Origin of the sequence: Streptomyces exfoliatus (genome assembly GCF_000725545.1) — a bacterium.
GTDB lineage: Bacteria > Actinomycetota > Actinomycetes > Streptomycetales > Streptomycetaceae > Streptomyces > Streptomyces exfoliatus.
Genome location: NZ_JNZP01000033.1, coordinates 1 through 52642, shown reverse-complemented (window position 1 = coordinate 52642; position 52642 = coordinate 1). Strand labels below are relative to the sequence as shown.

At 70.3% G+C, this 52642-nt stretch carries 55 protein-coding genes and 1 pseudogene; 32 read left to right on the top strand and 24 right to left on the bottom strand.

All coding sequences use genetic code 11. From position 1 onward, the window contains the following. The 3 genes from IO20_RS0130440 to IO20_RS0130425 all read right to left on the bottom strand — a co-directional run. Positions 1 to 373, bottom strand: a 373-nt coding sequence (locus tag IO20_RS0130440; protein WP_037636628.1) for an IS5 family transposase, incomplete at its 3' end; no start/stop codon positions are given. Positions 374 to 773: 400 nt separating this feature from the next. After that, the gene (locus IO20_RS0130435; protein ID WP_030554231.1) at positions 774 to 3362 is read right to left on the bottom strand and encodes a hypothetical protein; all 2589 of its coding nucleotides are present in this window, start codon (positions 3360 to 3362) and stop codon (positions 774 to 776) included. Positions 3363 to 4351: 989 nt separating this feature from the next. Continuing rightward, positions 4352 to 4621 carry a helix-turn-helix transcriptional regulator gene (locus IO20_RS0130425; RefSeq protein WP_030554230.1) on the bottom strand — a complete coding sequence of 90 codons (270 nt, stop codon included), beginning with the start codon at positions 4619 to 4621 and terminating at the stop codon, positions 4352 to 4354. A gap of 153 nt (positions 4622 to 4774) precedes the next feature. Here IO20_RS0130425 and IO20_RS0130420 point away from each other — a divergent pair, with 153 nt between their 5' ends. Together IO20_RS0130420 and IO20_RS0130415 are read left to right on the top strand one after the other, a co-directional pair. Continuing rightward, positions 4775 to 5422 (top strand): HAD family hydrolase, encoded by a 648-nt coding sequence (locus IO20_RS0130420; RefSeq protein ID WP_030554228.1) that lies wholly within the window; start codon positions 4775 to 4777, stop codon positions 5420 to 5422. Positions 5423 to 5426: 4 nt separating this feature from the next. Then, a complete protein-coding gene (locus IO20_RS0130415; protein WP_030554227.1) occupies positions 5427 to 6266 on the top strand; it encodes a DUF1932 domain-containing protein in 840 nt (279 codons plus the stop codon). Between the two features lie 7 nt (positions 6267 to 6273). On the opposite strand, the gene IO20_RS0130410 is transcribed toward IO20_RS0130415, so the two are convergent. The 3 genes from IO20_RS0130410 to IO20_RS0130400 form a co-directional block, all read right to left on the bottom strand. Beyond that, the gene (locus tag IO20_RS0130410; RefSeq protein WP_030554225.1) at positions 6274 to 6843 is read right to left on the bottom strand and encodes a phosphotransferase-like protein; all 570 of its coding nucleotides are present in this window, start codon (positions 6841 to 6843) and stop codon (positions 6274 to 6276) included. Then, complete coding sequence (locus IO20_RS0130405; RefSeq protein ID WP_030554223.1) at positions 6840 to 7877, bottom strand: AAA family ATPase; 1038 nt, start codon at positions 7875 to 7877, stop codon at positions 6840 to 6842. Before IO20_RS0130405 ends, IO20_RS0130410 begins: the two co-directional genes overlap by 4 nt. Before the next feature lie 205 nt (positions 7878 to 8082). Then, positions 8083 to 8517: a GntR family transcriptional regulator gene (locus IO20_RS0130400; protein WP_051874679.1), complete on the bottom strand. Its 435-nt coding sequence runs from the start codon at positions 8515 to 8517 to the stop codon at positions 8083 to 8085. 299 nt (positions 8518 to 8816) lie between these two features. Between IO20_RS0130400 and IO20_RS0130395 the strand changes: the two genes are divergently transcribed. The 7 genes from IO20_RS0130395 to IO20_RS37030 all read left to right on the top strand — a co-directional run bounded on the left by IO20_RS0130395 (position 8817) and on the right by IO20_RS37030 (position 12179). After that, positions 8817 to 9386, top strand: a complete 570-nt coding sequence (locus tag IO20_RS0130395; RefSeq protein WP_051874678.1) for a hypothetical protein — start codon at positions 8817 to 8819, stop codon at positions 9384 to 9386. A 105-nt stretch (positions 9387 to 9491) separates the two neighbouring features. Beyond that, positions 9492 to 9923: a hypothetical protein gene (locus IO20_RS0130390; RefSeq protein WP_051874677.1), complete on the top strand. Its 432-nt coding sequence runs from the start codon at positions 9492 to 9494 to the stop codon at positions 9921 to 9923. A gap of 36 nt (positions 9924 to 9959) precedes the next feature. Beyond that, positions 9960 to 10268, top strand: a complete 309-nt coding sequence (locus tag IO20_RS0130385; RefSeq protein ID WP_030554216.1) for a hypothetical protein — start codon at positions 9960 to 9962, stop codon at positions 10266 to 10268. A gap of 237 nt (positions 10269 to 10505) precedes the next feature. Beyond that, positions 10506 to 10772: a WhiB family transcriptional regulator gene (locus IO20_RS0130375; protein WP_030554214.1), complete on the top strand. Its 267-nt coding sequence runs from the start codon at positions 10506 to 10508 to the stop codon at positions 10770 to 10772. Between the two features lie 106 nt (positions 10773 to 10878). Further along, positions 10879 to 11025, top strand: coding sequence for a hypothetical protein (locus IO20_RS38105; protein WP_245685112.1), 147 nt, complete (start codon positions 10879 to 10881; stop codon positions 11023 to 11025). A gap of 68 nt (positions 11026 to 11093) precedes the next feature. Further along, entirely contained in the window at positions 11094 to 11648 is a 555-nt protein-coding gene (locus tag IO20_RS0130365) for a DUF6197 family protein (RefSeq protein ID WP_030554211.1), read from the top strand. Positions 11649 to 11819: 171 nt separating this feature from the next. Beyond that, on the top strand, positions 11820 to 12179 hold the full coding sequence (locus IO20_RS37030; protein ID WP_051874676.1) for a hypothetical protein: 360 nt from the start codon (positions 11820 to 11822) through the stop codon (positions 12177 to 12179). A 142-nt stretch (positions 12180 to 12321) separates the two neighbouring features. On the opposite strand, the gene IO20_RS41670 is transcribed toward IO20_RS37030, so the two are convergent. Next, entirely contained in the window at positions 12322 to 12636 is a 315-nt protein-coding gene (locus IO20_RS41670) for a hypothetical protein (protein ID WP_245685111.1), read from the bottom strand. Here IO20_RS41670 and IO20_RS0130355 point away from each other — a divergent pair. The 7 genes from IO20_RS0130355 (at position 12626) to IO20_RS0130325 (ending at position 20474) form a co-directional block, all read left to right on the top strand. Then, the gene (locus IO20_RS0130355) at positions 12626 to 14290 is read left to right on the top strand and encodes a DUF2637 domain-containing protein (protein ID WP_245685110.1); all 1665 of its coding nucleotides are present in this window, start codon (positions 12626 to 12628) and stop codon (positions 14288 to 14290) included. The two genes, IO20_RS41670 and IO20_RS0130355, sit on opposite strands and share 11 nt — an antisense overlap. 114 nt (positions 14291 to 14404) lie before the next feature. Further along, a complete protein-coding gene (locus IO20_RS0130350) occupies positions 14405 to 14881 on the top strand; it encodes a hypothetical protein (RefSeq protein ID WP_030554208.1) in 477 nt (158 codons plus the stop codon). Continuing rightward, the gene (locus IO20_RS0130345) at positions 14878 to 15186 is read left to right on the top strand and encodes a hypothetical protein (protein ID WP_030554205.1); all 309 of its coding nucleotides are present in this window, start codon (positions 14878 to 14880) and stop codon (positions 15184 to 15186) included. The genes IO20_RS0130350 and IO20_RS0130345 overlap by 4 nt, the downstream gene beginning before the upstream one ends. Before the next feature lie 936 nt (positions 15187 to 16122). Beyond that, a complete protein-coding gene (locus IO20_RS0130340; protein WP_245685109.1) occupies positions 16123 to 17535 on the top strand; it encodes an ATP/GTP-binding protein in 1413 nt (470 codons plus the stop codon). Between the two features lie 23 nt (positions 17536 to 17558). Continuing rightward, complete coding sequence (locus IO20_RS0130335; RefSeq protein ID WP_030554203.1) at positions 17559 to 17975, top strand: hypothetical protein; 417 nt, start codon at positions 17559 to 17561, stop codon at positions 17973 to 17975. An 82-nt stretch (positions 17976 to 18057) separates the two neighbouring features. After that, positions 18058 to 20205, top strand: coding sequence for a hypothetical protein (locus IO20_RS0130330; protein WP_030554202.1), 2148 nt, complete (start codon positions 18058 to 18060; stop codon positions 20203 to 20205). An 80-nt stretch (positions 20206 to 20285) separates the two neighbouring features. Continuing rightward, positions 20286 to 20474 carry a hypothetical protein gene (locus tag IO20_RS0130325; RefSeq protein ID WP_030554201.1) on the top strand — a complete coding sequence of 63 codons (189 nt, stop codon included), beginning with the start codon at positions 20286 to 20288 and terminating at the stop codon, positions 20472 to 20474. On the opposite strand, the gene IO20_RS40865 is transcribed toward IO20_RS0130325, so the two are convergent. After that, positions 20475 to 20636: a hypothetical protein gene (locus tag IO20_RS40865; protein WP_169749545.1), complete on the bottom strand. Its 162-nt coding sequence runs from the start codon at positions 20634 to 20636 to the stop codon at positions 20475 to 20477. It lies immediately after the preceding gene. Between the two features lie 211 nt (positions 20637 to 20847). Here IO20_RS40865 and IO20_RS0130315 point away from each other — a divergent pair, with 211 nt between their 5' ends. The 3 genes from IO20_RS0130315 (at position 20848) to IO20_RS0130305 (ending at position 22816) form a co-directional block, all read left to right on the top strand. Further along, positions 20848 to 21348: a hypothetical protein gene (locus tag IO20_RS0130315; RefSeq protein ID WP_030554200.1), complete on the top strand. Its 501-nt coding sequence runs from the start codon at positions 20848 to 20850 to the stop codon at positions 21346 to 21348. Positions 21349 to 21474: 126 nt separating this feature from the next. After that, on the top strand, positions 21475 to 22248 hold the full coding sequence (locus IO20_RS0130310) for a hypothetical protein (protein WP_051874675.1): 774 nt from the start codon (positions 21475 to 21477) through the stop codon (positions 22246 to 22248). Between the two features lie 148 nt (positions 22249 to 22396). Then, positions 22397 to 22816, top strand: coding sequence for a hypothetical protein (locus tag IO20_RS0130305; RefSeq protein WP_051874674.1), 420 nt, complete (start codon positions 22397 to 22399; stop codon positions 22814 to 22816). Positions 22817 to 22955: 139 nt separating this feature from the next. Here the strand turns inward: IO20_RS0130305 and IO20_RS0130300 are convergent, their stop codons facing one another. Further along, on the bottom strand, positions 22956 to 23540 hold the full coding sequence (locus tag IO20_RS0130300; protein WP_030554195.1) for a YrhB domain-containing protein: 585 nt from the start codon (positions 23538 to 23540) through the stop codon (positions 22956 to 22958). A gap of 252 nt (positions 23541 to 23792) precedes the next feature. Here IO20_RS0130300 and IO20_RS0130290 point away from each other — a divergent pair, with 252 nt between their 5' ends. The 4 genes from IO20_RS0130290 (at position 23793) to IO20_RS0130275 (ending at position 26259) form a co-directional block, all read left to right on the top strand. Beyond that, positions 23793 to 24038 (top strand): hypothetical protein, encoded by a 246-nt coding sequence (locus tag IO20_RS0130290; protein ID WP_030554194.1) that lies wholly within the window; start codon positions 23793 to 23795, stop codon positions 24036 to 24038. Further along, positions 24035 to 24325: a hypothetical protein gene (locus tag IO20_RS0130285; protein WP_078946159.1), complete on the top strand. Its 291-nt coding sequence runs from the start codon at positions 24035 to 24037 to the stop codon at positions 24323 to 24325. Before IO20_RS0130290 ends, IO20_RS0130285 begins: the two co-directional genes overlap by 4 nt. Before the next feature lie 124 nt (positions 24326 to 24449). Further along, positions 24450 to 24728 carry a hypothetical protein gene (locus IO20_RS0130280; protein WP_245685108.1) on the top strand — a complete coding sequence of 93 codons (279 nt, stop codon included), beginning with the start codon at positions 24450 to 24452 and terminating at the stop codon, positions 24726 to 24728. Positions 24729 to 25326: 598 nt separating this feature from the next. Further along, a complete protein-coding gene (locus tag IO20_RS0130275; RefSeq protein ID WP_245685107.1) occupies positions 25327 to 26259 on the top strand; it encodes a hypothetical protein in 933 nt (310 codons plus the stop codon). An 82-nt stretch (positions 26260 to 26341) separates the two neighbouring features. On the opposite strand, the gene IO20_RS0130270 is transcribed toward IO20_RS0130275, so the two are convergent. The 3 genes from IO20_RS0130270 to IO20_RS0130260 all read right to left on the bottom strand — a co-directional run bounded on the left by IO20_RS0130270 (position 26342) and on the right by IO20_RS0130260 (position 30536). Continuing rightward, on the bottom strand, positions 26342 to 26887 hold the full coding sequence (locus IO20_RS0130270) for a DUF6262 family protein (protein ID WP_030554187.1): 546 nt from the start codon (positions 26885 to 26887) through the stop codon (positions 26342 to 26344). Continuing rightward, positions 26884 to 28746 (bottom strand): tyrosine-type recombinase/integrase, encoded by a 1863-nt coding sequence (locus IO20_RS40460; RefSeq protein ID WP_169749648.1) that lies wholly within the window; start codon positions 28744 to 28746, stop codon positions 26884 to 26886. The genes IO20_RS0130270 and IO20_RS40460 overlap by 4 nt, the downstream gene beginning before the upstream one ends. Before the next feature lie 617 nt (positions 28747 to 29363). Further along, complete coding sequence (locus IO20_RS0130260; protein ID WP_245685106.1) at positions 29364 to 30536, bottom strand: tyrosine-type recombinase/integrase; 1173 nt, start codon at positions 30534 to 30536, stop codon at positions 29364 to 29366. 135 nt (positions 30537 to 30671) lie between these two features. Here IO20_RS0130260 and IO20_RS0130255 point away from each other — a divergent pair, with 135 nt between their 5' ends. Next, positions 30672 to 31025, top strand: a complete 354-nt coding sequence (locus tag IO20_RS0130255) for a hypothetical protein (RefSeq protein ID WP_245685105.1) — start codon at positions 30672 to 30674, stop codon at positions 31023 to 31025. Between the two features lie 126 nt (positions 31026 to 31151). Next, positions 31152 to 32258 (top strand): hypothetical protein, encoded by a 1107-nt coding sequence (locus IO20_RS0130250; RefSeq protein WP_030554181.1) that lies wholly within the window; start codon positions 31152 to 31154, stop codon positions 32256 to 32258. 119 nt (positions 32259 to 32377) lie between these two features. Here IO20_RS0130250 and IO20_RS0130245 read toward each other — a convergent pair whose 3' ends face one another. The 4 genes from IO20_RS0130245 to IO20_RS0130230 all read right to left on the bottom strand — a co-directional run bounded on the left by IO20_RS0130245 (position 32378) and on the right by IO20_RS0130230 (position 36844). Continuing rightward, positions 32378 to 32677 (bottom strand): hypothetical protein, encoded by a 300-nt coding sequence (locus IO20_RS0130245; protein ID WP_030554179.1) that lies wholly within the window; start codon positions 32675 to 32677, stop codon positions 32378 to 32380. An 18-nt stretch (positions 32678 to 32695) separates the two neighbouring features. Next, entirely contained in the window at positions 32696 to 33307 is a 612-nt protein-coding gene (locus tag IO20_RS0130240) for a hypothetical protein (protein ID WP_037636633.1), read from the bottom strand. 47 nt (positions 33308 to 33354) lie between these two features. Beyond that, positions 33355 to 35625: a tyrosine-type recombinase/integrase gene (locus tag IO20_RS0130235; protein WP_245685104.1), complete on the bottom strand. Its 2271-nt coding sequence runs from the start codon at positions 35623 to 35625 to the stop codon at positions 33355 to 33357. Positions 35626 to 35794: 169 nt separating this feature from the next. Further along, on the bottom strand, positions 35795 to 36844 hold the full coding sequence (locus IO20_RS0130230) for a tyrosine-type recombinase/integrase (RefSeq protein ID WP_051874685.1): 1050 nt from the start codon (positions 36842 to 36844) through the stop codon (positions 35795 to 35797). A 305-nt stretch (positions 36845 to 37149) separates the two neighbouring features. Between IO20_RS0130230 and IO20_RS0130220 the strand changes: the two genes are divergently transcribed. Then, a complete protein-coding gene (locus tag IO20_RS0130220) occupies positions 37150 to 37404 on the top strand; it encodes a hypothetical protein (RefSeq protein WP_030554172.1) in 255 nt (84 codons plus the stop codon). A 514-nt stretch (positions 37405 to 37918) separates the two neighbouring features. Beyond that, positions 37919 to 39544 carry an eCIS core domain-containing protein gene (locus tag IO20_RS42430; protein ID WP_078946158.1) on the top strand — a complete coding sequence of 542 codons (1626 nt, stop codon included), beginning with the start codon at positions 37919 to 37921 and terminating at the stop codon, positions 39542 to 39544. Positions 39545 to 39612: 68 nt separating this feature from the next. On the opposite strand, the gene IO20_RS42055 is transcribed toward IO20_RS42430, so the two are convergent. Beyond that, complete coding sequence (locus IO20_RS42055; RefSeq protein ID WP_281181687.1) at positions 39613 to 39741, bottom strand: hypothetical protein; 129 nt, start codon at positions 39739 to 39741, stop codon at positions 39613 to 39615. A gap of 114 nt (positions 39742 to 39855) precedes the next feature. Between IO20_RS42055 and IO20_RS41660 the strand changes: the two genes are divergently transcribed. Then, positions 39856 to 40215 (top strand): hypothetical protein, encoded by a 360-nt coding sequence (locus IO20_RS41660; protein WP_051874673.1) that lies wholly within the window; start codon positions 39856 to 39858, stop codon positions 40213 to 40215. Positions 40216 to 40351: 136 nt separating this feature from the next. On the opposite strand, the gene IO20_RS0130200 is transcribed toward IO20_RS41660, so the two are convergent. After that, a complete protein-coding gene (locus tag IO20_RS0130200) occupies positions 40352 to 41305 on the bottom strand; it encodes an ADP-ribosylglycohydrolase family protein (protein WP_030554168.1) in 954 nt (317 codons plus the stop codon). 218 nt (positions 41306 to 41523) lie between these two features. Here IO20_RS0130200 and IO20_RS37025 point away from each other — a divergent pair, with 218 nt between their 5' ends. The 4 genes from IO20_RS37025 to IO20_RS0130180 all read left to right on the top strand — a co-directional run bounded on the left by IO20_RS37025 (position 41524) and on the right by IO20_RS0130180 (position 44082). Continuing rightward, positions 41524 to 41751: a hypothetical protein gene (locus IO20_RS37025; protein ID WP_425423758.1), complete on the top strand. Its 228-nt coding sequence runs from the start codon at positions 41524 to 41526 to the stop codon at positions 41749 to 41751. A gap of 91 nt (positions 41752 to 41842) precedes the next feature. Further along, positions 41843 to 42529: a GGDEF domain-containing protein gene (locus IO20_RS0130190; RefSeq protein WP_030554167.1), complete on the top strand. Its 687-nt coding sequence runs from the start codon at positions 41843 to 41845 to the stop codon at positions 42527 to 42529. A 624-nt stretch (positions 42530 to 43153) separates the two neighbouring features. After that, the gene (locus IO20_RS0130185) at positions 43154 to 43639 is read left to right on the top strand and encodes a hypothetical protein (protein WP_245685103.1); all 486 of its coding nucleotides are present in this window, start codon (positions 43154 to 43156) and stop codon (positions 43637 to 43639) included. Further along, complete coding sequence (locus tag IO20_RS0130180; RefSeq protein ID WP_030554165.1) at positions 43636 to 44082, top strand: hypothetical protein; 447 nt, start codon at positions 43636 to 43638, stop codon at positions 44080 to 44082. The genes IO20_RS0130185 and IO20_RS0130180 overlap by 4 nt, the downstream gene beginning before the upstream one ends. Positions 44083 to 44496: 414 nt before the next feature. Here IO20_RS0130180 and IO20_RS0130175 read toward each other — a convergent pair whose 3' ends face one another. From IO20_RS0130175 to IO20_RS41060, 6 genes and pseudogenes are all read right to left on the bottom strand, one after another. Continuing rightward, the gene (locus IO20_RS0130175; protein ID WP_030554164.1) at positions 44497 to 46488 is read right to left on the bottom strand and encodes a DUF11 domain-containing protein; all 1992 of its coding nucleotides are present in this window, start codon (positions 46486 to 46488) and stop codon (positions 44497 to 44499) included. Between the two features lie 266 nt (positions 46489 to 46754). After that, positions 46755 to 48221 carry a SulP family inorganic anion transporter gene (locus IO20_RS0130170; RefSeq protein ID WP_030554163.1) on the bottom strand — a complete coding sequence of 489 codons (1467 nt, stop codon included), beginning with the start codon at positions 48219 to 48221 and terminating at the stop codon, positions 46755 to 46757. An 8-nt stretch (positions 48222 to 48229) separates the two neighbouring features. Beyond that, positions 48230 to 48811 (bottom strand): carbonic anhydrase, encoded by a 582-nt coding sequence (locus IO20_RS0130165; RefSeq protein WP_030554162.1) that lies wholly within the window; start codon positions 48809 to 48811, stop codon positions 48230 to 48232. A 737-nt stretch (positions 48812 to 49548) separates the two neighbouring features. After that, entirely contained in the window at positions 49549 to 50466 is a 918-nt protein-coding gene (locus IO20_RS0130155) for an NADP-dependent oxidoreductase (protein ID WP_078946163.1), read from the bottom strand. Between the two features lie 141 nt (positions 50467 to 50607). After that, complete coding sequence (locus IO20_RS0130150; RefSeq protein ID WP_051874671.1) at positions 50608 to 52089, bottom strand: competence protein CoiA family protein; 1482 nt, start codon at positions 52087 to 52089, stop codon at positions 50608 to 50610. Positions 52090 to 52172: 83 nt separating this feature from the next. Beyond that, a pseudogene (locus IO20_RS41060) lies at positions 52173 to 52642 on the bottom strand (hypothetical protein); the annotation flags it as partial.

Sequence of the window (52642 nt, the reverse complement as noted above, 5' to 3'; positions counted from 1 at the left end):
CTGGACCGGCCGATGGCCGGGTCGCGGAGCCCCCTTTTCGAGCCCCCGCCGCATGCTGGTGGGCCCGGACGACCGTGGAATCGACCGACACCAGCCACTGGATGTCGCCCGCCGCGTCCGCCTTCGCCTGCGCGGCCCGAAGCATCCGGTCGAACGTCCCATCCGCCGCCCACCTGCGAAAACGCGTATGCAGCGTGGCCCACGGACCGTAACGCTCGGGCACATCCCGCCAGGCCGTCCCGGTCCGGAACTTCCACACGATCCCGTTCAGGACCCGGCGGTCGTCCAGACGCTTCCGCCCCCGCAACGACTCGGGCAGCAACGGCCGAACGAACTCCCACTCGGCATCGGACAGTTCATGGCGACGTATCACAACACCATGATCCACCAGCGGTGATCATTTGAAGACGCTGCCTAGGCCGTGAGGACCATCCCCGCGGGTGCGGGGAGCAGACCATGCCGCCCATGGCGGTCATCGCGGTGCGGGGACCATCCCCGCGGGTGCGGGGAGCAGAGGGAGGCGTGATCGGGGGTGGATGCCCGGTCGGGACCATCCCCGCGCGCGCGGGGATGGTCCCGCCCAGCTGGAGCGCTTCGCCTCTTCGCCAGTCTGCTCCCCGCACGCGCGGGGATGATCCCGGCGTCGCAGACAATGGTGGTGGTCCGCCCCTTCGGTCTCTGCCGGGCCTCGGTCTTGCTCGCCTTCGCCGCCTCGCGGGCGGCGAGGAGAGCCTGGCGGCCAAGGTCGACACCGCTTGTCTCCGGTGCGGAGCTCACGCGATCACCTCCCGGGTCTCGCCATGCAGCGAGTGGGCGGCGAGTTCGGGCAGACGCTGCGACCAGGGCGCGGGCCTCACCGGCTCGGGAAGGGCCTTGGCGCGCAGTTGCTCCAGCCGCACGGCGAGCAGGTACTCGGCAGTGCGGGCCTGGGCCTGCGCGGCGGCCCGGGTCGCGGCACGCAGGGCGTCGTCGCTGTCGGGCAGAGCCTGGAACCAGGGCTTGGCGCGCTCGGTGGCGTACGCCTTGCGGGCCTCGGCCTGGGCCTCCTCGCTGTGGCCGAGCAACACCAGCGCCTGGTGCCGATACTTCGCAACCGCGCTCTCGGCAGCCAGGAACGCGTTGTGCGCGGCGGTGTCTTCGACGACATCCGGGCCAGCCGCCTCCAGGTCGGCCAGGTCTGTCATCTGCAGGAACTGCTCCCACTCGGCGGCGATGTCGGCCTCGATGGCCGTGCGGACCTCGGCGGCGACGGCCGCGACGGCGGACGTGTTGCTCAGGTCGGCCGACCAGGTGGCGGCGAGGAGACCGGCCTCATGGATCAGAACCTTGACCTGCAGCCGGTGGTTGCATGCTTCGCACAGCGCGGCCGACCGCTCCCGGCCGCAGTTCTCGCACGCCACGGCCTGTCGGGCCGCCGCCTCGGCCGCCGCCCGCTCCCGCTCGACCGCGGCCTGTGCCTCGGCCTCGGCACCGGCCACCGCACGCTGGGTTGCCCGCTCCCGGGCGTCGGCCTGACGGGCCACGAAGTCAGCGGCCTCAGCCTCGGCGTGACGGCGCACCCGGGCCTCGATCTTTCGGTACCGGGCGCCCGTCTCCAGACCGGGCAGCTCCTGGTCGACCTCGGCCTCGATCCGGACCCGCCACGCCCTCCGGAAGTGGAGCACGTTGTCGCAGTTGTCGCAGTCGGCGCTGGTGTCGAGCCGGACGCCGTCGTCGCATCGCACGTCCGAGCACGACGGACGGCGCACCAGTCCACGGTGGGTGATCCATCCGAACGGGCTGGTGATCAGGGCCTCGCCACCGGTCTCCTCAAGCCGGGACGTCAGCCGGGCGGCCAGCACCAACGGGGCCTGCCCCGCCCACTCCAGCACCTGGCGCAGCTGGGCGAGCTCCGCCTTCACGGCCTTAACGACGCGGTCCTGCTGCCAGCGGCTCAGCCCCTGCCACAGCCAGGACACCGGCGCCAGAGCCACCCTCAGGTCAAGATCGGCAGGAAGGTCCGGCCGCCCCTGCTGCTGTGTCTTTCGCCCACCCACGACCGTCAGCCGGGCAGCAGCACCAGCGGTGACGCCGCTTGCCTGCTCTTGCTCGTCGACGTGTGACTTGGTGGGCTTTTCCCCGCGGAGCGGGCCGACCCCGGCCACCGGGCTCCCGGACCTGGCAACGTCGGTCTCGCCGTCGACGGCCTGGTCCTCGCGCACGCACGCGCGTCCCGGCTGACGGCCTTTACTCCCACGGCCTTCGCCGGAAAAGCCACCAGAGAGAGCGGAAGAAGAGACGGGAGTAACCGAGTGAGAGTGGTCAGTGTGAAGGGCTGCCGCAACGTCGGGCTCTGCAACACCAGCCTTATCCCCCACCAGCACGCTGCTGACCTGCGACTCCATCTCCAGGTCCAGCGCCTCACTAGGCCCTGCCGTAACGTCGGGGTCTGAAAAACCGGGCTCCAGGTCCTCCGCGCGGTCCTCCTGGGCGCCGTCGGCGACCGTACGCCCGTACGCGGCGGCGACCGCCGGCACCATCAGCCGCGACCGGTGCTCCATCTTCGACGCCGTCCGCAGCCGCACCCGCAGCACCAGCTGCCGGTCCTCCAGGCGCTCCAGTACCCGCTCCCCCGCCGATGCCGAGCAGCCCAGCAGCCGGGCCACCGTTGCTGCGGCCCGGCCGCGCTTGGTATCCACCGCGCCGCCGCACTGCCGCACCTGCCCGGACTCCCGCGCCTCCAGCACCAGCAGCAGCAGCGCCAGCCGGTCCGTCGCCGCACCCCGGCCGGTACGCGTGCCGATCAGCCCGGCCGGAGTCACCGAGCCGTCCCGGTGCGTCCAGCCCGGCGCCATCACGGCCTCCAGCAGCCGCAGCAGGGTCGCCAGTTCCTTCTTCGACAGCGCCAGCGGGTGCCCGACCATGCCCCGCGCCGCCCACAGCGGCAGCACCCGGCACGCCAGGCCGACGTCCTCGCCGTACTCGCCCTCCGCCGTCTCTACCGACACCACACCTGAGCGGCGCAGCCCCGGTACAACTGCGGACGCCGTGTACGACGCTGACAGCCCCAGCCATCGGCCCAGCTCCGGAGTACGGATCTCCACCACACCGTCCTCCGCTGGCGTCCGCGACGCCAGCACTAGCACCGCCAGCCGCACCGCGTCCGACGCACCGTCCAGGCCCGCCGCATCCAGGAGGGTGCGCATCGCACCACCCAGGCGCGCACGCGCGTCGCGACCGAGCGACAGCGGATGACCCGCGACGCGCTCCGGGACCGGCCCGGCTTGCGCCGGGACCGACCGAAGCCGGCGGCGCGATGCCCCGCCGGCGGACACCGTGCGGGAGCGCGGCAGCGCGGCGGCCGCCGCCGCCGCGGCGCTCATCGGGCACCTCCGACGAGCGTCATGGAGGAAGCGCGGACGTAGAAAGGTGCCAGGGCGGACAGGGCGGTGCAAGCGGTCATGGCCGTGGTGTACGGGCCAAACCGGACACCCCCCTCGGGGGTGAAGCGAGGGCTTGGTACAGCGACGCGAGAAGTGATCACCTCGGCAGCCTGGACCGGCCGCCCTGTGGACAGAGGCCACGAGGCCCCGATTGCCCCCAGCGCTCCCGCACGGCGGGCAGAAACTTCGGATCGCGTCCCGCCACACGGGACGCCCCCCTCGATGACGTCGCCGACGGAGTAGTTGCGGACGCGAGCGGACACCGACCGGACAGAACCGGCCGGGTTGTGGCTTCCTACAGGAAGACCCTCTTCCTGGCCAAAAGGCGCGAAGAGGCGGATCGCGGACGTCTGTTCCGTCACATGAAACGCGCGAACCGTGCGAATCGTATCGAAACGGACGGCGCTCGACTTTTCAGGGGACACCAGATCGGGCACTATGGCGAAGACACCAGCCTTCATATGGATCGCCCGCACCGCGACCAGACCCCTGCCAAGGGATCCGGCCACGGCCGAGCGCTCTGTATGGATGGACGCCAATGCGGAGCCCCGAGCCCGACGGCCTGCCAAGACCGCCGGAACCCGGGATGAAGCTGTGGTTCAACAGAAGCCCCCTGCCAAAGGGGCTCCTGGAGAGCCGGGAGTGGTCGCCTTGCCAAAGGACGACCGGGTGGAGCAACCCGCCTGCCAAAGCGGGGTAATGCAGTGAATGAGACCCAGCTCGATGAGCTGGAGCCCAGAACCGGGGCCAACCGGAGACTGGGCGGCCGACTTGGGTTGCGAAGCCCCTGTCGACGCGAAGGGCCGCGCGAGGTCAACGTGGATTGCGAGTCCACGTCTTGGCGCGCGCGGCCGATGACCTAGGTCATCCCGACCCCCTCGATCTCGAAGGTGGAGTCGGCGAGCCCGGAAACGGCCGGAACCGTGAAGTCACTCTCCATCAGACGCCCCCTCAGCGGCGGCGTCCGGGTGCTTCTCGGCCAGCTTCCGCAGGAGATGCGCGTACGCCCTCCGGTTCCCCCGGTGAGGCTGAGCTCGCCCGGCCTCCCACTGCGCGACAGAGAGCCGCTTGACGCCGATAGCCTCGGCGACTTCGGTCTGAGTGAGGCCGGCGGCGATCCGGAGCTGCCGACGCACGCGGGGAATGGGGAGGGTGTCCTCCTCCACCAGGGCGTCAATTCGCCTCAGCGGATCGGACATCGAGACCTCCACGGTAGAGAACCATCCACGAAAACATACATGATCCGAACGATCTTTGATAGCGAGGACGGTTGTGTTGCAGTGCAAGGGGGTAGCCAACTCCGCCCATCTTCGGATCGGGACCTCGCTCGACGGCCGATAGGGTTCGGACCCGTGTACCGACTCGCGCTTTTCGATCTGGACAACACGCTGGTCGACCGGCAGTCGGCTCTCAGCGACGCCGTGACCAGCCTGTGCCGGACCCACGCTCTTACTCCGGACGCTGAACAGTGGCTGCGCACCGAGCTGGTCAATCGGGCGAACGCCGTCGACTTCGCCCGCCTGCGGGAGGTCTTCGACCTGGAGGTGTCGGCCGTACAGCTCTGGCAGGAATACGTCAGCCTCATGGCAGATGCCGTGACTTGCCGACCCGAAGTCCTCGATGGCCTTGCCCGTCTGCGCGCAGCCGCGTGGACGATCGGCGTCATCACCAACGGGGCCAGCGACATCCAGCGCGCGAAACTTGCCGTAACCGGCCTGGCCGATCTGGTCGACGGCGTCGCAGTCTCGGGCGACCTGGAGCTCCGCAAGCCGGACCTGCGCCTCTTCGAACTTGCTGCCTCCCGCTGCGGGGGCAGCCTCGCGGACGGCGGCTGGATGGTCGGCGACAACCCGGCCGGGGACATCGGCGGCGCTCACGGGGCTGGCCTGCGCACTATCTGGCTGCGTGGCCGCTCTTGGCCGGACGGCCTCCCTGCCGCGCATCACGTCGTTGACGACGTCACCGACGCCATCACCATCCTGCTCGCAGAGACGGAGTAGCACCGTGGACCAGCCGACCGTCGGCATCCTCCACCCCGGCAGCATGGGCGCCGCCGTCGCTGCCTGCGCTGTGCCCAATGCGGCCGCGGTCCTGTGGTGTGAAGCCGGGCGGAGCTCCGCGTCCGCAGAGCGCGCCACAAAGTTCGGCCTGACGCCCGCGGCCACGCTGGCCGAGCTGCTGGACCGCAGCGACATCGTCATTAGCCTCTGCCCGCCAGCCGCTGCCGAGGACCTGGCCCACGATGTCGCCGGGCACCGCTTCGCCGGTGTGTACGTGGAGGCGAACGCCATCAATCCCACGCGCGTGCAGCGGATTACCGCGCTGCTCGAACGCGACGCGACCGTCGTGGACGGAGGGGTTGTCGGCTCCCCGCCGGTCGGCGGCAAGACGCCGACCCTGTACCTGTCCGGCCCGGCCGACGCGACCGAGCGCATCGAGAGGCTGTTCGCGGGCACCGCCGTCCGGACGGCGGTGCTGGGCACGGAGATAGGGAAGGCATCAGCGCTGAAGCTCGCGTACTCCAGCTTCCAGAAGGCGTCGCGTGTGCTGGTGGCGCTCGCGGTCGGCATGGCGCGCGAGCACGGCGTCGACCAGGAACTCATCGAGGTCGCCTCGCAACGCACCGACTCGTACCTGTCCGAACCGCAGTACGTCACCAAGACCGCGGCCCGCGCCTGGCGCTGGGGCCCGGAGCTGGAGGAAGCCGCCGACGCGCTTGCGGCCGCCGGCCTGCCGCCGGAGATGCTGTGCGCGGCCGCGTCCACGCTGTCACGGTGGAACGACGCCAAGGATGACAGCTCGCTCACGCTCACCGACGCCCTGGACCGACTCGCCCAGCCGTAACCCGCGCTCATGCCGCCGCCGCTCCCGCCCGCCGTTCCAGAAGCTGGTTGATGAGCCGCGCCGCGTCCTGTGGCGCCGACGCCGTGGTGTCTACGGCCAGGTCCCAGACCATGTCCGGGTGCGCGTCCAGGTCCTCGCGGGTCGCGTCCCACGCCGCCAGACGCGCTGCGGTGTCGCTGTCACCGCGCCCCGCCGACCGCTGCTCGGTCACCTCGCGCGGACACCACAGCAGCACCACCGACCAGCTTGCCGGGTAGCCGTCGACCAGTGCCCGGACGCCCTCGACCTGCCCGAGGTGCACTACGGGCACCCCGGCCGCGAAGGCGGCGTCGAGGCCGGGCGCGTCGATGACGTACGTGCTGCCGTACCGCGAGTTCGTGTACACGACGTCGCCCGCGGCCTCCAGCTCGCGCAGCTGCTCCGCCGTGCCCATCCGGTAGCTGGCGGACTTGCCAGTTCCGACCTTGAGCCGTGCGAACTGCGCGTACTTCGAGTGCAGCTCGGCGAGCGCAGTGGTGACGGTGTCCTTGCCCGACGCTGGCGGGCCATACAGGATTACGCCCTGCTTCGGGTTCACGCGTACATCGCCCCCATAGCTTGACGAGCCTGATCCGCGAGGCTCACGGCGGTGCCCAGCCGGTTGTCCACCACCAGGTGCGGCACCGCAGGGCGCAGGTCGAGGTCGATGGTCGCCATGTACTCGTCCCACCGCTGTAGCTTCCACGCGTCCCGGGCAGCAGAGCGGAAGGTGATGTACTCCCGCATCGACTCCTCATCACAGCGGACCCACACGGGGAAGACGTCCACGCCCATAGCCGCGGCCCTGTTGGTCAGGCGCTGCATCCAGGCCGCGTCAGTCAACTCCGCGATGAACGGAGCGGAGAGCACGGTGCTGATCCCACACTTGATGTTGGCCATGGCTGACTGCATGAGGCAGTCGTACTCCACAGACCGGACACGCTCCCTGTAGAGCTCGGTGTGCCGGTCGTTCGGGTCGCCGCCCAATGCAACCAGGAGGCGTTCCACCAGTGGCCGGGTGAGTGGATCCTTGTCGAGCAGCGGCCAACCGGTGAGCTGGACGAAGAACCTCGCCAGTTCGGTCTTGCCGCTGCCGGCATATCCGCCGACCAGGATCAGGACAGGGCGGTGCGGATCGCCGCCGGTGTGCCGACGCTTCCAGGCGTCGATGATGCGCTGCTGGAGGGTGAAGTGGCCGGCGTCCTCGCTGCCAGGGGAGATGCGATGGATAGCCCGTTCTACAGCCAGGACGTGTGCACCGTTGAGGCGATCGTCCATCGGCGTGAGCTTGAAGGACGTCTCCTCACCGGGCAGCGCGGTCCTGAAGCCGAGGTCGGGCTCGGTGGCCCGGTAGAGGAGACAGTAGGCGCGGCGGTAGTGCGGGCCCGGGTAGACCTCGCCCTGCTCGTGCTGCCACAGCGTCTGCGGATTCGCGGCGGGAATCCCCTTCAGCTTGGCTTGCTCAGCTACCTCGCGGAGCCTCTCGCCAGCCTTTTCCAAAGTCAGGCCGTGTGCCTCTCGCTGCTCACGCAGCCGGTCCGGCCGCCACCCCGCTCGCTGCTTCCCCACCCTCTGCCCCTCCGTCATCGTCATGCCTGCGAGCCTAGAGCTCGAGCCCGAAGTCCCATGTGTACGTGGATGTTGATAACCCGTGAACGAGCTCGTGCACGTGCTTCGACAGCGCGCTGTGATGTCCCCACCGGCGCGCTCGCGGTGTGATTGCCCCAGCAGCGCAGCCGGATGGTGGATGAGGAGGTGTCCTGTGCACAGTCGACCTGCTTCGCTTGGTGTGGCGCGATCAGGTCTTCCGCTCTCGCTCAAGTTCTTCGAGGCGGGTTGCCATTGCATCAAGCCTGGCCTCAAGCCTCTCGACTGTGGCGGCAAGTTCGGCCGTGGAAAGTTGTGCTGCGACACGCGTTGGCCGGGCACGAACGAATACGCCCTTCCCTGCCTGCCCGTACAGAAGGCCCTCGGCGGTCAGTTCTGTGACGGCGCGCCGGACCACGGTGCTGGAGACGTCGTACTGCGATCCCAGCTTGGCTGTCGAGGGAATCGGGTCTCCGACTGCAAGACGGCCATCGGCGATCTGTCGGCGGAGGTCCTCCATGACGCGCTGGTACTCCGGCTGACCGTTCCCCACCACTGCTCCTTCCTCATGTGACCGCTTGCTTGAGCTGCTCATAGTGCAGCACATGGGCTCCGTGAGCAGTGGGTGCAGGGTCTGGGTCGTCATTTGGGAGCACCTCCTTGACAACCTTATACACATAGTGCACCTTGTACGTAAAGTGTGTGGTCCTCCGGGAGCACCGAGCCGGCACCACCGCAAGACCGTAGGAAGTCGCCCGCCTTGTAAGAGGGGGCCGGGGTTGATAGCACCACCAAATCCCCCGGGTTCTCGACTCTCTACTGCACGTCGCAGCGCTATGCGCTGTCCGTCCGTCAGGACGCCGGGACCTCCCGCGCGGCCTGGCGGGCGGAGAGAGCACCGCGACGCACTCCCTTCCCCTCCCCTTTGCACATGAGGAGCTCCCCATGTCCATCACCGCCGCGATGCCCGTCGCCAAGAAGCGCCCCCGCAGGACCCGCACGAAGCAGCTCAGCGCCCTCCCCGCCATCCAGCTTTCCAAGCTCCTGCCCTCACACCTCGACCTCCGCAAGCCGCTCAAGGCGGTCCTGGTCTGCACGGACTGCGAGACCTGGGTACCCATCACCGGCATGCAGGGCAAGGTTCAGAAGTTGGTCCCGCACCACACCGGCAAGGCCGGCGCCGCCGCCGCGATCCGCTGCCGGAGCAGCAACCGCCTCGTCGATTTCGATCTGACGATCCCCGAGTGGCAGCACGCCCTGACCGACGCCACCAAGGAAGCGTCCAGCCGCCAGGCCACCACGGTGCTGCCCAAGGCGTTCAGCCCGCAGACCGACCGCATCCTGCGGGCCCGGGCGGAGCGCACACCGGCCGGACGCGCAGCCGACTGGGCCGCGGTGCTCCCCCACGTGGCCGACACCGACGAAGCCCGCCGGGCGGTGCCCGTCGGCGATGCCCCGGCCGAGGCCCGGAGCGTGGTGCGGAATCACCTGGCCGTCCAGCGCCCCGCCTGCTGACCCACCCTCGTACGACCCGCCACGGCCCTGGCCGCCCCGATCACGGGGTGGCCAGGGCCGTGGTCGCTCCCGCCCAGCCTGCCCCGACCTGACCTGGAGGACCTCATGCAGACCATCCTGGCCCTGACCGTCCGGCTGACCGCCGGGACCGAGCAGCGCGACGAGGATTTCGACGCCGAGACCCTCGCGCTCATGGACGAGCTCGACGTGCCGTTCCCCGACTTGGGCGACGACCTGGACCTGGACGTCGTGTTCGGTACGCCGCTGGAGATGTACGAGCCTGCGGGCACCGACCGGGAGATGCGCCGGTACGCCGCCGCGATCGCGGCTGCCCCGGCCGACCGCCGCTACGAGCTGGCCCTCGCGCACGGTGCCGAGATCGCCGCCCGCCTCGACGCTGGCCGCGACATCGTCGCCACGGACCCGACCGTCACCGCCCTCGTCCGCGAGCGCCTGCTCGACGTCCTCCTCCCCCACGCCGCCCGTCTGCGCCGGACGATTCGCCCCGGCCGCCGCGCCGAGCCCGCCGCCGCCTGACCGCCCGCTCGATCTGACCGAGAGGACCTGATCGCGATGCAGACCCCGGAGACCTTCCGCGCTGTGCACGGCGACACCACCACCTGGATCGCCGACGAGTTCGACGCCTACGAGCGCACGGTCGAGGCCGCGGACTCCACCATTGCCGCCGCCATCGACACCGGCCTGTGCGTCCTTGGCCGACACGTCGAGGACGGCCGGGTCGTCGTCGACCTCGCCAGCCCCGAGTACCTCGCGTGGCGCCGGGAGGCCAGCGGCCTGCACGCCCTCTTCGGCAGGACCACGCGCAGCGGCAAGACCGACCAGACGGCGCTCATCGAGCAGATGCGGCGCCTGACCAGCTAGCAAGCCGGACGGACGCCCACGATCACCGGTCCCCCACCACGCTGAGGGGTGGCCGACGGTCGTGGCCGGTCGTACGACCCGCCAAAACGACGACAACCCCCAGGGATAGCGCCCCCGAGGGTTGTCCAGGCCCTGACTGGAGGACCTGATGCAGGACAGCATCGCACAGCACCCGACCGACTCCGACACGGACATGGACGAGGCCCTGCGCCGCGTCCGCTCGGGGGAATGACCGCCATGGACTGGCGCCACAGCGCGGTCTGCCGCGAAGAGGACCCCGACCTGTTCTTCCCCATCGGCAGCACCGGCCCTGCCCTTCTGCAGATCAAGGAAGCCAAGGCCGTCTGCTGCCGCTGCTCCGTCATGGAGGCGTGCCTGCAGTGGGCGCTGGAGTTCGGTCAGGACGACGGCGTCTGGGGCGGGCTGTCGGAGGACGAGCGCCGCGCGATGAAGCGCCGCGCCGCCCGCAACCGGTCCCGGAAGGGACAGGTGGTGTCGGCATGACCGAGACCGAGCGCCAGGAGCTCTCCGACAAGGTCGCCGAAGCGAACCGCCGATCGGAGAACCACCAGAAGTGACCGCTCGCCAGAATCCGCTCTATACGCGGTACATGGCCGCCTTCAACGAGTGGACCACCCACGTTACCGGCTGCTCGTGCCGGGCCGAGGCGCCGTGCGAGGCCGGAGCGCCGCTGTTCGAGCGGTTCTCCCGCCTCCAGGACGCCTGGAACAACCACCTCAACCAGCAGCGTCGCTGACGCGCGACGGCCTCTCCCGCCCCCACCGCCCGGTGGGGGCGGTCCTTGTCTCTTAAGGAGAGAACCGCATGACCACCAGCACCATTACCGTCACCGTGTTCACCGACGAGGTCCTCGCCCGGGCCGCTGAGCTCGCGCGGGACTCCTACCTGCCGGGGTGGACCGGCGCCTCGGGTGAGGAGTCGACCGGCGAGTCGGTCGCCCGTCACCTGGAGTCGGCCGCCGTCCTGCTGGAGGCCGACGGCTGGACCCGCACCTACAACCACGGTCCGGACGTGAGCGCGGAGCTGCCCGCGATCGAGTCGATGAGCACGCAGGCCATGGTCCGTGAGGTACTCCTCGCGGTCCGCGAGGAGACCGCCGCCACCGCCCCGCGCACCCTGTCCATGGCGCTGGACCACGCGGCGCGCGGCGGGAACGGCGACGCCGACACCCGCGACGTTGCCTACGAGGTCCTGAACCGGGTGGTGCGCGCGCTGACCGGCCACGACCAGGCCCGCGCCACGGCGTGGGCGGAGCGCCTGCACCGTACCCGCAAGGACATCACCGACCTGCTGGACGCCGGCGCCCGCTTCGCCCGCACCCACGGGCCCGGTGCCGCCGAGGCGCCCCAGGCCATCTGACCGAGCGGCGGGGTGATGAAGCACCGCGCAGCCCGCCAGCGGGCCCGCAACGCCATCTGATCCGCTCTGACGGCTGTCTGATCCGCCCGTACCGACTGCTGCACCGCGGCGGCCGGGACGGGCGGTGAAGGGGAGCCGAACAACCCGGACCGACAGTCAAGGGAGGCCCTCATGGCGACGACGATGACCCCGCTCCAGCCCGGCACGGAAGCCGCCGCCCAGGCGACCGCTTTTGCGATCTTCGGCAGCGACATCCCGCTGATCGACCCCGACGACTACAGCGGCAGCTGGCGCACCACCCTCCACGTCATCACGGAGGAGTGGGTCGGCGAGGGCCGCTTCGAGCAGCACGCCGCCCGCACCGCGACCGCGCTCAACGAGCTGTTCGCCACGCAGCGTCGGTTCGGCGTCGGCTCGCCCGAGGCGCTCGCCGACGGCACCAGGCTCCAGCCGCTGATCGACCGGTGCCGCCACTTCGGCATCACCCCCGCCGACCTTCGCCGGCACGGCGTGCAGTTCCCCGAGCGCTGACGCTGACTTCGCGCCCGCCCGGCGGGAGCCGCACCCAGTTTCGAGCCCGCCCCGTGACGCTTCGAGAGACCGGCCGCCCGCCCCGCGGGCCGCCGGCCTTTTCGCGCGCGCGGAGCGGGTAGAGCCGGTGCCAGTTTCGTGCTCAACCGCCCGCACCGACCACCGCTTCGGGAACGCGCCGCCGCGTTTCGGGAGCAGCCCCCGCCGTTTCGCGCACGCCCTGAACGACCCCTCCGGAGGCCCTCATGACGATCACCGACTGGCCGCGCACCGCGGCCGATCCCGACCCCGATTCGGCTTCACCGGCCGCCGTTTCGGGAACGCCCACGCCGGTTTCACGGACGCCCGGCACCGTTTCGGACGCGCCGGGGTTCGTTTCGGAGACGGAAGGCGGAATCGGAACCAGCTCCTCCCCGGGAAGGCTGACCGTCAGCCAGAAGTGGATCGTGGCCGCCATCGTGGCCGCGGCGCTCGCCCTGGCCGCCATCGGCCTCTACCTCTCCTTCGCGCACGTCGCGAGCTTCGCCCACACCGAGCTGCGCTTCGGCACCCTCAACAAGGGCCGGCTCTTCGCGATCGGCGTCGACATCGGCATCATGGTGATGATCGCGGTCGACCTGGTGGTGGCCTGGCTCAAGCGCCCCATCAGCTGGATCCGCTACCCCGTGTGGCTGCTGACCGCCGCCACCGTCGTCCTCAACGCGGCCTCCGGCGCTCCCAAGGACCGGGCGTGGGAGCCGCTGGACTACGTCGCGGCCGGCGCCCACGGCGTCGTCCCGGTGCTGTTCATCATGGTGGTCGAGGTCGGCCGCGACTCCATCGACCGCATCGTCCGCCCTGACCTGGCCGAACGCGACTCCATCCCGCTCATCCGCTGGGTCCTGGCCCCGATCGCCACCTCCCGAATCTACCGGCGGATGCGGCTGTGGGGGATCACCTCCTACCCGGAGATGGTCCGCCGAGACCAGGAGCTCATCGCATACGAGCAGTGGCTCAAGCGCAAGCACAAGGGCGACCTGTCCCAGGCAAGCGAGGACGAGCTGCTGCCAATGACGATGGCCCCCTACGGCTACACCGTCGCCGAGGCGCTCGCCATGCCTGACCAGCAGGAACAGGCCGCCGCCGAACGCGACGAGGAGGCCGAGCGGAGCCGCCGCGACGCGGAGACCCGCAAAATCCTGGCCGAGAAGAAGGCCGAGGGGGAACGCGCCCGAGCCCAGGGCGCACTCGACGCCGAACTCGCGCAGATCGCGGGCGAGACCGGCCAGGCCAACGCCCACGCCCGCGCGCAGGTCAGCGCCGCAGAGCGGGCCGCTGAGCTGGAGCAGGCGGCGCTGGAGACAGCCGTCATCGCCGAAGCCCGTGCCCGTCAGGCGGAGGCCGAGCGCAAGGAGAGTGAGGAGCTCAAGGCGAGGGCGGCTGCCGACCTGGAGAAGGCCGGGCTGGAGCGCCAGGCCGCCGAGCAGCGCAGGGCGGCGGCGGAGGCGGACAAGGCCGCCGCCGCGGAGGCCAGCGCGATCGAGACCGAGCGGATCGCGCAGGCACGCAAGGCGACGGCCGCCGCCGACCTGGAGGCAGCCGAGCTGGAGCGCCAGGCGGCGCAGAAGCGGAAGGAAGCGGCGGAGGCCGACCGGGTCGCCGCGGCGGAGGCAGAGGCCCTCGAGACCCAGGCCATCGCCGAAGCCCGCCAGGCCGCTGCCGAAGCGGACCGGCGCGCTGCCGAAACGGAGAAGGCCGCTGCCGAAACCCGGCGGGCCGCTGCCGAAGCCGACCGCAAGAAGGCGGAGGAGGACCGCCGCCGGGAGGCCGCTCTCGCGGACATCGCGCGCTCCCAGAAGGAAGCCGCCGAAGCCGAGCGGGCCGCTGCCGAAACGCGGCGGGTTGCTGCCGAAATCGAGCGGCGCGCGGTCGAAGCCGAGGACGCCGCGAAGCTTTCCCGGCGCGAGCGGGCGGTCCGCAAGGTCGCCCGGATGATCCTCGGGAGCGCGGCCGGTGTCGCCGGCCAGCTGCCGCTCGCCGACATCCAGCGCGTGCTCGAAGTCTCGCCCGGCACGGCCTCGGAGTACCGCCAGGAGGCGGCCGAGCTGCTCGCCGGCGGCTACCGCCCCTGATCCACCGTCCGGCACACACCAGTGAGGGCCAGCCCATCGGAAGTGGGCTGGCCCTCGCTGCGACTGCCGGAAGCAGTCACAGCCCCATCAGTACACCAGGAGGGAATCCCCGCCGTGAACAGCAACAACGACCCAAACCACTCCCCTCTGCGCGACGTCGCGCAGAACCCGGAGGCAACCGCCCGGTACCTGGCCGACGTTCAGCGGGTCCTGCTGGACATCGGCAAGAACCTCGAGACCCTCGCCATCGAGACCCAGGTGCACCTGCGCGACACCCACGTGGAGGGCGACCGCTGGTACCACGCCAGGCTGCGCGCGATGCCCGTCGAAAGGGCCCTCGGAAACGTGCTCAAGAACCTCAAGAACCTCACCGACGGCCTGGAAAAGAGCGCCTATAAGCGCCGCGCCCACGACGAGGCCGTGGTGAATACGGCCAAGGAAAGGAAGGAAAAGGAGCTGGAAAGGCAGCGGAAGAAGAACCCGCAGCCGCTCCAGGCCGCACCGAATCCGCCGCAGGAGGGTGTGCAGAGCCGGAATCAGGGCTATGGTGGCCCCACGTCGATTTACGACATGGGTCGGGAGTCGGCATGACGCGCCCCCTCACCAGCGTCGAACGCTCCATTCAAGGGCGGAACGACTGGCTGAAGGAAGAAGAGCGCAGGGCGATCGAAAGTCGCGGCGAGATCGGCCGGATGGAATTCTGGCTCCGCGTTACTCGGTCCCGGATCTCCAAGGACGTCAAAGCCGGACGCAATGACGTCATCCCCGGATTCACCAGCGTGTGCCGCCTGTTCAAGCTCGCGATCGACAAGCGGGCCGAGGGCGACGCGAGGCTGTGGAACCACCTCATGCAGTACGCGCAGCAGGTGCTGGAGCAGCACGGCCCGCGTAACTGACCGACACCAACGAAGGCCCCGCCGGGTTCCGGCGGGGCCTCGCGCGCGTAAAGCGTGCACACGTGCACGTGCACGCGCGTGCACACGAGACCCCACTGTCTGTCAAGTCCCCCTGGAGGGAGGTGCACCGTGTCCGACGAGTCCGACGAGTCCGGCAGCGGGACCCTGGTCCGCGGCCCCTGGAGCGGTGATTCCTCGTACGCGCCGCCGCCGATCCCGGATTTCGCCGACACCATTCCGTCGCCGCGTGACATTCCGGAGGCTCCGCCGGAGTCCCCGGAGGAGACGACGATGGAGTTGCCGCCGATTCCGGCCGCCCCGGACCCGGCGCTGGCCATGCGGTCGGAAGGAATTGCGGCACCGGAAGCCGGTGAGGAATACGGCGAATACGAGGAAGGCGAATACGCCCAGCCTCGTTCTCTCGCCGATCGTCTCGGTGACTGGCTCGAATTCCGGCTGGAAAAGGCGAGGGCGCTTCATGAAAGCGAAGCGCCTTTCCGTGAGGCTGAGATCGCGCGGAAGGCCGCGCTGATCGAGGGCCGCACCGCGCAGGAAGTCGCGATGATGGAGCAAAACGGAAAGTTTCACGCTGCGCTGATGAAAGCGAAGGGCGACAAAGCGGCGGCGCGCGGAAAGGCCGACGCCGACCGCACGAAGGCGTCCAGTTCTGGCATGGGCGCGGACAAGGGCCGCTCGAAGGCCGGCGGCGGTGGCGGCGGGTCCTCGCGCGGCGGTGGCGGCACGGGGCCTTCCCGCTCCAACTCGAGCCCGGGGCCGAACAAGCCCGGGGCCTCGCGCGGCCCCAACTCCGGTGCGTCCGGGAGCCGTTCGGGGGCCGGATCGACCGGGAGCGGCGGAGGCGGCAAGGACCGCAAGAAGGGCCCTGAGCGGTCCTCTGGCGGCCATACAGCCGGTTCGGGGCGCAACGGGGCGTCCGTGGGGTCGAAAGGCTCCCAGGCGGGCTCTGGCGGCTCCGGCCGCAGCGGCAGCTCGAAGGGCGACGGCGGCGGCGGGGCAGAGCGCGGTCCGGCGTCCAGCGCCCGTGCCGAGCGGGTCCGCGGCCGCCAGGACCGCGCCGGGGTCCGGCAGTCCGGGCGACAGGAGCGGCGCAGCGCCGGTCACACCGCCGGCCTCGCCAACCGGACCAAGGACCGCGACCAGACCCGCGCCCAGCGGCAGCAGGCGTGGGAGGACCGCCGGGCGAAGCGGGCGGAGCGCGACGCGGCACGGAAGGCGAAGCGGGAAACCGCGGCGTCGACCGCACCGGGCCGCACCACCTTGGGCCAGGCCGTCGCGGAGGAGGCCCAGCGCCGCTGGGACAAGCGCCGCGCCGACGCAAAGGACGGCAAGGCAGGCACCGAGAAGGTCAGCCTGACCAAGGACAAGGACAAGGACACCGACGGCGCGGACAAGGGCGCATACGGCAAGAGTGAGAAGACCGCCAAGGACGGCTCTGACAGGGCCTCCAGCGCCGCGAAGGACAGCAAGGCGACCGATGATGAGCCGGACAAGGACTCCAAGACCGGTGACGGGGCGTCTGACGGCTCGAAGAAGCGGCGCCGGTTCCGGCGGCGGCGCACCGGAGCCGCCCGGGCCGGTGGGCGCGGACGCGCCCGCCGCACCAGCGGGACCGGCCGTGCGGGAAGCGGTCGTACGGGCCGGTCCCGGCGGCGCGGCCGCCCGGCTGACAGCCCGTTCGGCGAGGAGGACTCCACGCCGACGGTGGAGTGGCCCGACCGGCCCACCCACCCGCCGCGCACCGACACCAAGGGCAAGGGCGAGGACGACATCGTCGACGCGGACATCGTCCCCGACGGGCCCGCGGCCGTGACCACCGGCGTGAAGGGCCTGCCGCCCGCGCCGGAACCGCACACCGCACGGCCCGGCACCAGCCGGCCGACCAGCACGGAAGGGAGCAGCGTGAGCAGCTCGGAAGTCAGCAGGCCGTCCGGCGCGGGCGGACTGGCCGCCCAGCACCGCACGGACATCACGTTCGACGAGTACCTGATGGGAATGGCGAAGGTCGCCGTCAAGGCCGCCTCCGACCAGGAGCGTGCCGAGGCCCTGATGGAGGCGCTCAGCAAGCTCGCCGACGCGCTGCGGGAGATGGCCGCCGACCTGGTCGGCGACCACAACATCGACACCAAGGTCACCGACCTCATCGCGGACCTGGCCGACTCCGCGGCCCGCATGAAGGCGCAGGCCGAGCGGTGCGCCGAGCAGTGCGGCATCGCCAAGGAGGCCGCCCGGCTCGCCGCCAAGGAAGTCGCCCGCGTGTACGGCGAGGACATGGCCGCCAAGGAGGACGCCGGTCTCGCGCACGCGTCGGCCGCCGCCCACCACGACTAGAACGACCTGGAGGAATCCCGCTGATGAGTAGCGATCTCGCGCCCCGTAGCAGCACGGCACCCGTCGTCGCCGATGACGACAACCGGTACAAGGCCGTCCAGGCGAAGCTCGACAAGCTCGGTCAGGCCCTGGACGACGCCGGCCTCGAGCTGGAGGCGCTGCAGCGCAGTATGCAGAAGAACGCCAACGTCTCCGGTGACATGGCGCAGGACATCGGCAACGCCCACCTCGACCCGAAGTTCGTGTCGCTCACGAACAACGTGGAGACCGCGCTGGTCGGCGCCGCCCGCGAGGTCCGCACGCTGTGCGACACCGCCCAGGAGACCGCTGACCTCACCCATGAGACCCGGCGGACCCACGCGCAGCTCTACGGCGCGCTGGACGACATCCGCTCCAACCGGCGCGAGAGGACGCCCAGGCCCGGGTTCTTCAACCGCTGACCCCACTCCCCCACCCCTCCCCGCCACGGGCGGTCCCGCACACCGCGGGGCCGCCCGCGCTCGTTCCCGAAGGAGCCTCCCGGTGACCACGCCGCGCAGTGTCGCGCTCGAACGCCTCGCCTATACCCTCGCCGCGCCCGTGCTGGCCGTGGCCCCGAACCTCTACCCCGACAGCCCCGTCCACGAGATCGTGCAGCTGGCCGGCGCCGCCGGAATCGGCGGCATCTTCCTCGCGGCCAAGAGCGAGGAGACCGGCGCCGGACGCAAGATCCTGCGCTGGTCCCCGCTGGTCCTGGCCGCCGCCGTCGACGTCGCCGCCAAGACCACCCTCGGCTGGGGCCCGTACTGGCTGGACGGCCTGCTCGCCGCCGGATGGGCGGTGGCCGGCTACCTGGTGATGCCGTACTCCCGGCACGCCCGCCGACGCCACCGTCCCGCCCTCGCCGCCCCCTCCCCCGCCCCGCAGCTGGCGCCCGCCGAGGCCGCCCCCGAGCTCACGGCGGCGCTCCCGGACGACGGCGCGGACCTGCTCACCCGGGAGGCACGGATGCTGTGGGAGCGCGCCGGTATGCCCGCCCGCACTCACGTCGTCAAGGCCACCCGGCACCCTGGCATGCGGCACGACATCACCCTGCTGCTGAGGGCCTCGGAGACCGGACGGCCGATCACCGGCCTGTCCGCGGAGGCCGTCGGCGCGGCCTTCGGGGTGCCCGCGGCCGAAGTCACCCTCGCGGACGTCCCGCTCCAGCCCGGCCGCCAGGGCGGGCCCGGTTGGATGGAGGCCAGCATCACCCCCGAGGCCAACGTCCGGCGGCGCACCAAGCCGACCGACGCCGAGCGCTGGGTGGACCGGGTGGCCGGCCCCAAGGGCGGCGCCCCCGGCTCCGTCCTGGTCCACCGGACGAGGGACACCGAGCGGGGCGTGACGTTCTACCGGGCGAAGATGGCCGACTCCACCGAGACGCCGCGCATCGACCTGGCCAAGGTCTGCCGCGGCCTGGGCATGCCCGAGGACGACTCCTGCGTGTTCGTCCTCATCGACGGCGCGGAGTTCCTGATCAGCGCGTTCGACACGCCGCCGCTGTCGCAGATCTTCCCCGCGACCCGCGAGCTGCTGACCCCGGACGAGAAGGGCATGTTCGTCTGCGGGTTCACCATCACCGGCCAGCCGGTGAAGAACATGGTGTACCAGTACGACAAGAACGCCGCCGCCCACGGCCTGGTCCTCGGAGTCAGCCGGTCGGGCAAGACGCAGTTCTTCGCGATCGACATGGCGGCGGAGTCCCTGGCCGGTCAGGTGGTGTGGCTGTCCACCGTCCGCAAGGACGAGAAGACGACCACGCTCGGGCAGTACATCGACCGGCAGGGCTCGAACGCCCTGTGGATGGCGAGGCAGCTGCGGGCGGCGAAGGCGCTGTGCGAGATCAGGGCCGAGATGCCCTGGCCGCACGACGGCAAGCCGCACGACTACAAGCCGGGCGACCCGCGCTGCCCCTACCGGCAGCTGAACGTGTACGCGGACGAGTTCATGACCGCAGCCCAGGACGGGGACTTCGGCGAGTTCATCCAGTCGGACGGCGACGACCTCACCGTCACCGGCCTCAAGTACGGCATCGGCTTCAAGCCCGCCGGCCAGAGCCCCTTCGCGCACAACGGATTCAGCACGGAGATGAAGGACAATCTCCGGCAGAACTCCCGCCCGGTCATCTTCAACATGGGCTCGCCCGGCGCCACCCGCAAGGCGGCTGAGGGCACGATGGAGAACCCGCACGACGTGCCGACCATCCCGGCCCGATACTCCCGCAGCGAAGGCTCCGCGATCGAGCGGGCCATGCGCGGCGAGGCCGACCCGGAGAACGGCGTCTCCACCGGCGGCGTCGCCGTCATCGTCCTCGACAACGGCCGCGCCGTCCTCATGCGCAGCCTCTTCGCGGACTTCGACACCGACCTCGCGACCCTCTTCCCTGACGAGGTCGTCCGGCTCACCGACTACGAGATCAGCGAGCTGGAGAAGCGCGGCCTGTGGTTCGACTGGAACGAGCCCGTTCGTCCCGGCGAGTTCTGGCCCGAGCCCGAGGAAGGTGACGACGGCGAGGGCAAGTCCCGCCGACGCGGTGGTGGCGGTGGCGGCAAGGGCGGCGGCAAGCGCGGCAGCGGCCGCCGCCCGGAGCCGCAGGTCACCTCGCCCCGCCAGGCGCTGGAGGCCATCAAGAGCCTCACCGACGCCTGACCACACTCACCCATCCCCGGGGCCGGACCGCGCGAACGCGGCCGGCCCCACCCGACCCCTGCAAAGGAGCACCCCCCGCCGTGGCCCTCTCCCTCTCCACCGCCGTGCTGCTGGGCATTATCGTCCTCGTCCTGGTCAAAGGCGGCTACGTCCGCGTCGGCCCAGCGCTGGCCTGCACCCTGTTCGGCTTCACCCTCGCTACGACCGGCCTGGCGCCGGCCATCAACAGCGGCCTCGCCTCGTTCGCCGGATTCATCTCCAGCCTCTGACTACGCCTCGGTCCACGGCGGGTCGGGCGTTGAGTTGAGGCCGTCGCAGAAGCGGCAGTCCCACTCCGACGGGATCTCCCACTTGTCGACCCAGAAGCCGACCTGCCTGCCCACGAAGTAGTTGTCACCCCCGCACCACCCGCAGTCGAAGACGAACTCCACCCCAGCCCCCTCTCCCCCGCGCCTGATCGTCCGAGAATGCCCGGCGCGCTCGTGCGGTGACTACCCACCCGCCAGCCACACCTCCCCTGCCGCGCAACGCCGGAGGGCGCCGCCGGACACGCACTCCGGCGGCACCCCTCCCCCACGCGCCCTCCCAGCCCGCCACGGCCAGGAGGGCGCTCCCCTCTTCCCGCGTGATCGGAGACCACCGATGAACCCCCTGCACACCCAGCACGGCATGCCCGAGTCCGAGGCCGCAGCCGAAGCCCGCCGCCTGCTCGACAACTGGGCGAGCAAGCCCGCCTTCCACCCCACCTCGTTCCGCGACGACACCGCACTGCCGGCGTTCGGCACCACCCCGCCCGTGCCGCAGCCCGACCACCGCATCGTCCCGGCCTGGGCGGCCGGGATCGCGGTCGCGAGCATCGGCGTCGGCGCCGGGATCACCGGCATCGGCTGCGGTGCCTGGCTCGTCCTCCAGGGCCTGTCCTCCGTCACCCTCGCCGGAGTCCTCATGGTCACCCTGCCGTTCGCGGGCCTGGCCATGGCCGCCACCGCCATCGGCGGAGCGATCAGCAAGACCCGCGCGGCCATCACGCACAACGAGCACCACTACACCGGAACCGTCACCCAGCACGTCCAGCACGTCCAGCACGTCCAGCACACCCAGCAGACCGCACGCGGCCTGCTCGGCCGCATCACCAACCGCTGACCACCTGATCCCGGACGTTCCGCCCAGCTCTCGTCCCCTCCCCTGCGGCGGCCGGCAGGACGAGAGCGGGACAGGCCGCCCGGCCCCAGCACCACCACCATCCCCAACACGAAGGAGCACCCGGCCATGTCGACCGGACCGACCCCCACCCCCGAACTCCCCACCCCGAAGGCGCCCTCGAAAAGCAAGGCCCGGGCGCGGCTGGACGCCGCCGGCGCCTGGTGGAACCGCGCATGGAAGGAAGACGGCGTCCTGCACGGCGTGTGGGAGGACATTCGCAGTGCCCCCAAGGCCGACTGGCACGGCCTCGCCCACTGGATCAAGGCCCTCGCGCTGCTGGTCGCGACCGGAGCGCTGGTGATGCTGCTCGGTGCGGCCGCCAGCGTCCTGGGCGCCATCATCGAGGCCATCACCGGCACCGTGCCCCGCCCCCACGTGGACCTGGAGCGCGACACCAGCGGCATCTGGCCCACCCTCACCACCCCGATCCGCGCCTTCCTCGACGCGCAGGCCGCGCACCTGCCCGCCCTGTCCGGCGCGACCGTCTACACCCTGTGGCAGACCACCGGCCTGATCGGCCTGATCGGCGGGTTCCTGCGCATCACCGGCGCCCGCATTCTCTGGACGCTGTGGGGCATCGGCAGCATCTGGACCGTGTGGTCCGCCTCCCCGGCCGGCGGCCGCACCCTGGCCGCCGCACTGGCCGCCGCCGTATGGGCGCTCGCCAGCATCCCCGCCCTGCGCGGCCTGACCTTCCGCCCCGTCATCCACAACCACCCCGCGGCCGCTCCGGTGTTCCGCCCGGAGTTCCGCCCCGAGCTCCACCTCCACGCCACCCTGCCCGCACCCGGCACGCCCGGCGACAACAACCCGACCGTGATCCGTATCCCCAACCGCTGACCCGCCCCGGTCGCTCCGCCTGGCCCTCGCCCGCCTCTCCGGGGTGCGCGAGGACCGGACAGACTTCCTCAGGTGCTTAGCCCGTCAAGCTGAGGGCTTCAAGCCGCTGTGTAGCCTGATGGCCCGTTCAAATTGATGAGGGCTGAGGGTGGGCGACACAGGACGGCATGCGGGGATCCAGCTTCCCAAGGGGTCCTGGTGGGACTGGGACGTGCTTTCCTGGAACGCCGGGCAACTCCGGCTTGCTACTGGTCATGATCTGACTTACCACCATGGTCTGGAGCTGGTCTTCGACGATCCGCTCTTCGTCAGTTGCCCGTCGAGTTTTCAAGATCCGATGTTCCGGGACCCATCGCCTGACGAGCTGCTGAAGGTTGCCCGTCGACTCGGCAGAGAAGTGCCCGTCGTGGTCGCCTTCGAGGCTGATGCCGGCGGGCAGGAGCCTGTCCCATGCCTCATCGCCGCCGAGCGATTCGAGATCGTCCAGGAGACGGTCTTGAGGTATTGGCGCGAGGACGCTGCACCTGGCCAGCGCTTCGCTCCCTGGGTGCGGCCTCCAGGCCGATAGAGACCCCCGCCTATCCCGCAGCCCTGCGAATCTCGTCCGAGGAGGACGGGAAGGCAGTTTCCTCGTCGAATCGCTGACTCTGCTGGAGGCAGTGGTAGAGCTGCCGGATGCGCGATCGGCATGCCGAGTGGCTTTCCAGTCACCTGGCGGGTCTCTGACCGGCTCGGATCGCCGCCCCGCTCAGAATGGTCTCCACCGCAAGTACCGGGTTGAGAGGCTCCACGAGATCTTTGGTGGCGACGGCCACGAGGCGCGCGGGTGCATCACCCTCCAGCAACCCGCTCACGTACTCGATGGCCTCCGCGGGCGAGAGCACAGGCAGCCTATGGCGCAATGTCCGCACAGCATGCATGCGTCCGCGCGCAGGCGCGATTTCGCGGAGCACATCGTGTAGGTCGTCCACCGCGGTGCGCACCGGAAGGCCACGTATCCGAGCTCGGTAGTCGTCCTCCCATGCCCCGGTCAGCGCGGAGACGACGCCAACCTGATGCAGTCCCCCGTCGACACGGTCGACCAGGTACGGCCCGTTGCCTGCGAGCATGAACTCCGGCTTCTGAGTGCGCACGAACTCCTCGGACGTCCAGGAGACGATCCACACCAGTTCGTGCTCCTCGGCGTCCACCACAGCCATGCGCAGTGCCTCCGAACCCGCAGCCCGCCCCCTTTGATAGTCGCGTTCCAGTTGTTCCTCAACGGCCCGAACGGCGGCTTCTCGCGCGATCACGCCTGCAGCATTCCGCACGTGCCCGGGCCCGGCCAGTGATTTCCCGCGGCCTTTAGGACCACGCAGGGACTGCTGCCTGGGCTCCTTGCTCAGGGATACGGCAGCCGCGGAACAAGTGCTCTGCGCCAGTACAGCTGAAGACCTTGGGCTCCTGCCTGGAGTGCTGCGGCGGCACGCCCGCCGACCCCGCCTCCTACATCGCTCCCCCGGCCAAGCACCTGCTGGCCGCCTGACCCGAGAGGACACCAGCCCATGAGAACCGGCACCCTCACCGCCTTCACCGAGCCGGACCGCCCCAAGAACCTGCTGATCAGGTTCACCACGGTTGGCGGCTCGTACGTGGACGTCACCGGCCCCGGCCAGCACTCGGAGAAAAACCGCTGGGTTTGCCACGGCTGCGGAGACTCCTGCGAGTTGCCCGAGGGGGACTTCCTGTTCCGTATCCGGCCGGACGCCAACAGCCACGCCGCCACCTGCCGCGCCATCCCGCTGAAGTGACCGCCCGCCACCTGCGCGGCGCCCTGCTGCTCGCCGCCGCCGTCCCGCTCGCCGCGGCGACGGCCGCCGCCGCGCTCAGGGCCGGCCACCTCAAGCTCTACGCCGACCGGCACCGCATCGAGATCACCGCCCGGCCCCGGCCGGGCTGCCCGCGCTGCCACGGCGAGGGCGGCTGGTGGACCGGCGGCGCCTTCCCCGAGATGGAGGCGTGCGGCTGCTGGTACGACCGGCGCGAGCTGCGCATCCGACTCCTGCCCATCCCGGCCTGGAACGAGCCTCCGTTCTAAGCACCACCGCCCCCCGACCGGAGACCGGCCGGGGGGCGGTGGCATCGCGGGGCGTCCGCAGCATCGGCAAGAGGCCGGACGCCCCGCACCCCACCCCGAATCCGAGATGAGGAGCACCCCCAGCATGACCGATCGCCTCCGCGCCATCGAGGGCATCGCCCTGGTCGCCGCCCTGACCGCCGTCTTCGACGGAGTCCACGCGCTGGGGGACCAGTTCGTGCAGAACTCGCATGACGCGACGACCAAGGGAATGCACGGCTCCCACCTGGTCTACAAGAAAGACGGCTCCCCGGTGGAAGAGAACCCGTGGCGGCACGGCCCCGAGGGCCGAACCTGCACCGCCAGCGCCTACGGCCGTCGCTCGGTGAGCCGACACGTCCTTTCTGTTGGGCTGGTGACCTAGGAGCCCTCCCCTCGGTAGGCATCTGTGCTGGTCAAAGTCTCAAGGACCGGTGCAACGGTGGCCGACAGATGTCGTGCACGGCCTACGAGATCATGGGCGCGGACCGATCGGGGAAGACACAGGGGGTAGAGGAATCATGGTGGCGTTTCACGCATCCGCGCTGGACGGAGTGGCCCGAAATCCGGCGCTGCCGGAGTCGTTGCTGCTGCGCCTGCTCGCCTTCGGGGCAGACGGTGACCGTCCGCCCCGTGACGTTCTTCACCGGGCCGGACTCCCCGAGTCGGCCGTCGCGCTGATCCTGGCCCACCCGAACCCGGGGGCCCGGATCGATTTCGCCATGAGTGCCAGGGCGGAGCCTGCACAGCGGGCTCGGCTCGCGGACGATCCTTCTCCCAAGGTGCGGGCAGCTCTCGCATATGGACCCGAGGTGTACGGTCCGCGCGTAAAGGTCGCGCCGCTCCCGGATGCTGTGTGCGCCCGCCTGCTCGACGACCCGGATCATTCCGTACGCGCGGCCCTGCTGGAGTCGCCCCATCTGGCGCCATCGTTCGTGGCATCGATGGCCACTCATCACTGTGCGGCAGCGCGTCGGGAAGCGGTGCGTGCATGGGAGGCCCTGTCGGCGGGCGAGCGGTCGGCACTGCTGGCCGACCCCGACCTCGAGGTGCGGCGGGCCGCCGAGCTGCAGGAGTGCCGGCGGGACGCCCGCGTGACAGCCGACCTCCTCCGCGACCCGAAGTCCGCCGCCGAGGCGCTGCGCCGCGGACTCCTTGACCGTGCCCGCGCCGAGCGGTGCGTCGCCGAGCGGATGCACCTGACCTCCCTCGCCGAGAACCCGTCGCTGCCCGCCGACCTCGTAGAGAGGCTCGCCGTGGACCCCGAGGAGGACGTACGGCTGGCCGTCTCCCTTCGGCCCGAGCTGGACGAGACGCGGCGTATGGCCATCGACTTCACGGCCGGGGACCTCGACAGGGGCGACGACGTGTGGTGGGTACGGGACGGGCTCGCCGACCCCGAGGTAATGCGCCGGGCCGCGACCTCCGCTCACCCGCTGCTCCAGCGCGCCGCCGCCCGAAGCCCCCATCTGCCGCCTGAACTGCTGCGCCTGCTTGCACGCGTCGAGGACCCGGTGGTGGAGAACCTCCTGGGCATTCACCACCCCGACACTCCGGAGGAGGTCCTGATGCGGGTGTTTGCGCGGCTGGGTGGGACGTTCTCCGCCTGGATGGCGGAGACGCACCCTCGGTTCCCCCGCGAGGGCCTAGCCACCCGCTACGCGAACCACCCCGACGGGAACTACCGCCGGCTGGCCGTACGGGATCCGGCCGCCGCGCCGGAGCTGATCGAACGGCTCAGCCACGACCCCGTCGTCTGGACGCGTCAGGCGGCGGCCCGCGACCCGCGCCTCCCGTTCCACCGGCTCCGCGAGGCCCTCCTCGTCCCCGAACTGGCATCCAGCGCGGGTGCCAACCCGGCACTCCCAGAGGACGAGATGGCCGCCGTCCTGGACCGGGCTAGCGTTCCCGCCTGACCGCCGGGCTGAACCGACTTACTCGCACCCCAAAGTGAAGGCTGCGATCCACCGACCAGCGGTTGGTATCTGGGTTCGCAGGTCAGCGGGGGCGGTGAGGGGTGCTGTTGAGTTGGGTCATCAACTCGCGGTTCGTGGCTCGGGATGCCTGGAGGTCTTCTTCGCGTTCGGAGAGCTGGTCGCGGAGCTCGGCGACTTGTTGTTCAAGGTGGTCGATCTTCCGCTGGAGGGTGTCGATGTCGGTGGGAGCGCCGAGGCCAGTGGCGCGCCAGGCGTCTTGGCCAAGGGCTTCGGACAGGCGTTGTTCGAGGCGGGCCACATGGCCCGCAAGGCGGGTGTTGCGTTCGGTGAGGTTGGCCAGATCGCTCAGCAGGGAGTTCCGGCTGACCTGCGGTCCGTTGGTGTTGTTGGGCGGCTGGGCGGCCTTGGCTGCCACGGCTGCGTGGAGGTCGCCGTGGCGGTAGATCAGGCTGCGGTGGACGCCGGCCAGGCGGGCGACGGCGGAGACGCTGATCGGCTGGCCGTCGCGGGTCAGGTCGTCGAGCGCGGCCAGCACGCGCCTGCGGCGGCGGGTGGAGTCATCGGTTCGGGCCTGGGCGAGCCGGTCAGCCGGAGAGGTTGGCTTCATGCTTTCCGTTCGAGTGGAAGGCCACCTGCGGCTGGCAGGAGGGTGGGCATGCCGAGCTGTACGGCGCGGGACCGGCGCAGGGCCGAGGTGGCCTGACGGATCTCCTCCCGTTCTTCGTCGGTGAGGGCGTCGAGGTTGCTCTCGACCCTGCGGATCAGACGCCGCAGGCGACTGATCTCCTCCTCGGACGGTGTTGCTTCCGCCCGAGCCCAAGCGTCGAGCTCGGTGGCCGCGGCCAGCCGTTCCCGGTCTCGAAGCAGGGTGTCCAGGTAGGTCCGCAGGTCCGGAAGGTAGGAGGGGTCGGTGCGGAAGTGATCACAGCCCAGGCATCGGAACCGGAACGGGCAGGCGTGTCCGCCGGCTTTGACGTTGCTGGGCTCGGCGCAGATCCCGAACGGTACGGCGACCTGCCCGATCCGCATCCGGGTGTGCTCGTGGTCCAGGAGGGCTTTGGCCTCGTCCCACAGCCGGCCGCCGTGTCGGTCGAACTGGAGGGTGACCAGCCGGTCGACGGCCTGACGCGTGCGCTTCTCGGAGACCCGGTAGTACGTCTGTGTAGTGCCGAGGGTCTTGTGTCCCATCAGCTCCCGCAGCACGTCTACCGGCGTTCCGGCATCGGCGTGCCGTTGGGCGTAACTGTGCCGGTAGGCGTAGAGCGTGATCCGTGCCTTGTCGAACTCCTCCCCCGCGGCGGTGAGCAGAGGCGGCATAGTGTTCAGCCACTCGCGATGGAGTTGGGAGAGGAACATCGACCGGTAGGGCTTGGTGCCGTCCGGGTTGAAGTTCGGGTTCGGGAACAGCGCGAGCTGGTCCGTGGGGGTGTCCGGGAAGCGGCCGCGGACGCGGTCGCGCTGCTCGCGGATCATCGAGGCGGTGGTGTCCGGGATCGGCAGCTGGCATCGCAGCCGGTTGTTCTTGAAGTCGGTGTAGACAAGGACGTGCTTGCCGTCCGCGTCGGTCTCCAGGCAGTCCCAGGGAAGTTTTTGCACCTCGTCTGGGCGGCGGCCGGTGTCGATAAGGATCTCTACCGCGATCCGGGCGTGCCGCCCTCCGGCCGGGGCTCCCGACCGGCCGTTGCGCCGGCTGGTCTCCAGGGTGTCCAGCCGTGCGCACAACTGGGCCAGGATCTCGTCCGGCAGAGCCCGCCCACCGCCCTCGTCCTCTGGTGGCCGGGGAATGTCGCCCTTGCGGAACGAGAAGTCGTCGGGCAGTCCGGCCAGCATCTGTCGGGGCCGGGTCAGACCCATCTCACGGATCTCGCGCAGGAACCGTGCGCACCATCGGCAGATCGTCACTCGCAGGTTCGGACTGATCTGCCCGGTGTGCTCCAGGTAGGCCAAGCGCTGCTGGAAGACCTCGACGTCGGTGCGGCGCAGCCGCTCCGGAGCGTCCCCGTGGTCCTCGCGGTTGATGCGCAGGCTGTCGGAGAGCCGCTCCAAGCAGACGACCATGGACATGAGGGAGTTGGGGATGTTCCGGCCGTAGCGGCGGGGAATGGCATCCACCACCCACGCCTTGGCCGCCCGCCGCAGCCACTCCTGACTCAGGCCGGTGAAGTTCATGGTGCGGCCCTTGCCCAGCCCGAAGACCTCCGCGTCCCACACGTCCTTCAGCTGCTCCAGTTCCGGCGTGGCCAGACCGACGCGGATGTCGGCCGTCATCGACTTCCACACCCCCGCCATCCGCATGTTCGCCTCGACCATCAGCTGGCTCAGACTGGTGACCTGCTGGGCGCGCGCCGTGTCGCACAGGGCCTTGAACGCCGTGTGCAGCAGCCGGACGTGCCGGTCCAGGCGCTGCTGAGTCCCGAACAGCAACTCGGCGACGACGAGGTCCGGTAACCCGCGAAAGCTGATCAAGGTGCCGTCGTGGACCGCCGGCGCGGTCCGGGACCACAGCCCGAGATCGACGTCCGGATCCTTTCGCCTCGCTTCGTTCCAGCTCCAGCGGTGCCCCGCGCAGAATCCGCCGCGGTCCTTACTCTGCCGGTGACACGCCGCCGCCGAGCACGGCTCCAACGCCGGCTTCGGCCCCACCCGCGGATCGAGGACGAAGTCCTCGATCGTCTCGATCCCGAGGCGGTACTTCTGATCCATGTGGCTGAGGCAGACCGGGTTGTCGAACGACCTCCAGACCCGCTCGCACCCCGGCACCCGGCACGGGCCATCGGTGCCCGTGAAGACCCGAACCGCTGTCGTCAGGAAGTCCTCCAAGTCCTGCTCGCCGGCCCGCCACCGTCCCCGGCAGGTGGCGCAGAGCGGAGCGGCACCGCCCAGACGGGCAGGCGCGATGCAGTTCCGCACGGCACAGGACCGGTACCCGATCAAGGGATGATCCGGCGACGGCCGTGCGATACGCAGCCGCTCGTCCCAGCCCAGCCCGACCAAGAAGTCCTGCCGCACTCGCGAGAACAGCCGCTCGGCCTGGGCGTCCTCCCGCCCGCTGTCGGGCGGCGGTGCCAGTGCGGCCTCACTGTTCATGAACGGACCTCCTCGACGAGCGATCCCACGCGGTCGACCGCGGCCCGCAGGCGCTGCGGCGACGGGTGGAGGTAGACCTGGGTGCTGGTCACCGAACGATGGCCCAGCAACTGCTGGACCTCGTCGATGGCGGCACCGGCCTCGACCACGTTGGTGGCGAAGGCGTGCCGCAGAGAGTGCGGATGAACCACCCGCTCCAACCCCGCCCGCCGGGAAAGCCGCACGAGCAACTCGTTGACCGCCCCAGGCTTCACCGGTGCCCCGGCCGGCGGCCGGGCCAGGTTCACCAACACCATGTCGCTGAGCGCCGCCTCAGCACACCTCGCACGCTCCACCGCGTACTGGTCGAACGCCTGGACCACCAGGAAGTCCACCGGTACCGCCCGCGACCGACGCGATTTCGCCCACGCACCCGAGCCGTTGTCCCGACGCACCACGTGAAGGTGCGAGCCCGGCACCGAACAACCCAGGTGTCGGGCATCCACGACGAAGTGGATGTCCTCTCGGCGCAGACCCACCGCTTCCCCGCGGCGCAGACCCGCGCGCGCCATCAGCAGCACGATCAGTCGATCCCGTGCCGTCCGGCAGGCCCGCAGCAGGGCCACGACTTCGTCGTCGCTGGCCCGGTCGACCGGTGCGTCCGGGACAGCGGCCCGATGCCGGGCCCGGGCGTAGTAGCGGGGCCCACTCGCCTCACCACGAACCTCGACAGGAAGGTCACGATCATCAGCGACTTCGTAGAGCATGCCCAGCACCGCCACCGGAGCGTTGCCCACGGCGACCTGGTGCTTCAAGAACTCCCGCACCCCGGCCAGGATCGTGTTCACCCGGCGGGGGCCTCGAACCGGCTGTTGCCCCGGGCCGGGGACCACCGGATCCCCATCCAGCCGGGCGTGCCGCAGCCAGAACATGAACGACCCGAGACGACCCGCGCACTCCCGCCAGTCGAGACCCGACCGGGCACACCAGGTCAGGAACAACTTCATCGCGCCTGCGTACGTCGCGGTCGTCGACTCGGCCTGGTCCCGGCCGAACCGCACGTGCCGCAGGAACTCATCCACCTCGGCAATCGGCGCGAGCTCGTCTTCGTCCAGCACCGTCCAGTACCGGTCACCCGACGGCATCCGTACCACGAACGGCCGCAACCGCACTTTCCTGTTCTCGATCACGGGCGCATCTCAGCAACAGGTGCAACGTCCGCGACACCGGTTCAGGAACTGTCGGCCACAGGTTCACCGCCCAGGGTGACGCGACAGTGCACGACACCTCCTGAAACCCAAGGGAACGTCGCCTCCTACTCGGCCGTGCAGCTCGCTTCCACCCTCGCCGTCACCCGCACCCTCGGCTACCGCGTCCCCGCCGGCGCCCTGCTCACCGGCGCAGCGATCAACGCGATCACCCACGGAATCCTGGACAGGCGCGCACCGCTGCTCTGGCTCGCGGAGAAGGCCGGCAAGTCCGGCTACATCAAGCACGCCACCGTCGTCCGCAAGGCCGGCGGCGAGGGCACCGAGTACCCCAAAGCCGTCCAGGACGTCTCCGGTCCCGGGACCGCGCTGATGGAGCTGGACCTTCTCTGCACCAACGCGGGCTGGCTTTGCAGCACACCGGGATTCGAACACCGAGTGAGTCGCTGCCGTAGTCCGAGGCGCAGCTAGCACTTGATCGCGCTGCGTTGATCCTCCACGACAGTGGCTGGTGCCGTTCCCGCAGCGGATGAGAAATCATGTTGGCCGGCTGCCGGTGAGCTGCGAGGATGCGTCTGTTTCCTATCCGGAGGAAATTTGTTCGTTTTCGTGTGTGCGCGATGCGGGGCCGAGTTGACCATCCCGCTGTCCCAGGTCGCACTGCCGGTCCACGCACGTCAGCAGTACGGGAACGGGGCCCAGCTTCCGGTGCTCATGGAGTCAGGGACGTTTGCCGTGGACCCGGAACCCTGGGGAGGGCCGTGGCGGATGTGGGACGAGATTGATCAGGGCGAGGCTGAGGCACGCGGTATCTACGCTCCGGTCCATGCCCTGTCCGACGGCACGACCGGGGCGAATGTCATCGCGCCTGGTGATATCCGCGGAACCCGGCTGATTCCTGAGAAGCGTGGCGGTGCCTGCTGTGGCCTCGACGGGGCCGACGGGCCCAACATGGCCTGCGAGGTATGCAACCTCCCCGTGGCATCCAGGGTCGACGATTGCTCCCTCTGGCAGATGGTGCGACTCGGCTCAGACCTCGTGCACCGCGTCCCCGTCGACGGTATCCACGCCGCGCCGCTCTCCTGGGCGGAGCTGGCAGAGACGGTGGAGAAGACGCCCCCGTTCGAGCCGATCGCCACGTGGGGAGGACGGCTGGGGCCGAACCACTACTGGTCGTGGAGTCCGCAGTGGGAGGCGGCAGCCGGCCAGGCACTCGCCCACCTGCTCATCGCTTCCCAGGGGCAGCCGGTGGAGGTCCCGGGCGGCCTGACCGCGGACGTCTTCCAACGCGCGCTCGACGCCTTGCTGCCGGCAGGCACCCCGAAGCGGCGCGCCGTCCTGGCCGGACCGGGACAGCCCTCCCCGGACGCGGACGTCGACATCCTCCTCGTCCCGGTCCACCCCCAGACGGGCCGGACCTGGACCCCTGCCGACCCGACCGCACCGGCATACCTGGTGCCCCTGCCGCTGGGGATGTGGCTGTGGCTGGCCTCTCCCGAACCGAACTTGCCGGTTCCCACGTCGGGCCGCATAGCCCAAGACGTCCTCCGCGACGACCCGCCCCCGCTCCTCCCCAACCACCTGTTCCGGGCCGACCGGGGAACATTCCAACACACCTTGGTCCGGCTACCAGCCGTACGCAGCCCATGGCTGCGCACGATCCTCGAGACCCTCACGCAGAACACCTCGGCTGGCCTCTTCTGACAGTCCGGCATCGAACAGCACCAGACTCTCGTGCCTCCCAAGGTGGTCGACATCTGCTTCCCATCTCGTGCACCAAGTCAGCGGGCGTGAGAAGTCCGAAGGAGCGTGACCGCGTCGGATCAGTGACGGAATCGGGCGACTTCTCCCTCGATCCGAATCAGGAACTCCGTGATCGGGGCTCCGCCGCTGTCTGGAACGAGGACGAGGCCCTGGGCGTAGATCGTTTCGTCTGCGGCCAAGGCCGCATCCTCGTCACCGCGGCGCCAGGCATCACGAGAAGCGGCGAACAGGGGAGCAAGCTCTTCCCAGGCTGGGCCGGGTTCGAAGCGACAGTCGGACCAAAACATGTCGCCGCTTTCGAGGGCCAAGGTTCCCACCAGCCGCTCACCCTGTCTGAGCTGCCAACTCCGCTCCGCCATGTTCCCCTCCCGCGGTCGTTACTGATCGTTCGACTCTACGCCGTGGGCGTGGCCGCAGGGTCGCTGAACCTCCAGGACGACTGCCGTCCCGGCCACGGATCGGTCCTCGTGCATGGTGATCACTTGGCCGGGCTCAAGGTGCTGCCACTGCTGAGGGCCAATGGGCGCGAGTCGCACCGAGGCTCGCCCGCCAGGTTCGAGGAAGGGAGTGCGCTCAACCCAGAGCATGGCGATGTTGAGGGCCGGTTCGCCGGTCGGGGTTCGGTTTCCGATGTTCCACATCGGTCGCAGGACGCCGGCGCCGGAGATGGGCGTCTGCCGTCGGGTCTCGGCGGCCGGGCGGAGGGTGAGGTCGGCCCGGATGATGCCGTTGCGGGTTTCGTAGCCGCGCCAGTGGCACCAGGCCGCGCTCTTCTCCATCCGCATCTGCTCGGCTGCGGTGGCCAGAGTTTCCCAGAAGCTGAGTGGAAGCGGTTGGACGTCTCCGAGTTCCTCCAGCAGCCCGAGAGCCACCTCCCACTCGTCCTGGGTGAGGTACTCCCAGACATCGGCCACCGTGATGTCGTTCTCGGTGGCGATGTCCTCGGGAACGAGCAGGGAAGCAGCTTCCAGCAGCTTGGGAACGTCCATGCCCCCGATTCTGACCCGGGCCGCGATTCTGGTGTTCGCAGTGCTGCTCACCTGTCTGTGGCCTGGGGATCCTGATGCGGGATCGGAGGCATTCCGAGGGAGACAGGATCGCTGCGCTGGAAGCGGCGGGCCTGCTCGCGCTTGCTCCGCAAGAAGGTGAGCGTCAGATCGAGACCTTCGATCTCGCCGCGCCAGTCCTCTTCGACAGCTCGCTTGCGACGGGCGAGGAGGTCCTCCTCCAACTCGTTGAGGCGAGGCAGCATCTTCGGGTTGATGCTGAGCATCGGGCAGCGGATGCAGGCGTGTTCGTGCGCGCACGGAGTGCCGTAGGGACGACCACAGGAGCCGAGTTCCACGCGGCGCTTGTCGAAATGCTCCTGGAAGTCCTCCCACTCGTCCCGGGTGGGCTCCCGGTACTCCTCCATTGGTCGCGTTCCTCGGCGTCGGGCGAGGAACTGGTGGTAGTGGCTGATGACGTCCTCGTCGAAGACCGCGACGTAGCCGCGGGTGGTGCGGATGTCGAGGTGCCCGAGCAGGGCGGCGCCGATGTGAATGGGCAGACCGTTGTTCACCAGCTCGGTGGCGAACAGCCGTCGGAAGTCGTGCGGGGCGAAATGCACGTTGGCGAACTCCGGGTGCGTGGCGGCCAGCTCATTGCACGCACGTCGCACGATGCGCCACACCGTCGTGCTGGACATGCCGCGCTGGCTGCTGCTGTGAACGGTCTGGAAGAGGTAGGGCAGCTCTTCGCTCCACACCTTCTCGTGCAGGTCGTATCGGGCGCAGACCGGGACAGTGCCGTGTTCCTCGCGGTGGCGGCGGATGACCTGGGCGATGATGTGGAACAGCTCGGCCGACATGGGGATGACGCGTTCACGGTCGCTCTTGGACGGGCTGACGACCAGGAGCGCGACGACCTCGCCGTTCGGGCGCTGGTACTGCCGGACGCTGAGGTGGCTCAGTTCGGTGAGTTCCTCGGCGCGCAGGCCGGCCAGCCGGAGTGTCTCCACGACGGCCCACTGCCAGAACGCGGCGTTCTCGTCCTGGGAGACGCGTACGAGGTCGCCAGTGGTGCGGTTGACCACACGGACCGGGGGCCGGTTGTGGCGCTCGTTGCAAGACACCCGCAGCCATGTGGTGCCGTCGTGCACGAACTCTTCGCCGGGGTTCACGCTCTGCGCGGCCTTCAGCAGCTCTCTGCGCTGGTGCCAGGTGTCGTTGACGTGCTGGGAGAGGATCGGCAGCAGCGGCTGGCGGACTCGCGTGCGGTTGGCGATCCGTTCGTTCAGGCGGCGCCGGCGCAGCTGGAAGTGGCGCAGGTCGGCATCCCGGACCGGGCAGGGCGCGACCCATTTCGCCCACCGCTCGGGCTCGGCGACGGACCAGGTGTGCAGGTCGAGGTAGAGGGACCGGACCGCCAGCAGCGGGCCGTCCATGTCCAGGCGCGGCTTGCCGCCGGGCAGGACCAGCAACTTCTCCTTCCACTGTGTGAAGGTCTCCTCCGACAGCCGCAGGTCAGCCTGCTCAGGATTGATCTCCTCGATCACCTTCCAGAACGTCTTGACCAGGCGGGTGATCAGGTGCCGCAGGGTCGAGTAGTCCAGCTCGGCGGAGCGGCGGCGTACGTACTCCACCAACAGGTCTCGCACCTCGCGGTTGCGCAGCTGATGGCGGTCCACGGCTTCCTCGATCGACAACTGCCCCCGGGTGACAGCAGCCCGCAGAGTTCGCGGAGCGGAGCGCGGAAACTGCCCCATCTCGTGCAACACCGGCCAAGCCAGTGTTCCGGAGAAGGTGCCCGACTCGGCATCTTCCCCGGCCAGAGCATGGGCTCGGCATTCGACGGCGTAGTGCAGCAGGGCCTCGGGCGTGAGCCCGTCCAGGTCGATCCCGAAGACCGTCAACGCGTAGCAGACGTCGGACTTCGCCCGGCCACGACGGGAGGAGCCGACGGGCAGCTGATCGACCCGCTCGCAGAACTCCTCCAGCCACGGATCATTCGCGATGCTGCGGAACCACGGGGTGTAGCGGGTGAAGGTGTTGGAGCGCAGGCCCAGCAGCGTGGGTCGGATCAACCGCATGGCGAAGCAACGGCCCGCCGCCGCGCTCAGCCGACGACTCAGGGCACGGTCGTCTCCTGCGACCCGGCCGACGGGAATGCCCGCATCGTGGCCGGCCGCTTCCCAGCGCTCCTGCCAGGTATCTCCGGGAAATCCGGTCAGGTAGCCGAGGAACTCCTGCATTTCCTGACGTGCTCGCCACGTCTTGGAACCGGCAGGCAGGAAGTGCCCGATGACCACTTCGGTGATCTCCTCCACCGAGGCCGTCGCGAAGTCCCCAAGCGAGCGAGGCGGCCGCATCGGCCGTGGCGGAGGGGCGGGAATGATGGCAGTAGGCTCGAAGTTTCCGGTAGACACCCGGCCTTCGGCACTCTCATGACGGCGGACCCGATTGGTCGTCGGGCCTTGAAGCCGGCTGTCGCCGACTTTAGCGCCCGGCACCGAACACCGCCTCGATGTCGCTCGCCTCGTATCGCTGCGGCCACGTGGTCGCCTGGACCGGCCGTGCGTAGTGCTCTGCGAGCTTGTCCACCAGGTCATCCAGCCCGACCACGGTGTAAAGCGCCGTGGTGCTGATATGGGCATGTCGCAGGATCGTCTGCACCTCCACCAGCGTCAGCTCCGGGTCGCGGGCGAGTCGGGTCGCGGCGGTGTGCCGCAGGTCGTGCAGCGTCCAGTTCGCCCCGATCGCTTCGTCTGCGCGCTGGATGATGCGGCGGGCCGCCCAGTAGGTCAGCGGTCTCGGCTGGCCGCGGCGGGTGCGCCAGAGTGGCATGCCGTCGGGTGGGAGCCCGGCCTCCTCCAGGTAGGCGGCGAGGTGGGCGAGGGCCTCGGGCGATACCGGAACCGGTTGGCGGGCCCGGCTGCCTTTGGAGATCACCCACAGCTGGCCCTTGGTCCAGTCGACGTCTCCGAGTTCGACCCCGAGCAGTTCGGAGGCTCGGGCGCCAGACGAGACGTAGCAGGACAGCAATGCCCGGTCCCGTGCGCACTTCATCTGCGTGAACAGTTCGTCCCACTGGTGATCGGGCAGTGCCCTCGGTTGCCGGACAGGCACCTTCGGCCGCAGCCGACCGCGCCGGTACGCGGCGCGAGCCTCGATGGGCGACAGGTGCGCGAGCGCAGCACGGCGTGCCCTGTTCTCAGGCACTGGGTTCACCACCGGACCCCGGCCGAAGTGCAGGTGAAAGGCGTAGAACCCATGAACTGCCGACAGGTTGTGAGCGATGGTCGCCGGCGCGTACCCGGCCCGAAGAGTCGGCTTGCCCGTCTTCGGGTTCACCGTCCCGGCCCGGTGGCCACCGGCGCGGCGCTGGCGCTGTGGGTTGCGAGCCAAACGGAGCCAGCCCACCAACGCGGCGGTCTCCGCCTCGGTGGCCTGCTCCCAGCCCACATCCAGTGCCCAGAGCACTCGGTACCAGCGCAGCAGGTCAAAGCCGTAGCTGCGACATGTCAGCGGGCTGACATCGCCCAGCATCCGGTCCCGAAGGTAACTGCTGACCGGCTCGATCTCCCGACCAGCAGCATCCACCACCCGCCACGGCAGCGAAGGCGACTCGCCTTCTACCACCGCCCCCATCCGGGGCAGCCGTACCCGGCCGTCAATCAGATCTCGATGAATCGAAGGAGCTTCATGCACCCCCGCATGCTCGTGAACCAAGGTCACGGAGTCGAGCCGTGGCCTGAGCTAGTGCAGTCAACTGACCAGGCGGCCCACCGCGCGATCGGCGTGGCCGCCGCCCTGGTCACCACCTGGATCACCCTGCGCAAGGGCGACCGCCGGTGACCCCCGCCGCCCGGCTGGAGCGCGTCCGCGCTTCGGCCGGGGTCGTGAAGCTCGCCAAGGGAGGCGCCCCCGGCTCCGTCCTGGTCCACCGGACGAGGGACATCGAGCTCGGCGTGACGTTCTACTGGGCGAAGATGGCCGACTCCACCGAGACGGCGGCGAGGACGGCATCGTGCGCAGTGTCGGCTGTGACTGCTGCGACCTGGTCGAAGTCCCCGACGAATGGGACTGCCGGAACTGCGGCGCGCTGAATCACCCCCGACGACTAGGGTCTTTCGTTTGGATCATGCCGGATCAGGGAGCGGGGTCGGGTGCCGTGGATCGCAAGGCGGAGGAGGGCGCCATGGCGGAGCCATGGCAACCGACGACAACGCGACGAGGCGCGGTGCCAGGGCCCGCGAGCCCGGCATGATCCAAACGAGAGGCCCTAGCGTGCCCCTCCCCTCCCCCGCTGCACGACGCCGAAGGGCACCGCCGGAGAACGATCCCGGCGGCGCCCTTCGCGTCCCGCCTGGAGCCCCCCCATCTCCGACACCGCGCAACGGAGAAGGGGCTGGCGCGCCATGCCGAGGTGTTGCCCCTCCAGCGCGAGGTCCTGACCCAGATGCCGGACTGCAGTTCCTGACGCCTGTGTCGGGACGGCCCGGCAAGGTGCGTTCGGGCAGCGAAGGCTGTCCCGCCCTCCGCCCCTTCTGTCCTTCTGCACGTACCGGGACTTCTGTCATGGATGGCTTCAGCCCACTTCCATGAAAGGCGCTCCCTCGTATGTCTCAGGAACACAGCCCCAAAACCTCCGGTACCGAACGGCAGGTGGCAGCCCGAGCTCCCCTGCCTCCGCCCGGCGCTCTGAACATGCAGCGCACCGCTGGAAACGCGGCCATGGTCCAGCTGCTCCGCCAGACCGGTCACCCCTGGGCCCAGCCCGCCCACCAGCAGCACGGCCCCGGCTGCAGCCATCAAGCCGGGCCGGGAGCCGAGGCACCAGAGCCGGTACAGCGATCCGCCGTCCACGGCGAGCCGGTGCAACGCTCCGCAGTCCATGACGTGCTGGCCACCGCCGGCCGGCCCCTGGACGACTCGACCCGCACCGATATGGAGGCGAAGTTCGGTGCGGACTTCTCCGGAGTCCGTATCCACGACAACTCGGCGGCCCGGGCGTCGGCCGCCGAGGTCGGCGCGCGCGCCTACACCTCCGGCGACCACGTGGTGATCGGTGAGGGCGGCGGAGACAAGCACACCCTGGCCCATGAGCTGACCCATGTCATCCAGCAGCGCCAGGGCCCCGTGGCCGGGACCGACAACGGCGGCGGCCTGCGGGTCTCCGATCCGTCCGACAGGTTCGAGCGCGAGGCTGAGGCGAACGCGAGCCGGGTGATGAGCATGGGTTCCTCCCGGACCACGACATCCGGCGCCGAGCTGTCCGGGCCGGTGGAGCAGGGGGGAGCCGGCCCGATCCAGCGAGCCCCCACGGTGCGGGAGACCAGGCTGATCGGGCAGGTGGGTCCTTCGTGCTGGCTGTACGTGCTGGAGGCCATGGCCAACGCCTACGGCCTCAACACCACGGCACTCAACGCGGCGATGCGATCCTTCCCCGAGAAGGCCGATCGAGATGCCCGGGCCACCGCCCAGAAAACCGAAAAGCGGTCGACAGGTGTCCAGATGATGGGAGAAAGCCTGCACGCGATGCGGGCGACCATCGAGAACATGAACGGTGACACAGTCACGTACGACCAACTTCTGGCGACGATCCTTACCCGCGTACCGAAACCCGGCCCGGCCGGTGCCTTCGCCAACAGCATCTGCTCCCAGGGCGAGAGCGTCCGGAAAGAGACGCTGATCGAACTGTTCGACAAGGCGATCGAGAAATCGGAACTCCTCCTGTCGCTCACCTCTGCCGACGGCGACGAAGTCACCAAGATCCTCAACGCCGGCCAGCAGGTGATCAGCCCGTATCCCGAGAACGGCAGCGACGAGGACAAGCGTTACGCGACCTCCGACGCCAAGATCGCCATGGGGCAGATCACCAACTTCCCGCAGTACATGACGGTGCGGAAGAGGTTCACCAGCGCCACCGTCACCCCTGCCGACCGGCAACTCGTCAACGACTTCCGGAGCATCCCGGGGAACGCAGGCAAGGCCGCGCTCCTCGACTGGACGGCAAGGACGGGCCTGCAGCGCTCGGCGCATGCCGTGCTGCTCACCAACTACGACGAGGCGAACGGGTTCGTGTACTACAAGGACCCGAACGTTCCGGCCGCCGAGATCAAGGTCACCTTTCAGCAGTTCCTGGAGATGGCGGGCGAGGACGGGACGAAGGACAAGCTCACGATGCGCCCGTTCATCGCGGGCACCAACGGCCGCCAGTCGAATCTGGAGAAGCTGGCGGACTGATTCACCCGCGGGTCACCGAAGCCGGGGCAGGCCGCACGGATGCCCGCGGGTCGCCAGGCGGTCAGGGGTCAGGTGACCGCCGAATTCTCCCGCCACAGCCGGGCGAGCGCCTCGTCCCCGGTCACGGTCACGGCATCGGACGGGAGCCGGTTCCACAGCCTCAGGTACAGACGGTCGGCGGGTCCGGCGAGCTCCACGTCGGCCGCTCCCCGCTCCGGCGCTGCGGCCGGGCCCCGGTCCGTCCGTGGCGGTCCCGTCGCCGACAGGTGTAAGGGCCTGCCCTGGTCCGCCGTTCGCACGGCGAGCAGTTGATGCCGCTTTCCTGGCGGTGTCGGGAGAACTCGCCGCTCGCCGGCGGCGACCGCGTCGGCGAGATCCGCCTCGGGCCCGACCGCCTGGTCCTCGCCCTGCGCACTGACGTCGACGGCGAGAGCGACTTCGGTTTCGACCTGCTGGTCGGCTGCCCGTACGACGAGGAGTGCGACGCCCCGGCGTGGCAGCCGGTCTTCTCGGTCACCGACCTGCTGAAGGCCCACACCAGTGACACCGGGCTGCACTTGGTCGCCGTCTGCTCCGTCCACGGAGGCCTCGACGACGTCGACCAGGAGGCCGACGACCCCGAAGGGCGCGCGGACCTGGAAGCGCGGTACGCGGACGCGGTCCGCGAGTGAGCCGTGCCGCCGACGGGCCGCACCCGCACCCGCTCACCCCGGGCGAACTCCCGGCCCGAGATGAGTGGTGGCAGGGGCGCTCGTCCTGCCACCTCCCCATCCAGGACGGAACCGCCGACCCTGCCATCTATGCGGACTAATACACCTGTCCCTTGGTCAGCCCCTCTCCGAGGCGGTGTGCAAGGTGGAGCAGGTCTGCCAGGTGCAGCACTCGTCCATCGAATCCTGGGAGGGGGACATGCAGCGGCTGCGTCCAGTGGGCAGGGATTGCAGCCAGCCCGTAATACGCCCCTGCGAGGCCTCCTGTCACCGCGGCGACGGTGTCCGTGTCACCGCCGAGGTCGATCGCCGCGCGTATCGCGTCTTCGAAGCTGGTGGTGGTGCGCACGGCCCAGACGGCGGAGCCCAGACAGGGCCAGACGGCACCGTTGAACTCGGTCGCCTGCTCGGGGTGCCAGTCGGGCGCGAGGACCGTGACGTAGCGGTCGCGGTGGTCGGGGTGGACGAGAGCCAGGACGTCCGAGAGCGCGGTGAGGGGGTCGATGTCCTCGAGCGTGACGCGGATGAGTTCGTGGAAGATCGCGGTGCCTTCCCATGCCGCGCGGTCCCCATGAGTGAGGGCAGCGATACGGCGGGCCGCGTCCATGGTGGCTTCTTGACCGGCGGCCGCGAAGTGGACCGCAGAGGTTGATGCCCGCATCAAGGAGCCGTTTCCCGCTGCTCGCTGGTTGACCTGGAAATGGATAGCGGCGGCAAGGTCCCAGGGCATGCCGTTGGTCAGGACGTCTTCGGTCTGCAGGCCGATGTCCTTCGGCTCTGATGCTGCCCACCGCTGAAAGCGGGCGAAGATGTCCGGCAGATCGAGTCCGCCCCGCTCCAGCAGGGACTCCGCGACCAGGACGGCCATCTGCGTGTCGTCAGTGGCCTCGCCGGGGTCCCAGCCACCGCCTCCGCTCATCTCGCTACCGGCACCAGGTGCGGGAAACCGCGCGGAGAACGCTCCCGGGGGACCAAACTCGAAGGGGCCGCCCAGAGCGTCACCCACCGCCGAGCCGACGATCGCGCCAGCGGCCCGCTGAATCCGCTTCATGCGCGCAGGTTATCTGCGTTGCGCCGACGGCTGCGCGGGCCTATTTCCCGCTGCGCATCGTCTACATCCGGCACGCCGCCGGGCACCTGCCGGGGCCGGGGCGGTCGCGGTGGTCCCTCACCACACCGAGCACAGAGAGGAGCTGGACGTCATGCTCCTGCGGATCTACGAGGTAGACGTCCCAATACACGACACCACCGACCCGGCCCGGCGGGGGTGTGCACGTCTTCACCGGCGTCGCCGACTCGCCTGCCGCGGCCCTGCGCCGCGCGCACGAGGTGTACGACGCCGCGCACACGGCCGGCCTTGAGATCCCCGGCAAGCAGCCGGACAGCTGGGGAGCGCGCGGGCTTCGGCCCAGCTGGGAGATGGAGTGGACGGCCGCGAAGGCCGGCCGCTGGCACAGCCCGCTCAGCTCCACGACCCGCAGCGACTTCGCGCTGTAGCTCCGCCCCGGGACAGGCGCACATCGGCGTCCAAACCAGTTCGCCTGCCCTGGGTCACCCATCCCGTACAAGACGAGAGGGAGATCCAAGTATGAACCCCGCCACGCGCGTTCCGGGCCCGATCGGGCAGCGCGCCCTCCTCATCACCACCCTCGCGGTCCCGCTCACCGGCTGGACCATCCACGCGTTCACGCTCCACCGGCGCCTCGCGGCCGAACGCCGCGACCCGCTCACCGGAGCCCAGCGCCGAGCCGCGTTCGAGCGCCGCGCCCAGCGCCTGCTCATCCGCCACCGGCAGGACTCCCTGCTGTGCATCGTCGACCTCGACCACTTCAAGGGCCTGAACGACACCCACGGCCACGCCGCCGGCGACGCCGCGCTCGCTACGACCGGCGAGCGCCTCGCCCGCTGGGCCGGACCCCACGGAGTCGTCGGCCGTCTAGGTGGAGACGAGTTCGCCGTCGCCACCCGAGTCGACACCCAGGCCCGCGACAACGCGATGAAGCATCACCTCCAGGACCTCCTCGACGCGCTGCACGAGCCCGTGCCCACCGAGACCGGGTCCGTCGCGGTCGCCGCGTCGGTCGGCGCCGCCGTCCCCGACTACCTCGGCATCCACGCCCTGCCCGCCCTGATGCGCGGCGCGGACGTCTCCATGTACCGGACCAAGCACTCCGGCCGGTACGGCTGGGCGGAGATCGAGGACCTGCAGACGCCGACCGTCAACGGACGCCGGCAGGGCCGCCCCGGCACTGCGCTGCTGGAGCGTGCCGCGTGACGACCGAACTCGAAGGCGGCGACTGGATCCGCGGCATACGGGTGACCTCAGCCACTGATATAGGGCGAGATCAAGAAACCGCAGGTCAGAGAGCCGCGAATCTTGAGATATGTACCGGGTGAGGGGACATATCGCTGCCGATGTGTCCCGACCGAGGGGACATATCAACCGCTCGATGTCAACCAGAGGCGACATGAATTCCCCCAGCATGTCAACTGGAGGCGACCACGGGTGTGTCCCGCGTGCGGGTCGTGGGACACAAGTGGGAGATCTGTCTCCCCTGGGGGACACAACTCGTGCGGCATGTCGCGTCGAAGCGACATCCATGTCAAGCAGAGGTGACATACTGCTCCGCGTCGCAGAGATCAACAGCCTGGAGAGCAGCCTCGTGTCGACAGAGCCGCAGCGCCGCCGTCCGGGGGCCCGGGGGCTCGGGGGACACCTCAGCCACAGCCGAAGCTGCCGCTGGCCGACGATCCGGCCGACGCCTGGGAGCGGCCGCTACGGCCCGTCAAGGACCTGGACGACGTAGCCCGCGCGTACCCGGGCCGGAAGCTCACGCTGGACAGCGAGCGGAAGCCGCTGGAGTTCTACGGGCAGCCGGACGAGCCGAACGCCTTCTCCATGGACAGCCTGGAGTTCTTCCTCGTCATCGCGCAGTTCTTCCGCGAGGCGCTGCCGTTGCGGCTGATCCTGCTGATGATCGCGTGTCAGAAGGCTGGCGGGCGTATCCCCCTGACCCAGGACGAGATGGCCCACGTCCTGGACGTCACGCGCACCAAGGTCAACGAGTCACTGCAGGAAGTCATGGGCCACGGGATCGTGTTCCGGGTGAAGCGCGGGGTCTATCAGTTCAACCCGCCGTACTCCTACCGGGTTGCCGAGTTCATCCCAGGCACGGAGACCATGGACGCGCAGTACATCCGGGTCGACCAGCACGAGACCATTGCCAGGATCCGGTCGGACGAGAGCCTGCCCGACCTGGTGCGCTTCCCCTCACTGGAGCGGATGCGCCAGGAGATCGAGCGGCTGCGCGAGGAGCGGGCGAACATGCGTGCTGAGCGCCGCCGGGAGCGGGCACAGCACAAGGAAGAAGGAGTCGAACGGTGAGCGGTCTGCATTTCGCCGCGGTGAACGCGGAAGGCGTCGTCGCCGACCTGGACCTGCTGCCCGCGGCCTACCGCGTGCTGCTGAAGATGCGCGCCCACAGCGAGCCGGGCGGCCGGATCGAGGTCGACCAAGTCACCCTCGCGCGGATGCTCAGCCTGAGCCGAGCCGCCGTGAACGCCGCACTCCGCGACCTGGACCTGGCGCAGCTGGTGAAGAAGAAGCGGGCCGGCGTCTACCAGCTCAACCCCATGCTCGCCGCCTACCTCTCCCCCGAGGACGCCATCGCGGCCGTCGAGGCGATGCCGAAAGACGAGCGCCTGAACGCCCCCGGCTTCGTGGAGCACTACCGGAAGGCCGTGGCGGCCTACCAAGACCAGCTCGCCGAAAAGCGCCGACTCCGCGAGGACGCCAAGCGCCGCCAGAACCTCAAAGCCGTGTCCTGACCCGACGACCCCGCTCAACACGAACGGCGCTGCACCCCCGGTGCGGCGCCGTTCTCGTGCCAGAGGGGGTCAGGAAGGCCACTGTCGCCTCCGTGAGCGCCTCGGAGGCTCCTGCCCCCTTGGGGGGCCTGCAGTGCGAATACGACGCCGCACTCGCGCTCCTGGACCGTGCGGAGGTGGACGGGCCCAGACCAGCCTCCAGGCCGCGCAGTCGCCGCGGAGACTGGTTCGGCCCGCATCATCGGCCAGCGGGCTTGTGACCGGGTGGTGCCGCGTCCTGTACGCCGCTCATTCACGGCGATGCCCCGGGACGCGTCCCGGGGCATCGCCGTTTCGGTTCGGTGCGAAAGTCTGCTGAACCGCTGGCCGCGCCCGGGGCCCGGAGTTCACGACTCCGGGCCCCGGGTGCTCCGGTCACGGGCAGCTGACGCGGATGTCGCCCGAGTCGGTGGTGCAGGTGTCGGTGTTGTAGCCGCCGTTCGCGGTGTCGTTGCCGCCGACGCCGTCGACGGTGTTGAGGACGTCGGAGCCGTAGCTGCCGAGGAGCGTGTCGCCGCCCGGGCCGGCGATGAGGGTGTCGTTGCCGTAGCTGCCGTCGGCCCGGTCGTTGCCGGGGCCGGCGTGGACGGTGTCGTTGCCGAAGCTCGCGTTGACGGTGTCGTTGCCGCTGAGGGCGCAGATCACGTCGTTGTTGTAGGTGCCGTTGATCGTGTCGCTGCCGCTGGTGCCGATGATGGTGCAGCCGCGGTTGTTGTTCACGGTGGTGACGCGGGTCGCGGTGTTGTTGCTCGTCAGGGGGTCGGTCTGGGCGGCGGTGACCGTCACGGTGTCGGTGAGGGTGCCGGTACGCGAGGGCTCGGCGACGATCGTCACGGTGGCGGTGGAGCCGGAGGGGCTGCCGACGTGGTTGAGCGTGCCGACCGCGCAGGTGACCCGGCCCGGGACGACGGTGCAGGTTCCCCGGTTGGTGGTGGCCGACAGGATGGTGGCCGTGCCCGTCAGGGTGTCGGTGAGCTGGACGTTCGTCGCCGTGGTCGTGGTGCTGTTGTTCCGTACGACCACGCTGTACGTGGCGGTGTCGCCGATGCTGACCGCGGTCGGCCCGGTCTTCGTCACCGACACGTCCACACCGGTCGGCGGCTCGATGCCGCCACCGCCCAGATGGCGGGCCAGGGCCCGGTCCTCCTCGAAGCTGACGGCGGTACCGGCGAGTCCGGCGGTCAGGATCTTGCCGTCGGGCTGCAGGGCCACCTGGGTGGCCTGGTCGTCGGGGCCGCCGAAGTCGGTGGTCACCCTGCCGTCGCCGCTGAAGTCCGGATCCGGACTGCCGCCCGTGTTGTACCGCGCCAGCGCGAAGTCGCCGCCGTAGGTGCCGGCGGCCACGATCCTGCCGTCGGACTGCAGGGCCACGTCCGCGGCGCCGCCGTCCTCGGGGCCGAAGACGGTGGTGAGCCGGCCGTCGCCGTCGAAGCTGGTGTCCGGGGCGCCGCCGGCGGTGAACCGCCTCACCAGGAAGGCGTTGCCCTCCTGGCCCGCGGTGACGATCCGGCCGTCGGACTGCAGGGCCACGCCCTCGGCGGATCCGGCGCCGGTGGTCACCCGGCCGTCGCCGTCGAAGTTCGTGTCCAGACTGCCGTCGGTGTTGTAGCGGGCCAGCGCGAGACCGTCCGCCCGTCCGGCGGCGACGATCCTGCCGTCGGACTGCAGCGCCAGATCGCTGACCCCCCGACAGCAACCGGTACCGAACGCGGTGGTGACGATGCCGTCCCCGTCGAAGGTCGGGTCCGGGACACCGGAGGAGTTCCAGCGCACGAGCGACCACACTCCGCCGCTCCCGCCACCGGCCACGATCTTGCCGTCGGGCTGCACCACCACCGCCTCGGCGGCCTCGATCTCGTTGACGTCGATGTCCGTGGCCACCCTGCCGCCGTCACCGAAGAGGGGGTCGAGGCTGCCGTCGGGGTTGTACCGGGCCGCCACCCACGCGCTGTTGCCGCCGTAGTCGGTGGACCCGCCGACCGCCACGATCCTGCCGTCGGGCTGCAGGGCCACGCCCCGGCCCTGGTCGTTGTTGACGCCGAAGTCGGTGGTGACGATGCCGTCCCCGTCGAACGTCGTGTCCAGGCTGCCGTTGGGGTTGTACCGCGTCAGCGTGAAGTCGCCGGATGTCTCGGTGGAGTAGCCGTCCCCGATCGTGACGATCTTGCCGTCGGGCTGCACGACCATGCCCTGGGCGCCCGCGAAGCCGCCCAGGTCCGTGACGACCCGGCCGTCGCCGTCGAAGGCGGGATCCAGATCGCCGGGCGCGGCCGTCGCCGCCGTGGGCAGGCTCAGGACGAGCGCCAGAGCCGTGACGCTCACCGCGCCGACGCGCCGGGCCCGGTGCCAGGGGGATTGCAGGGGCATGCGTGACCACTCCATCCGTCGGATGCCAGGAGGCTCAGCTTTCTGCGACGGCGGCGGGCGGTGGGGGCGCGGCTGGCCGGACTGCGCCTACTGGACGGCTACGCTCCACCCCCAGGGGTGAGACAGGTCCCAGGGCCTGTCCGGCGAACCAGGATCGGACACCCCCTGGTCCAGCTGAGACATCCGCCGCTTGTTGTCGCGTCGGTGGCCTGTTGGTCCCCGGAGATCGCGCCGCCGGCTGATGCAGCCCGCCTTCCACCGCCCGCTCAGGCGGCGATGGTGAGCTTGACCGGTTCGATGCCGGTCGCGCTGTGCCGTTCGGCCCAGCTCTCCAGCGCCGTACGGCAGGCGTGGTCGAGGTGGTGCAGTCCCGACAGGTCAAGTTCGACGGGGCGGTCCTGGGGGAGGGACTCCAGGCTGTCGAGGATCTTCGGCAGGCGGAGGAAGGTCGCGTTGCCCGCCAGGTACGCCTGGATGGGGCCGACGCCCTTGTCGATGACCTCCAGCTTGACGTGCGAGGCCTCCCAGGCGGTCTTGACGATCGCCAGGGCGAGGCCGATCAGGACGCCCTCGAACATGTTCACCACGACGATGGCCACGGCCGTGACCACGAGGATCACCGCTTCACCCTTGTGATCCCGCCACAGCCCCGCGATCTGGCGGAACGGGATCAGCTTCCAGCCCGCGTGTACGAGGATGCCGGCGAGGGCCGGCAGCGGGATCAGCGCCAGGGCGAACGGCAGCGCGGCGGCGAACAGCAGCAGCCACACGCCGTGCAGGACCCGCGACGCCTTGGTCCTGGCGCCGGCCTCGACGTTGGCGGAGCTGCGTACGATCACCGCGGTCATCGGCAGTGCGCCGAGCAGGCCGCAGACCGCGTTGCCCGTGCCCTGGGCGAGCATCTCCTTGTCGTAGTGGGTGCGCGGGCCGGCGTGCAGCCGGTCCACGGCCGCCGCGCTGAACAGGCTCTCCGCCGAGGCGATCAGCGCGAACGCGATGATCGTTCCCCAGATGGCGGGGCTGCCCAGCTCGGCGAAGGCCTCGGAGCCGGGCGGCTGGACGACGCCGAGCAGGCCCTCCACCTCGACCGTGGCGACCGGCAGTCCGAGGCCGAGCGAGGCGACCGTCGCCAGCACCACCGCGGCGAGGGCGCCGGGCACGGACCGCATCCGCTTCGGCAGCTTCTTCCACAGCACGATGACGGCGATGGTGCCCGCGCCGATCGCGAGCGAGGCCAGGGCCTCGGTGCTCCCGAGCGCGTCGGCGAACGCCCCGGGCAGGCCCACGATCTTGCCGATGCCGGTCCCCGGGGCCTTCAGCCCCGCCGCCGCGTAGATCTGGCCGGCGATGATCACCAGGCCGATGCCGCAGAGCATGCCCTCGACGACGGAGACGGAGATCGCGCGGAACCAGCGGCCGAGCTTGAAGAAGCCCATGGCGAGTTGGAGCAGACCGGCGACCAGCACGATCACACCGAGCGTGCCCACCCCGAACTCGCTGACCGCCTCGAAGACGATCACGGTCAGGCCGGCGGCCGGACCCGAGACCTGAAGGCTGCTGCCGGGCATGAGCCCGGCGACGAGGCCGCCCACGATGCCGGTGACGAGCCCGAGCTCGGCCGGGACACCGGAGGCGACCGCCACGCCGACGCACAACGGCACGGCGACGAGGAAGACGACGATGGAGGCGAGGAAATCGTGGCGCAGATGGGGGAACTTGCGTATCAGGGACATGGCGCTCCTCACAGCGCCTCGAACGAGTCGGTCTCCATGCGGTGTTCGCGCACGGCGCCGGTGCCCACCTCGTAGTACCAGCCGCGCAGGCGGAGGCGCCCCTCCGCCAGCCGCTTCTCGACGCACGGGTAGGAGCGCAGGCGCAGCATCTGGGTCAGGACGTGGTTCTGCACGGCCTCGGCGACCGTCGGGTCGGCGGGATCGGAACACTCGGGCTCGTCCGCGGCGTGCGCGAGCCAGTCCCGTACGGCCGGTACGGCGGTCAGGTCGTCGCCGCGCACTACGGCGCCCACGGCGCCGCAGTGGGAGTGCCCGCAGACCACGATGTCCTTGACGCCGAGGACTTCCACGGCGTACTCGATGGTGGCCGCCTCGCCGGTGGGGGTGCCGGAGGCGTACGGGGGAACGATGTTGCCCGCCGTACGCAGCTCGAAGAGCTGTCCGGGGCGTGCGCCGGTGATCAGGGCAGGGACGACCCGGGAGTCGGAGCAGGTGATGAACAGAACCTCGGGCGACTGGCCTTCGGCCAGCTTGGCGAACTCCTCAGGGCTCTGTCCGAACATACGGGCGTTGTCGATGAGGGGCTGCATGACGTGGTGATTCCTCCTGGCGCGCTGTGGGGGCGCGTCGGACGGGCAGGACGGTTGTGCGTGGGGGGCTCCGCTGATCAGCAGCGGAAGGTCTGAAGTGCCGCCGGGGAGTGGGCCGTCGTGGATCTCGACGTGCGACGGGGCGCGGTGCGGGGTGTGCCCGGCTCGCCCGCCCCCGAGGTCTCCTGCCTCGGATGGGGACGGTCGAGTGCCCCGGGTGCGGAGTCGGCGGCTGTGCGGTACCGGTCACGGTCGGCTGTGCGGTACCGGTCGCGGGTGCGGAGGGGGCCGGTCGGGTCCCCGTAGTGGCCGGCGTCTCGGCAGGTGGCGATCTCGTCGCGTGGCGCCTGCCCGGAGGGATTGATTCCGGGCTGACTCCTGGTCATGACGTGAGGGGCCGTGTGCGCGGATGCGAAGGATGAGGTGGGCGCGAAGACCTGGAGGCCGAGCAGGACGGAGGCGAGGATCGACACCAGGGTTCGGGCCGTCGCACCTCGGAACATGAGCCTCCTTCCTGGCAGTCCACGTCTCTAGAGCGGGCAAACGCTTGGTCAACGATCAGTCAAGAAACACCATAGCCCTGCAATATCGTTTGCAGGGTTAACTCAAGGTTTCGCCCTGAAGTGAGCCTGAAAGACGTGCTGTGGGTGGCGTGAACCGGTCTCTGGCGGACCGTCGGTCGACCAGGGGCCCGGATACGAGTTCGACGAGCCGCCAGGTGTCCGGTCGAAGCGAGTTCAGATTTCGATGACGATCTTCCCTGCGGCATGGCCTTCCTGGCTGAGGGCGAAGGCCGCTCCGAGTTCGGAGAGCGGGAACGTCGCAGCGACATCGACCGTGAGCCTTCCCTCGTCCGAGAGCCGGCCCAGAGCTGCGAGGTCCTCGCCGGACGGCCTGACCCACATCCACTGACCGCCCGCACCGAGCACGGTGTGGTCGGTGATGGAGGCGTGCCGCCCGCCTTCGGCCAGGACGGCCAGGGTGGTCTCGAGGACCCCGCCCACGAAGTCGGCGACGACGGTGACTCCGTCCGGGGCCAGTGCGCGGACGCGTTCGGCCAGCCCGTCCCCGTACGTGACGGGCTCGCAGCCGAGCCCGCGCAACCGGTCGTGGTTGCGCGGGGAGGCGGTGCCGATGACCCGTGCGCCGAGCGCCCGCGCGAGCTGGACGCCGAGGGACCCGACACCGCCGGCCGCACCGTGCACGAGGACGGTGTCGTCGGCCGCCGTGCCCAGACGCGTGAGGAGCTGGTAGGCGGTCAGGCCGGCCAGCGGCAGCCCGGCGGCCTGTGCCCAGTTCAACGAGGCGGGCTTGGCAGCGAGGGCGCGGACGGGCACGCTGACGTACTCCGCGAAGGTGCCGCCGTGCACGTAGTCCTTGCGGGCGTAGGCCATGACCTCGTCACCGGCCGCGAATTCGGGTACGTCGATGCCGACCCGCTCGACGGTGCCGCTGACGTCCCAGCCCGGGACCGCCGGGTGGACGACGTCCATCAGGCTGTCGAGCCCGCCCGCCATGATCTTCCAGTCGACCGGGTTGACCGCGGCGCACCGGACCTTGACGAGGACCTCCCCGGGGGCGACCTTCGGCAGCGGCAGCCGGGTCTCGCGGAGCACCTCCGTCCCGCCATAGGTGTCGTACGCCATCGCCCTCATGGTGTCCTCGGACATCCCGCGCCCTTTCCCTGTGCCGTTCGACGTGCCGTCTCATCTGAGCACGCCACGTCCCGGACACGTCGAACGACTCGCTCGCGCCCGGCGAGCGGTACTCGCGGGACATGAGGCGCCATCAGATCGTCATGCCGTGCGGCGCCACGGGTTGTCGTACGGGCCGCCGCAGGCGCGGCAGGAGGCGGTGTAGAGCGCGGCGGCCGGGGTCATACGGTCGGCGGGTTCGGCAGGGTGGGGCAAGCCGGAGATCGTCACCGACAGCTCCGGCTCCTGGCACCGGCAGGGGCCGCCCGTGGGCCGGCAGCGCGGTACGGCCGCCTTGGCAGCGGCCTTTCTGGCGGGCTTTCCGGCGGGCTTGGGGGCCGGGGCGACGGTGTACGCCATCCGCCAGCCGTCGATGGGTATCTTCCTGCGGCGCCGGGTGTTGCGGTCGAACCGCTGGGCGTCCTTGACCGTCTCGAACACCAGCAGCATCCCGGCCAGCAGCCGGAACGCCTCGCCGTTGACCAACGCCGACTCCGGGTCGAGGACCGCGACGGGTACGCCGTCGGGACCGATCAGCGGCGTGCCGCCGGCCCACCGGCGGTCATTGAGGCTCAGGCCCGCTGTCGCGGTGATGCCGTGTTCGCGGGCCAGGTGGTCCACCGCCTGCCGCAGGCCCCTGCGGGTCATGAGCTGCGCCTGCCATCTCGCCCCGGCCGGGGTGCCGTGCAGCCGGCGTGCGTCCGCCTCCGCCTTCGTGGCCCGCTCCAGAGCGGCCCGGCGCGAGGCGGCGTTCTTCTTGTCGGTCTCGGCGCGCTTCTTCGCCGCCTTCGCCTGGTAGCGGGCCCGTTGTTCGTCCAGCTCGCGCTGCCGCCTGGCCTCCTCCACCAGGTAGGTGTCCTCGGCGGCTGTGTACTGCGGTGCCGTCCAGACGTGCGCGAGCTGCCGCAGCGGGTAGCCAAGTGTCGTACGCGGGGCGTGGGAGACGACCTTGCCGGTGAAGACCCAGCGCAGGAAGTCGGTCAAGGTCGCCCCGGGCGGCACCGACCAGCCGCTGCCCGTGAATTTCACCAAGCCCTCGGCGACGACCAGGCCGCCGCCGTCCGCCGTGTCCAGCCGTATGGAGGGCACCGTGCCCAGCCACGGGGGCCGGGGCCGGTCGCTGAACCAGCACGAGGCGACGCCGTCCTCGCGCATCCGCGCCGTGCGGGCGGTGACGTCCGCCGCGGTGATCGGGGAGAGCTGGGCCTCCAGCGCGATCCGCCACGACCCGGCCGGATCGGTGGCCAGCACGTCCGCGCGCCAGGAGCCGTCCGGCGCCCGGACCTCCAGCTCGGCGTGGGCGCCCGCGTCCCGTGCGGCGTTGGCGAGTTCGAGCTTGAGCAGGTGGTGCGCCTCCGACTCGCCCTGGCGGGCGATCTCGCAGTCCGGGGCGTGCGGGGCGTGGGCGAAGAACTTGAGCCCGCTGTGGGAGGTCTTCGCGTGCATCGGGTGCCGGCACTCGGCGCAGGTGATCGGCGCGGGCGGACGCACCTTCCACACCGCCTCCCACGCCTGCCCGCACCCCAGATCGGGCAGGTGCGCGAAGACGGTTCCCCACTCGGCGTGCATGGCCCGGAACGCCATGGTTCCCCCCTCTGAACGGCGATCAGCTCAGAGTCTTGCGGCGACCACTGACAGTCGGCACCGTGGAATTCGGACAAGCCGTGTCAGCGGCCGTATGCGCTGCGGCAGAGGTCCGCCGCGCCCATCGGTGCGCCGATCCGGCCGGCCTCGCGGCAGAGCGACCGCGTGTCGGGTGCCTGACCGGCCGGGGGCTGCTGCCGGCGAGCGGCGGGCCGCTGCCTCTCCTTGGGGGCCTGGACTCTCGGAATCACCCTCCTGGTGGTCGGCTTCGACGGCTGCGGGTTCTTCCGTTTCACCTTCGCCTTGGGGGCGGCGGCGGGGCGTTCGCGAGGCTGCGTGCGGCGGTCGGACGGGGCGGTGTCCGGCCGTACACGGGGGCGCCCCGCAGGGACGGCGGCCGCGGGAGCTGCGGTTCTCGCGCGCTCGGGCGCGGGTCGGGGGTCGGTGGTGGTGAGTTCCTCGCGCGGGGCGGCCTGGGTGGGTTCCGGCCAGGTGGGGAGCGGGGCCGGGGGGGCGGTCGGCGGCGGGCGCGAGTCCTGCGGGCCGGGCGGGG

What these genes read in the sequence shown, in the direction of transcription:
- IO20_RS0130425 (WP_030554230.1), bottom strand. Translation starts at nt 4,621, where the DNA reads ATGTCCGATCCGCTGAGGCGAATTGACGCCCTGGTGGAGGAGGACACC.
- IO20_RS0130270 (WP_030554187.1), bottom strand. Translation starts at nt 26,887, where the DNA reads ATGAAGCCAACCTCTCCGGCTGACCGGCTCGCCCAGGCCCGAACCGAT.
- IO20_RS0130190 (WP_030554167.1), top strand. Translation starts at nt 41,843, where the DNA reads ATGAACCCCGCCACGCGCGTTCCGGGCCCGATCGGGCAGCGCGCCCTC.
- IO20_RS0130310 (WP_051874675.1), top strand. Translation starts at nt 21,475, where the DNA reads ATGTCGACCGGACCGACCCCCACCCCCGAACTCCCCACCCCGAAGGCG.
- IO20_RS0130315 (WP_030554200.1), top strand. Translation starts at nt 20,848, where the DNA reads ATGAACCCCCTGCACACCCAGCACGGCATGCCCGAGTCCGAGGCCGCA.
- IO20_RS0130345 (WP_030554205.1), top strand. Translation starts at nt 14,878, where the DNA reads ATGACGCGCCCCCTCACCAGCGTCGAACGCTCCATTCAAGGGCGGAAC.
- IO20_RS41660 (WP_051874673.1), top strand. Translation starts at nt 39,856, where the DNA reads ATGCCGCTTTCCTGGCGGTGTCGGGAGAACTCGCCGCTCGCCGGCGGC.
- IO20_RS0130390 (WP_051874677.1), top strand. Translation starts at nt 9,492, where the DNA reads ATGCAGACCATCCTGGCCCTGACCGTCCGGCTGACCGCCGGGACCGAG.
- IO20_RS0130290 (WP_030554194.1), top strand. Translation starts at nt 23,793, where the DNA reads ATGAGAACCGGCACCCTCACCGCCTTCACCGAGCCGGACCGCCCCAAG.
- IO20_RS0130405 (WP_030554223.1), bottom strand. Translation starts at nt 7,877, where the DNA reads ATGACGATGACGGAGGGGCAGAGGGTGGGGAAGCAGCGAGCGGGGTGG.
- IO20_RS0130375 (WP_030554214.1), top strand. Translation starts at nt 10,506, where the DNA reads ATGGACTGGCGCCACAGCGCGGTCTGCCGCGAAGAGGACCCCGACCTG.
- IO20_RS41670 (WP_245685111.1), bottom strand. Translation starts at nt 12,636, where the DNA reads ATGGCGGCCACGATCCACTTCTGGCTGACGGTCAGCCTTCCCGGGGAG.
- IO20_RS38105 (WP_245685112.1), top strand. Translation starts at nt 10,879, where the DNA reads ATGGCCGCCTTCAACGAGTGGACCACCCACGTTACCGGCTGCTCGTGC.
- IO20_RS0130150 (WP_051874671.1), bottom strand. Translation starts at nt 52,089, where the DNA reads ATGGCGTTCCGGGCCATGCACGCCGAGTGGGGAACCGTCTTCGCGCAC.
- IO20_RS0130365 (WP_030554211.1), top strand. Translation starts at nt 11,094, where the DNA reads ATGACCACCAGCACCATTACCGTCACCGTGTTCACCGACGAGGTCCTC.
- IO20_RS0130280 (WP_245685108.1), top strand. Translation starts at nt 24,450, where the DNA reads ATGACCGATCGCCTCCGCGCCATCGAGGGCATCGCCCTGGTCGCCGCC.
- IO20_RS0130185 (WP_245685103.1), top strand. Translation starts at nt 43,154, where the DNA reads ATGGACAGCCTGGAGTTCTTCCTCGTCATCGCGCAGTTCTTCCGCGAG.
- IO20_RS37030 (WP_051874676.1), top strand. Translation starts at nt 11,820, where the DNA reads ATGGCGACGACGATGACCCCGCTCCAGCCCGGCACGGAAGCCGCCGCC.
- IO20_RS0130165 (WP_030554162.1), bottom strand. Translation starts at nt 48,811, where the DNA reads ATGCAGCCCCTCATCGACAACGCCCGTATGTTCGGACAGAGCCCTGAG.
- IO20_RS0130385 (WP_030554216.1), top strand. Translation starts at nt 9,960, where the DNA reads ATGCAGACCCCGGAGACCTTCCGCGCTGTGCACGGCGACACCACCACC.
- IO20_RS0130435 (WP_030554231.1), bottom strand. Translation starts at nt 3,362, where the DNA reads ATGAGCGCCGCGGCGGCGGCGGCCGCCGCGCTGCCGCGCTCCCGCACG.
- IO20_RS0130335 (WP_030554203.1), top strand. Translation starts at nt 17,559, where the DNA reads ATGAGTAGCGATCTCGCGCCCCGTAGCAGCACGGCACCCGTCGTCGCC.
- IO20_RS0130200 (WP_030554168.1), bottom strand. Translation starts at nt 41,305, where the DNA reads ATGAAGCGGATTCAGCGGGCCGCTGGCGCGATCGTCGGCTCGGCGGTG.
- IO20_RS0130400 (WP_051874679.1), bottom strand. Translation starts at nt 8,517, where the DNA reads ATGACGACCCAGACCCTGCACCCACTGCTCACGGAGCCCATGTGCTGC.
- IO20_RS0130170 (WP_030554163.1), bottom strand. Translation starts at nt 48,221, where the DNA reads ATGTCCCTGATACGCAAGTTCCCCCATCTGCGCCACGATTTCCTCGCC.
- IO20_RS42430 (WP_078946158.1), top strand. Translation starts at nt 37,919, where the DNA reads ATGTCTCAGGAACACAGCCCCAAAACCTCCGGTACCGAACGGCAGGTG.
- IO20_RS0130245 (WP_030554179.1), bottom strand. Translation starts at nt 32,677, where the DNA reads ATGGCGGAGCGGAGTTGGCAGCTCAGACAGGGTGAGCGGCTGGTGGGA.
- IO20_RS0130240 (WP_037636633.1), bottom strand. Translation starts at nt 33,307, where the DNA reads ATGGACGTTCCCAAGCTGCTGGAAGCTGCTTCCCTGCTCGTTCCCGAG.
- IO20_RS0130230 (WP_051874685.1), bottom strand. Translation starts at nt 36,844, where the DNA reads ATGCTGGGCGATGTCAGCCCGCTGACATGTCGCAGCTACGGCTTTGAC.
- IO20_RS0130395 (WP_051874678.1), top strand. Translation starts at nt 8,817, where the DNA reads ATGTCCATCACCGCCGCGATGCCCGTCGCCAAGAAGCGCCCCCGCAGG.
- IO20_RS0130175 (WP_030554164.1), bottom strand. Translation starts at nt 46,488, where the DNA reads ATGCCCCTGCAATCCCCCTGGCACCGGGCCCGGCGCGTCGGCGCGGTG.
- IO20_RS0130155 (WP_078946163.1), bottom strand. Translation starts at nt 50,466, where the DNA reads ATGAGGGCGATGGCGTACGACACCTATGGCGGGACGGAGGTGCTCCGC.